The following is a 57,671-nucleotide window of genomic DNA, read 5'->3' as shown; positions in this document are numbered from 1 at the left end:
GCGCAGCGGCACGTCGACGCCCAGGACGGTGCCGACCCGGCCGGTGAGCCGGGTGGCCAGCAGGGAGTGGCCGCCGCACTCGAAGAAGTTGTCGTCCAGGCCGACCCGGGCCAGGCCCAGCACCTCGGCGAACAGGGCGCACATCAGCTCTTCGCGCGGGGTGGTCGGCGGGCGTCCTGTGGTGCCGGCGGAGAAGTCGGGTGCGGGCAGTACCTTGCGGTCGACCTTGCCGTTGGGGGTGAGCGGGAGCGTGTCGAGGGTGACGACGGCCGCGGGCACCATGTGGGCGGGCAGCGCCTCGGCGAGCCGCTCGCGCAGTACGGTGCCCAGTCCCGCGTCCTGCCGCCAGCGGGCGGGGTCGTTGTGGCGGGCGCGGCCGGTGTCGGGGCCGGGCCGGTGCACGCCGGTCAGGGCGAGGCCGTCGGGGCCCGGGTGCGGGCCGTCGCCGGGCCGTGCGGCGACCAGTACGGCGTCCAGTTCGCCCGCCTCCTCGTCGCCGGTGCCCGCCCAGGTGAGGGCGACGCGGTGGCCGGTGCGTTCGGTGAGGGCGTGCAGTTCCTCGGGGTCGACTGCGCCGGTGACGGGCCGCTGCTCCTGGCCGAGGAGGTCGCGGACCGCGGCGGTCTCGGCGAGCAGCCGGCGGTTGGGGATGTTGGTGACGCGCAGGACGCGGGGGGCGTTCGGGCGGGTGAGTTCGACGACCAGGTCCTCGACCGAGCCGATCCGTCCGCCCCAGGCGACCGCCGGGGCGGCGGCCACGTTCAGGCCGGGGTCGGTGCCGGTGCGCAGGACGACGTCGTAGCGGTGGCGGGTGAGTTCGTTGTGGTCGGTGCCGCGGCGGATGCGCAGGTCGACCCCGCGGACGGCGGGCACGCTCTCGCGCAGTGCGGTGAACCAGTCGGGGGCGAGCAGCAGTTCCTTCTCGCGTGCGGTGCTGCGCTCGGTCTCGGCGCGCAGCTGGTCCTGCTCGGCGGTCGTGAGGGTGGCCGGGTCGCGGCCCTGGAGGGCGACGGCGCCGCGCAGCGGGCGCAGGGTGCGCAGGTTGCGGACGTCGCCGACGAACACGGTGCCGCCGGGGGCCAGCAGCCGTACCGCCTTGGCCAGGACGTCGGCGAGGTAGTCGGCGGAGGGGAAGTACTGGACGACGGAGTTGAGGATCACGGTGTCGAAGGTGCCGAGCGGCATGCCCTCGATGTCGTGGGCGGGCCGGGCGGAGAGGATGACCCGTTCGGCGAGGTCGGGGCGGGCGGCGACCTCGGTGCGCAGCCGCCGCACGACGGCGCCCGAGAGGTCGGTGGCCCAGTAGCTGTCGCAGTGCGGGGCGACGTGGGCGAGGATCAGGCCGGTGCCGGCGCCGATCTCCAGGACCCGGCGGGGGCGGTCGGCGAGGATCCGCTCGACGGTGTCCGCGCGCCAGGCGCGCATCTGCGCGAGCGGGATCGGGTCGCCGGTGTAGGTGCTGCGCCAGATGCCGAAGTCCTCGCCGAAGGGTTCGGCGGCGGGGGTGCCGGCGGCGCTGTCGTCGTAGAGGGCGTCGTAGGCCGCCTCCCACTCCTGGACCTGGCGGTCCTCCTGTGCGGTGTCGCGGGCGCCGTCGCCCCGTTCGGGGACGGCGTAGGCGACCAGGCGCTTGTCGCCGGGGGTGTCCTCGCGGGCCACGACGACGGCCTGCGCCACGTCCTGATGTGCCGTCAGTTCGGCCTCGATCTCGCCGAGTTCGATGCGGAAGCCGCGGATCTTGACCTGGTGGTCGGTGCGGCCGATGTATTCCAGGACGCCGTCGGGGCTCCAGCGGACCAGGTCGCCGGTGCGGTACATGCGGGTGCCGGCCGGGCCGAAGGGGTCGGCGGTGAACCGCTCGGCGCTCAGGGCGGGGCGGCGCAGGTAGCCGCGGGCCACGCCGAGGCCGGCGATGTACAGTTCGCCGGCCTCGCCCGGGGCGACCGGGCGCAGTCCGCCGTCCAGGACGTAGACCCGGGTGTTGTCCAGGGGGCGGCCGATCGGGGGCCGGGCGCAGGTGGCGGCGTCCAGGACGGCGGCGGTGGACCAGATGGTGGTCTCGGTGGGCCCGTACACGTTGGTGAGGGTGCCGCCCAGTTCCTGCAGGGCGGTGCCCAGCGGGCCGGGCAGGGCTTCGCCGCCGACCAGTTTGGCCAGGCCCCGCAGGACCTGCGGGCGGGCGGTGACCAGGCCCTGCCAGGCGGTCGGGGTGGCCTGGAGGACGGTGGCGCCGGACGTCTCGACGAGCCGGGCCAGGGCGTGCGGGTCGCGGACCGTGTCGCGGGCGGCCAGCACGAGCCGGGCGCCGTGCGCGAGGGGGGTCCACAGCTCCAGGTTGGAGATGTCGAAGCCGACGGTGGTGACGGCCAGCAGCCGGTCCGCCTCGGTCAGGCCGAGGTGGTCGCGCATGGCGTTGAGCAGGTTGAGCAGGTTGCCGTGGCCGACGACGACGCCCTTGGGGCGGCCGGTGGAGCCGGAGGTGTAGATGACGTACGCCGGGTGGTCGGGGAGCGGCGGGGCGAGCGCGCGGACCATGTCCAGCTGGTCGCCGGTGGTGGCGTCGAGCGCGCGGACGGTCGCCGGGTCGTCGAGGAGCAGGCGCGGCACCTCGGGTGCGGTGTCCGCGGGCAGCGCGGCGGCGGTGGCGTGGTCGGTGAGCAGGAGCACGGGGGCGGCGTCGGTGAGCATGTAGCCGACGCGGTCGGCCGGGTACTCGGGGTCGATGGGCACGTACGCGGCGCCGGACTTGAGGACCGCGAGGAGCGCGACGACCAGTTCGGCGTCCCGGGGCAGGGCGACGGCCACCAGGTCCTCGGGGCCCACGCCGCGGGCGGCCAGCGCGTGGGCGAGCCGGTCGGAGCGGATGTCGAGCTCGCGGTAGTCCAGCACGTGTCCCTCGAAGTCGAGGGCGGGCGCGTGGGGGGTGCGGGCGGCCCGGGTACGGAAGAGGGCGGGCAGGTGGTCGGCGGGCAGGTCCCTGGCGGTGTCGTTCCACTCCACGAGCAGCCGGTCGCGGTCCGCCTCGGGCAGGCTGTCCAGGGAGCCGACGGGGGCGTGCGGGCGGGCCGCCGCCGCGGTCAGCAGCGCGACGAGCCGGTCGGCGAGGCCGCGTGCGCTCTCCCGGTCGAAGAGGTCGCCGGCGTACTCCAGCACGCCCGCGATCCCGGCCGGGCGGCCGTCGGCGGCGGGCCGTTCGCCGAGCCGGAACATCATGTCGAAGCGGGCGACGCCGGTGCCCACGCCCTGGCCGGAAGCGGCCAGTTGGGGCATGCCGCCGTCCCGGGCGACCTCCGAGGTGCCGCGGGCGGCGACGTTGTCGAAGGTGAGCATGGTCTGGAAGAGGGGGTGGCGGGCCATCGAGCGGGCCGGGTTGAGGACGTCCACCAGGCGTTCGAAGGGCACGTCCTGGTGGGCGTAGGCGGTCAGGTCGGTCTCCCGCACCCGGGCGAGCAGGTCGGCGAAGCTCTCCTCGGGGCGTACCTCGGTGCGCAGGACGAGGGTGTTGGCGAAGAAGCCGACCAGGTCCTCCAGCGCGTCGTCGGTGCGGCCGGCGATGGGGGTGCCGATGGGGATGTCGGTGGTGCCGCTGAGCTTGGCGAGGAGGGCGGCGAGGGCGGCCTGGACGACCATGAAGAGGCTGGCGTGGTGCTGCTTGCCGAGGTCGGCGAGGAGGGCGTGGGTGGCGGCCGGTATCTCCACGTCCAGCACGTCGCCCCGGTAGGAGGCGACGGCCGGGCGGGGCCGGTCGGTGGGCAGGTCCAGTTCCTCGGGCAGTCCGGCGAGCGCCTGCTGCCAGTGGGCGAGCTGGCGCGAGGCGAGGCTGTCGGGGTCGTCCTCGGAGCCGAGCAGGTCGCGCTGCCACAGGGTGTAGTCGGCGTACTGCACGGGCAGCGGCGTCCAGGCGGGCGCCTCGCCCGCGCAGCGGGCGGTGTAGGCGGCGGTGAGGTCGCGCACCAGCAGCGGCATCGACCAGCCGTCGGTGGCGATGTGGTGGACCAGCAGGAGCAGTACGTGCTCCTGGGGCCCGACCTCGAACAGGCGGGCGCGCAGCGGGGGTTCGGCGCTGACGTCGAAGCCGTAGGTGGCCTCCTTCTCCAGCGCGTCGGCCAGCTCTGCCTCGGTGGTGCGGATCAGCGGGAGTTCGGGGCGGGCCCGCTCGGGGGCGAGCACGGTCTGGTAGGGGCCCTCGGCGTCCTCGGCGAAGACGGTGCGCAGGGTCTCGTGGCGGGCGGTGAGGTCGGCGAGCGCCGCCGTCAGCGCGTCGTGGTCGACGGTGCCCGACAGCCGCAGGCCGGTGGGCACGTTGTAGGTGTGGCTGCGGCCCTCGAAGCGGCCGAGGAACCACAGGCGCTGCTGGGCGAAGGAGAGCGGGATCCGGTCGGGGCGGGCGGTGGCCAGCAGCCGGGTGCGGGCGGGGCCGCCGTCGCCGAGGACGGCGGCGAGGCCGGCCACGGTCGGCGTCTCGAAGAACTGCCGGATGGTCAGTTCCTCGCCGAGGGCGGAGCGGATGCGTCCGGCGAGGCGGGTGGCGAGCAGGGAGTGGCCGCCGAGGGTGAAGAAGTCGTCGTCGAGGAAGACCTGCGGGACGCCCAGGACCTCGGCGAACAGCCCGCACAGCAGTTCCTCGTGCGGGGTGCGCGGGGCGCGGCCGGCGCGGGCGGCGGTGTGGTCGGGGGCGGGCAGGGCGGCCCGGTCGAGCTTGCCGTTGGGGTTGAGCGGCAGCGCGTCCAGGGTGACGAACGCGGAGGGCACCATGTGGGCGGGCAGGGCGGCGGCGGTGTGGGCGCGCAGGGCAGCGGCGTCGGGTTCCCGGCCGCCGCGCTCGGCGACGACGTACGCCACCAGGCGCTTGTCGCCGGGCCGGTCCTCGCGGACGACGACGGCGACGCGGGCCACCTCGGGGTGGCCGCCGAGCACGGCCTCGATCTCGCCGGGTTCGATGCGGAAGCCGCGCACCTTGACCTGGAAGTCGGTGCGGCCGAGGTAGTCGAGCTGTCCGTCGGCGCTCCAGCGCACCAGGTCGCCGGTGCGGTACATGCGGGTGCCCGGGGTGCCGTGCGGGTCGGCGACGAACCGCTCGGCGGAGAGTCCCGGGCGGTGGTGGTAGCCGCGGGCCAGGCCCGGCCCCGCGATGTACAGCTCGCCGGTGACGCCGACGGGGACGGGGCGCAGGGCCGTGTCCAGGACGTAGAGGCGGGTGTTGCGCAGGGGGGCGCCGATCGGGGGGACGCGGGTGATCTCGTCCTCGGTGTACCAGGCCGAGGCGTAGACGGTGGCCTCGGTGGGGCCGTAGATGTTGGCGAAGCGGCGGGCGCCGACGGCGCGGACGACGGCGTTGGCGTCGTGGGCGGAGACGCCCTCGCCGGCCAGCACCACCTCGCGGGCGCCGACCAGCGGGCCGCCGTCCCCGACGATCTGGGCCATCGCCGAGGGCACCCCGCTGACCAGGCCGAACGAGCGGCCGGCGTGGGCCGGGTCGGCGAGTTCCAGTACGTCGCGCATCACTTCGACGGTGCCGCCGGACAGCAGCGGGCCGAACATCTCGAAGACGGAGACGTCGAAGTTGAGCGAGGTGGAGGCCACCACGTGGGCCATGGCCTCGGGGCCGAACTGCTCGACGGCCCAGGCGGCCAGGTCGCCGACGTTCTCGTGCGGGACCACGACGCCCTTGGGCAGGCCGGTGGATCCCGAGGTGTAGATCGCGTACGCGGCGTGCGAGGGCAGCAGGGGGGCGCGGCGGTCGCGGTCGGTGGGGTTGTGCGCGCTCTGCGCGGTCAGCGCGGCGGCGGTGTCCGCGTCGTCCAGGACGATCCGCAGCGGCCCGCCGCGCGGCAGCCGCTCGGCGGCGGCGGCGGTGGTGATCAGCAGGCCGGGGGCGGCGTCGCCGAGCAGGTGGGCGATGCGGTCGGCCGGGTACTCGGGGTCCACCGGCAGGTAGGCGGCGCCGGACTTCAGGACGCCGAGGACCGCGACGAGGGTCAGTTCGGTGCGCGGCAGCGCGATGGCCACGAAGTCCTCGGGGCCCGCGCCGTGCGCGGTGAGCAGGTGGGCCAGGGCGTTGGCGCGGGTGTTGAGTTCGGCGTAGGTCAGGGTGCGGTCCTTGAAGCGGACCGCGGGCGCGTCGGGGGTGCGCACCGCCTGTGCCTCGAAGAGGGCGGGCAGGGTCGCGCGGGGCGTCTGGCGGGCGGTGTCCAGCCAGTCGCCGAGGATCTTCGCCCGCTCGTCCTGCTCCAGCAGGTCGACCTGGTGGAGCGGCAGTTCGGGCCGGCGGCTGACGCTCTCCAGGAGCAGCAGGAGGCGTCGTACGAGGGTTTGGGCGCTCTCCTTGTCGAAGAGGTCGAGGTTGTACTCCAGGTGGCCGGTCAGTCCGGCGGGGGCGCCGTTCTCGGTGCGGCCGTCGGCGACGGCGAGCAGCAGGTCGAACTGGGCGATGCCGGTGGTGACCTGGCTGCCGGAGACGGCCAGTCCGGGCAGTCGGCCCTCGCCGAGCGCGGCCCGCTGGTCGACGTTGTTGAAGGCCAGCATGGTCTGGAAGAGGGGGTGGCGGGCCATCGAGCGGGCCGGGTTGAGGACCTCCACCAGGCGCTCGAAGGGCACGTCCTGGTGGGCGTAGGCGGCCAGGTCGGTCTGCCGGGTGCGGGCCAGCAGGTCGAGGAAGGTGGGGTCGCCGGAGACGTCGGTGCGCAGCACCAGGGTGTTGACGAAGAAGCCGACCAGGTCGTCCAGGGCCTCGTCGCCGCGGCCGGCGATGGGGGTGCCGATGGGGATGTCGGTGGTGCCGCTGAGCTTGGCGAGCAGGGCGGCGAGGCCCGCCTGCACGACCATGAACAGGCTGGCCTGGTGGTCGCGGGCCAGGGTCTCCAGGCGCTGGTGGAGGTCGGCGGGGACGGTGAGGGGCACCGTGTCGCCCCGGTAGGTGGCTTCGGCCGGGCGGGGGCGGTCGGTGGGCAGGCCCAGTTCGTCGGGGAGGCCGGCGAGGGTTTCGCGCCAGTGGTCGAGCTGCTGGGAGACGGGGCTGTCGGGGTCGTCCTCGGAGCCGAGGACCTCGCGCTGCCACAGGGTGTAGTCGGCGTACTGGACGGGCAGTTCGCTCCAGCCGGGTGCCTCGCCCGAGCAGCGGGCGGTGTAGGCGGCGGTGAGGTCGCGCACCAGGACCGGGGTGGACCAGCCGCCGTCGCTCGCGATGTGGTGCACGAGCAGCATCAGGACGTGCTCGTCGGGGCCGAGCTCGAAGAGGTGGACGCGCAGCGGCGGTTCGGCGGCCAGGTCGAAGCCGCGCCGGGCGGCCCGCCGCAGCTCCTCGGGCAGTCCTTCCTCGTCGGTGGCCGTGACCAGCGGTTCGGGCCTGGCCCGTGCGGGGTCCAGGACGATCTGGTGGGGGCCCTCGGCGTCCTCGGCGAAGATCGTGCGGAGCGTCTCGTGGCGGGTGGTGACGTCGGCGAGTGCGGCGCGCAGGGCCTCCCGGTCCAGGGAGCCGGTCAGCCGCAGCGTGGTGGGGATGTTGTGGGCGGCGCTCGGGCCCTCCAGCCGGCCCAGGAACCACAGGCGGCGCTGGGCGAACGAGACGGGGATGCGTGCGGGGCGCGGCAGGCGGGCGGTGAGCGGGGTGCGGGCCGCGTCCCCGGTGGCGACGAGTGCGGCCAGGCCGGAGACGGTCGGGGTCTCGAAGAGCTGGCGGACGGGGAGTTCCACGCCGAAGGTGGCGCGGATGCGGGTCATCAGGCGCAGCGCGAGCAGCGAGTGGCCGCCGCGGGCGAAGAAGTCCTCGTCGACGGTGATCCGGGCGACGCCGAGCACCTCGGCGAACAGCCCGCACAGGATTTCCTCCTGCGGGGTGCGCGGGGCGCGGCCCGCGCTCTCCACGCCGTAGGCGGGGGCGGGCAGGGCGGCCCGGTCGAGCTTGCCGTTGGGGGTCAGCGGCAGCGCGTCCAGGGTGACGAAGGCGGTGGGCACCATGTACTCGGGCAGGGCCGCGCCCATGTGCCTGCGGAGCACGGCGTGGTCGACCCTGCGGTCGGGGGCGGCGACGGCGTAGGCCACCAGGCGCTTGTCGCCGGGGGTGTCCTCGCGGACGACGACGGCGCTGCGGGCCACGTTGGGGTGCTCGGCGAGGACGGTCTCGATCTCGCCGAGCTCGATGCGAAAGCCCCGCACCTTGACCTGGAAGTCGGTGCGGCCGAGGTACTCCAGGGTGCCGTCGGTGCGGCGGCGGACCAGGTCACCGGTGCGGTACATGCGGGTGCCGGCCGGGCCGAAGGGGTCGGCGACGAAGCGCTCCGAGGTGAGGGCCCGGCGGTGGTGGTAGCCGCGGGCCAGGCCCGCTCCGGCGATGTACAGCTCGCCGGCGACGCCCGCGGGGGCCGGGCGCAGGCCCTGGTCGAGGACGTAGACGCGGGTGTTGGCGATGGGTCCGCCGATCGACACGTCGCCGTCGGCGTCCACCGCGCAGGCGGTGGACCACACGGTGGTCTCGGTCGGCCCGTACAGGTTGGTGACGGAGCGTCCGCCGGCGGCCAGGGTGCGGGCCAGCGGGGCGGGCAGTGCCTCGCCGCCGACCAGGACCCGCAGACCCGCCGGGATGCCGTCGGCCTCGGCCAGCGCGTGCCACAGGCTCGGGGTGGCCTGCATGGCGGTGGCCCCGGACTCGCGCAGCAGGCGGGCGAGCGCGGGGGCGTCGCGGACGGTGTCGCGGGAGGCGAGGACGACGGCGGCGCCGTTGAGCAGCGGCAGGAACAGTTCGAGTCCGGCGATGTCGAAGCCGACGGTGGTCACCGCGAGGAGCCGGTCGTCCGCGGTGAGGGCGAAGCGGTCCTGCATGGAGGTCAGGAAGTTGACCAGGGCGGCGCCGGGGACGGCGACGCCCTTGGGGCGGCCGGTGGAGCCGGAGGTGTAGATGACGTACGCGGTCTGCTCGACGCGGCGGCCGGGGACGTGCACGTCGTCGGACGGGTAGGAGCTCAGCTCCGCCTCGGCGAGGTCGGCGCCGGTCAGGGTGAGGACCGGGTCGGCGTCGTTGAGGATGTGGTCGATGCGCTCGCGCGGGAACTCCGGGTCCACCGGCACGTATCCGGCGCCCGACTTCAGCACGGCGAGCAGCGCCACCACCAGGTCCACCGAACGCGGCAGCACCACCGCCACCAGCTTCTCCGGACCCGCCCCGCGGGCGGCCAGCCAGCGGGCCAGCCGGTTGGCCCGCGCGTTCAGCTCCCCGTAGGGGACCGTCGTGCCGTTGAGGATCAGGGCCGGCGCGTCGGGGGTGAGCGCCGCCTGTGCGGCGAAGAGTTCGGGGAGCGAACCGGCGGGCACCCGGCGGCCGGTGGCGTTCGCCGCCTCCAGTTCCCGGTGCCGCTCGTCGGCGGACAGCAGGTCCACGGCGGTCACCGGTGCGTCCGGTGCGCCCACCAGCGCGGTGAGCACCCGGGTGAAGCGGGCGGCGATCTGCTCGGCGGTGCTCCGCTCGAAGAGGTCGGTGCTGTAGTTCAGGGCGCCGGTCAGCCCGCCCGGGGCGCCGCCCGCGGCACGGGGGCACTCCTCCAGGGTGAAGGAGAGGTCGAAGCGGGCGGTGCGGGTTTCGGCCGGGTGGCCGGACACGGTCAGCCCCGGCAGTTCGGCGGCGGCGCCGCGGGCCTGCTGCTGGTCGTTGTCGTTCCAGGTCAGCAGGGTCTGGAAGAGGGGGTGGCGGGCCATCGCGCGGGGCGGGTTGAGGACCTCCACCAGGCGCTCGAAGGGGATGTCCTGGTGCTCGTAGGCGGCCAGGTCGCCGGCCCGGACGCGGGCGAGGAGTTCTCGGAAGGTGGGGGTGCCGGAGAGGTCGGTGCGCAGCACCAGGGTGTTGACGAAGTACCCGACCAGGTCCTCCAGTGCCTCGTCGGTGCGGCCCGCGATCGGGGTGCCGAGCGGGACGTCGGTGGAGCCGGAGAGCTTGGAGAGCAGCACCGCCAGGGCGGCCTGGACGACCATGAACGGGCTGGCCCGGTGCTCGCGGGCCAGTTCCAGCAGGGCGGCGTGGACGTCGGCGGGCACGGTCAGCGGCAGGGTGTCGCCGTGGTGGGTGGCCGTCGCGGGGCGGGGCCGGTCGGTGGGCAGGTCCAGCTCGTCGGGCAGGTCGGCGAGGGTTTCGCGCCAGTGGCCGAGCTGCCGGGAGACGACGCTCGCGGGGTCGTCCTCGGAGCCCAGCAGCTCCTGCTGCCAGACGGTGAAGTCGGAGTACTGGACCGGGAGTTCCTCCCAGCCGGGGGCGTGGCCGGCGTGCCGGGCCGCGTAGGCGCGGAGCAGGTCGCGGACCAGGACGGGGACGGACCAGCCGTCGCCGGAGACGTGGTGCAGCAGGAGCAGCAGGACGTACGTGTCGTCGCCGAGGTCGAACAGGGTGCAGCGCAGCGGGGTCTCGGTGAGCAGGTCGAACTCGTGGCGGGCGGCCTTCGCCAGCGCCCCGTCCAGCTCGGCCTCGCCGAGCAGCACCTCGGGCAGGCCGGGGACCGCGGCGGCGGACTCGGCGTCCAGGACGATCTGCTGGGGCCCCTCGGGGCCCTCGCCGAAGACGGTGCGCAGGGTCTCGTGGCGGGTGGTGACGTCGGCGAGGGCGGCGCGCAGGGCCTCCCGGTCCAGGGTGCCGGTCAGCCGCAGGGCGGTGGGGATGTTGTAGATCGCGCTCGGGCCGTCCAGCTGGTTGAGGAACCACAGGCGGCGCTGCGAGAAGGACAGCGTGGTCACGAGTTCTCCTTGTTCCCGGCGGTCCGGCGGCGAAGCGCGGGGCGGGTGGTGGTGGCCTGCGCGCCTTCGAGGCTCGCGGCCAGTGCGGCGACGGTGGGCTTCTCGAAGAAGCCGCGGATGCTCATCTCCTTGCCGAGCGCGGCGCGGACCCGGGCGACCAGGCGGCTCGCGAGCAGGGAGTGCCCTCCGAGGGCGAAGAAGTCGTCGTCGACGGTGACCCGGGCGACGCCGAGGATCTCGGCGAACAGGCCGCACAGGGTCTCCTCCTGCGGGGTGCGCGGTGCGCGTCCCTCGCCGAGGCTTCCGTAGTCGGGGGCGGGCAGGGCGGCCCGGTCGAGCTTGCCGTTGGGGGTCAGCGGCAGGGCGTCCAGGGTGACGAACGCGGACGGCACCATGTAGTCGGGCAGGGTCTCGGCGACGTGCTTGCGCAGTACGTCCCCGTCGGGGGCGCCGCCCACCACCGGGACGAAGTAGGCGACCAGGCGCTTGTCGCCGGGCCGGTCCTCGCGGACGACGACCGCGGTGCGGGCGATGTCCGGGTGGTCGGCGAGGACCGCCTCGATCTCGCCCGGCTCGATGCGGAAGCCGCGCACCTTGACCTGGAAGTCGGTGCGGCCCAGGTAGTCGAGCCGGCCGTCGGCCCGCCTGCGGACCAGGTCGCCGGTGCGGTACATCCGGGTGCCCGGGGTGCCGTGCGGGTCGGCGACGAAGCGCTCGGCGGAGAGTCCCGGGCGGTGCTGGTAGCCGCGGGCCAGACCGGCGCCCGCGATGTACAGCTCGCCGGCCACTCCGAGGGGCACCGGGCGCAGGCCCGCGTCCAGCACGTACAGCCGGGTGTTGGCGATGGGCCCGCCGATCGACACGTCGCCGTCGGCGTCCACCGCGCACGCAGTGGACCACACGGTGGTCTCGGTCGGCCCGTACAGGTTGGTGACGGAGCGTCCGCCGGCCGTCAGGGTGCGGGCCAGCGGGGCGGGCAGCGCCTCGCCGCCGACCAGGACCCGCAGCCCTGCCGGGATGCCGTCGGCCTCGGCCAGCGCGTGCCACAGGCTCGGGGTGGCCTGGGCGATCGTCGCGCCCGAGGCGGTGAGCAGGGCGGCGAGCGCGGCGGTGTCGCGGACGGTGTCCTTGTCGGCGAGGACGACGCGGGCGCCGTTGAGCAGCGGCAGGAACAGTTCGAGTCCGGCGATGTCGAAGCCGACGGTGGTCACCGCGGCGAGCCGGTCGGCGGGGGTGAGGGCGAAGCGGTCCTGCATCGAGGTCAGGAAGTTGACCAGGGCGGCGCCGGGGACGGCGACGCCCTTGGGGCGGCCGGTGGAGCCGGAGGTGTAGATGACGTACGCGGTCCGCTCGCCGGAGCGGTCCGCGAGGACCATGTCGTCGTCGGCGTACCCGTCGAGGCCGGCCCCGGCGAGGACGTCCTCGGTGAGGGTCAGTACGGGGCCGGCGTCGGCCAGGACGTACTCGATGCGCTCGCGCGGGAACTCCGGGTCCACCGGCACGTATCCGGCGCCCGACTTCAGCACGGCGAGCAGCGCCACCACCAGGTCCACCGAACGCGGCAGCACCACCGCCACCAGCTTCTCCGGACCCGCCCCGCGGGCGGCCAGCCAGCGGGCCAGCCGGTTGGCCCGCGCGTTCAGCTCCCCGTAGGCGACCTCCACACCACCGAGGACCACAGCAGTCGCCTCAGGTGCGAGCGCCACGCGCGCCTCGAAGAGCTCCGGGAGCGAGCGGCCCGGTACCGCGCCGTCGCTGTCGTTCCACTCATGCAGGACCCTTTCGGTTTCGCCCGGTGCCATCACGTCCACGTCCCGCACCGGGGTGTCCGGTGCGGCCACCACCGCCCGCAGCACCCGCTCGAAGCGCGCCACCAGGTCCTCGGCGGTGGTCCGCTCGAAGAGGTCGGTGGCGAATTCGAGGTGGCCGTGCAGGCCGGCGGGGGCGCCGTCGGAGGTGTGGGCCTCCTTGAGGGCGAGGGTGAGGTCGAACTTCGCGACCCCGGTGCCCAGCGGCACCGGTCGCGCGGCCAGGCCGGGGAACCGGTCGGCGACGTCGTCCGGCAGCCGGTCGTCGTTGTTGTTCCACATCAGCGCGACCTGGAACAGCGGGTGGCGGGCCGTCGAGCGGGCCGGGTTGAGGACCTCGACCAGCTGCTCGAAGGGCACGTCCTGGTGGGCGTAGGCGGCCAGGGACCTCTCGCGGACCCGGCCGAGGAGTTCGCCGAAGGAGGGCGCGCCGGACAGGTCGGTGCGCAGCACCAGGGTGTTGACGAAGAAGCCGACCAGCTCGTCCAGGGCGTCGTCGGTGCGGCCCGCGATCGGGGTGCCGAGCGGGATGTCCTCGCCCGCGCCCAGCCGGGAGAGCAGGGTGGCCCAGGCCGCCTGGACGACCATGAACAGGCTGGCCCGGTGCGCGCCCGCGAGGGCGGCCAGCGAGGCGTGCAGGTCTGCGGGGACCTGGAAGGCGACGGTGTCGCCCCGGTGGGAGGCGGCCGGCGGCCGGGGGCGGTCGGTGGGCAGGGTGAGTTCCTCGGGGAGCCCGGCGAGGGCCTCCCGCCAGTACGCCAGCTGCTCCCCGCCACCGCCGTCCGTGCCGTCGCCGGAGCCCAGCACCTCCTGCTGCCAGAGGGTGAAGTCGGCGTACTGCACGGGCAGTTCGGACCACTGGGGGGCGCCGCCCGCGTGCCGGGCGGCGTAGGCGGAGGTGAGGTCCCTGGCCAGTACGGGGGCCGACCAGCCGTCGGTGGCGATATGGTGCAGGAGCAGCAGCAGGACGTGCTCGCCGGGGCCGGTGCGCAGCACGGTGACCCGCAGCGGCGGCTCCTCGGCCAGGTCGAAGGGGCGGACCGAGGCGCGGGCCAGCTCGTCCTGGAGGGCGTCGGGGGCCACCGTGACGGCGGCCTGGGCGCCCAGCCGGGAGAGCGCGTCGGCGGGGTCGAGGATCACCTGGTGGCCGCCGTCGGCGTCGTCGGCGAAGACGGTGCGCAGCGACTCGTGCCGGGTGAGGACGTCGCCGACGGCCGCCCACAGCGCGTCGTGGTCGAGATCGCCGGTCAGGCGCAGCGCGGTGGGCATGTTGTAGGTGGCGGTGGGGCCCTCCATGCGGTGCAGGAACCACAGCCGCCGCTGGGCGAAGGAGAGCGGGATGCGCTCGGGCCGTTCGCGGCGGGTGACGGCCTGGCGGGCGCCCTCCGCGGTGTCCAGGAGGGTGGCGAGGCCGGCCGGGGTGGGCTCCTCGAACAGGCCCCGCACGGCGAGTTCGACGCCGAGGACGGAGCGGACGCGGGCGACGAGGCGGGTGGCGAGCAGGGAGTGGCCGCCCAGGTCGAAGAAGTCCTGGTCGATGCCGACCGCGGGGACTCCCAGCACCTCGGCGAACAGTGCGCACAGGGCTTCCTCGCGCGGGGTGCGCGGGGCGCGGGCCAGGGCGCTCTCGTGGACGGGGGCGGGCAGCGCGGCCCGGTCGAGCTTGCCGGTGCGGGTCAGCGGCAGTTCGTCGAGGACGACGAAGGCGGCCGGGACCATGTGGGCGGGCAGCCGGCCCGCGAGGTGGCCGCGCAGGTCGGCGGCGGCGGGGGCCGGGTGGCCCTGGCCGGCGACGACGTAGGCGACCAGCCGCTTGTCGCCGGGGTGGTCCTCGCGGACCACGACGGCGGCCCGCAGCACGTCCTCGCGCAGGGTGAGGGCGGCCTCGATCTCGCCGGGCTCGATGCGGAAGCCGCGGATCTTGACCTGGTGGTCGGCGCGGCCGGCGTAGTGCAGCTGTCCGTCGGCGGTGACCTTCGCCAGATCGCCGGTGCGGTACATGCGGGCGCCGGGGTGGCCGTACGGGTCGGCGACGAAGCGCTCGGCGGTGAGGTCGGGGCGGTCGAGGTAGCCGCGGGCCAGCGGGTCGCCCGCGAGGTGGAGTTCGCCGGTGACGCCCGGCGGTACGGGCAGCAGGGCGGCGTCCAGGACGTAGGCGCGGGCGCCGTCGACGGTGCTGCCGATCGCCGGGACGTCCGGCCACTGCCGCACGTCGGCGGGCAGCGTCCACCCGGTGGCGACGTGGGTCTCGGCGGGCCCGTAGTGGTTGTGCAGCAGGGCGGTGGGGTGGTCGGTGTGGTGGGCGCGGACGGGTTCGCGCAGGGTGAGGGCCTCGCCGGCCTGGACGAGGTGGCGCAGGGCGGACAGGTCGGCGCCGCACTCGCGGGCCGCCTCCAGCACGCCGTCGACGACCAGGTTCGGCGCGTACAGCTCGGCCACCCGGTTCGCTTCGAGCCAGCGGGCCAGTTCGCGGGGGTCGCGCCGGGTGTCCTCGGGGCACACGGCGAGGGTCTTGCCGCTGAGCAGCGCGCCGAGGATCTCCTGTACGGAGACGTCGAAGCCGACGGCGGTGAACTGGGCGACCACGGTGCCCACCGGGCCCGGCACCGCCCGCTCGTGCCAGTCGAGCAGTCCGGCCAGCGCCCGGTGCGGCATCACGATGCCCTTGGGGGTGCCGGTGGAGCCGGAGGTGTAGATGACGTAGGCGGGGTGGTCGTCCAGGGCCGCACCCGTCGCCTCGGCGGCGCCCGCCGGCGGCAGCGGGTCCTCGACGAGGAGGGGTGCGCAGGCGGTCGCGGGCAGGCCGGGCGCGAGGGCCGCGCTGGTGATCAGGGCGCCGGGAGCGGTCGCGCGGAGCATCAGATCGACGCGCTCGGCGGGGAGTTCGGGGTCGACGGGGACGTAGGCGCAGCCCGCGGTGAGGGCGGCGACGAGGGCGACGGTGAGGTCGGTGCCGCGGGGCAGGGCGACCGCGACGCGGTCCTCGGGGCCCAGGCCCCGGCGGCGCAGTTCGGCGGCCAGGGCGTGCGCGCGCTCGCGCAGTTCCCGGTAGGTGAGGGTGGTGTGTCCGTCGGTGACGGCGGGCACGTCGGGGGTGCGGCCGGCCTGCTCGGCGAAGGCGGCGGCGAGCGGGGGGTGGGTGCGCGGGGCGGCCGGTGCGGGCAGCCGGTCGCGGGCGGCGCCCGCGGTGAGGTCGATGCGGTGCACCGGGCGCCGCTCGTCGGCGGCGACGGCGGTGAGCGCCTGGAGCAGGCAGCCGGCGAAGAGTTCGGCGGTGGCCGGGTCGTAGAGGTCGGTGGCGTACTCCAGGCGGACCGCGAGCCCGTCGGGGGCGCCGCGTTCGGTGCGCAGGTCGCTGAAGCCGAACAGCAGGTCGAAGGTGGCGACCTGGGAGTCGACCTCGCCGATGCGCATGCGCAGGTCGGGGAGGTCGGCGGTGAGGCCGCCGGTGGTGTCGTGGCCGGTGTTGTTCCAGGTGACCATCGTCTGGAAGAGCGGGTGGCGGCCCAGCGAGCGGCCCGGGTTGAGGGTCTCCACCAGCCGTTCGAAGGGCACGTCCTGGTGCTCGTAGGCGGCCAGCGACGCGGTGCGGACCCGGTCGAGGACCTCGGTGAAGGCGGGGTCGCCGGAGAGGTCGGTGCGCAGCACCAGGGTGTTGACGAAGAAGCCGATGAGGCCGTCGAGCGCTTCGTTGACGCGGCCCGCGCTGGGCGTGCCGAGGGGGATGTCGTCGCCCGCGCCGAGCCGGGAGAGGGTCACCGCGACGGCGGCCTGGACGACCATGAAGAGGCTGGCCCGGTGGCGCTGGGCGAGGGCCTCCAGTTCGGTGTGGAGTTCGGCGGGGACGTGGAAGCGGAGTTCGGCGCCCTGGCCGGAGGCCCGGCGGGGGCGGGGGCGGTCGGTGGGCAGGGTGAGTTCCTCGGGGAGCTCGGCGAGGGCCTCGCGCCAGTGGGCGAGCTGCCGGCCCAGTTCGCTCGCCGGGTCGTCGGCGGAGCCGAGCACCTCGCGCTGCCACAGGGTGTAGTCGGCGTACTGCACCGACAGCGGGCGCCAGGTGGGCGCGGCATGGGTGCGGCGGGCGGCGTAGGCGGTGGTGAGGTCCTTGACCAGCAGCGGCACCGACCAGCCGCCGTCGCCCGCGATGTGGTGCATGACCAGCAGCAGGGCGTGCTCGCCGGCCGCGAGCGCGAACAGGTGGGCGCGCAGCGGCCGGTCGCGGGAGAGGTCGAAGCCGGTGCGGGCGGCCTCGGTGAGCAGGCCGGGCAGTTCCTCCTCGGTGGCCGGGCGGACGCCCAGCGGGACCGGGGCGGGCTCCAGGACGATCTGGTGCGGTCCCTCGGCGTCCTCGGCGAACACCGTGCGCAGGGTCTCGTGGCGGGTGGTGACGTCGAGGAGCGCGCCGCGCAGGGCGTCCTCGTCGAGGGTGCCGGTGAGCCGCAGGACGACGGGCACGTTGTACGTGGCGCTGCCCGGCTCCTCGAACCGGCCCAGGAACCACAGCCGTTGCTGGGCCGGGGAGGCCGGTACCCGGTCGGGGCGGGGGCCGGCGACCAGCGGGGCGCGGGTCTGCGCGGCCCCGGTGAGGCGGGCGGCGAGGGCGGCCACGGTGGGCGCCTCGAACAGGACGCTGATGGGCAGGTCCACGTCGAGGACCGAGCGGATCCGGCCGACCAGGCGCATCGCGGCCAGCGAGTGGCCGCCGGAGGCGAAGAAGTCGTCGTCGATGGAGATCCGGGCGCGGTTGAGGATCTCGGCGAACAGCCCGCAGAGGATCTCCTCCTGCGGGGAGCGCGGCGGGCGCCCGGTGGTGTCGTGGGTCTCGGCGGGGTCGGGCAGGGCCTTGCGGTCCAGCTTGCCGTTGGCGGTCAGCGGGAGTGCGGGCAGCGAGACGAAGGCGCCGGGGACCATGTACTCGGGGACGGCGGCGGCCAGGTGGGCGCGGAGCACCTGCGCGTCGACGTCGCCGACGGTCCAGGCCACCAGGCGGTCCTCGCCGCCCGCGGCCGGGCGCACGCCGACGGCGGCGGCGGCGACGTCGGGGTGGGCGGCGAGCAGTGCCTCGATCTCGCCGGTCTCGATGCGGAAGCCGCGCAGCTTGACCTGCTGGTCGCCGCGGCCGACGTACTCCAGGAGGCCCGCGGCGGTGCGCCGGACCACGTCGCCGGTGCGGTACATCGCGGTGCCCGGGGCGCCGTGGGGGTCGGCGACGAACCGTTCCGCGGTGCGGCCGGCCTGCGAGAGGTAGCCGCGGGCCAGGCCCGCGCCGGAGAGGTACAGCTCGCCGGGGACGCCCGGTGCCACCGGCCGCAGCCGGTCGTCCAGGACGTAGGCGCCGGTGTTGTCGAGCGGGGTGCCCAGGTGGACGGCGGCCGGGTCGGTGACCGGGGCGGCGGTGGACCAGACGGTGGTCTCGGTGGGGCCGTAGACGTTGAGGACGGAGCGGGCGGACGCGGTCAGTACGGCGGCCAGGTCGGCGGGCAGTGCCTCGCCGCCGGCCAGGACGCGGACGCCGCCGAGGAAGGGGGCCGCCCCGCCGCCGGTGGCGGCCCGCCACAGGGTCGGGGTGGCCTGCATGACGGTGATGCCGTGCGCGGTGACGGCCGCGCGCAGCGCCTCGGGGTCGCGGACGGTGTCGGGGCCGGCCAGCACGACGGTGCCGCCGGTGGCCAGCGGCAGGTACAGCTCCAGTCCGGCGATGTCGAAGCCGATGGTGGTGACGGCGAGCAGCCGGTCGTCGGGGGTCATGGCGCACCGGTCGGCCATCGCCCGCAGGAAGTTGTCGAGGGCGGCGCGCGGCACCACCACGCCCTTGGGGACGCCGGTGGAGCCGGAGGTGTGCAGGACGTAGGCGGCGCCGGTGCCCTCGGCCCGCACCCGGGGGTCGCTGTCGTCGTACGCGGAGGTGTCGGCCTCCTCGGCGAGCACGGTCGGCACGGCCGCGTCGGGCAGGCCGGGCAGCAGTTCGCCGGTGGTGACCAGGACGGCCGGGTCGGCGTCGGCGAGCATGCGGCGGACGCGGTCGGCGGGGAAGCGGGTGTCGAGGGGCAGGTAGGCGGCGCCGGACTTCTGGACGGCGAGCAGGGTGATCAGCAGGTCGGCGGTGCGGGGCAGGGCGACGGCGACGAACCGCTCGGGGGCGGCGCCGCGCTCGGCCAGCAGCCGGGCCAGGGCGTTGGCCCGGGAGTTGAGTTCGGCGTAGCTGAGGGTGGTGCCGTCCGCGTGCACGGCGGGCGCGTCGGGCCGTACCGCGGCGTGTGCCTCGAACCGGTCGAGGAACCAGCGGTCCTGGAGCGGGCGCGCGGTGCCGGCGGGGGTGGCCAGGGCGGCGGGGCGCTCCCCTTCGAGGAGGACGTCGATGTCGCCGACGCGGGTGGAGGGGGCCGCGACGAGGCGGGCCAGGACGGTGACGAAGCGGTCCACCAGGCGCTCGGCGGTGGTGTGGTCGAAGAGGTCGGCGGCGTACTCCAGGATGCCGGTCATGCCGTCGGCGGCGCCGTCCTCGGTGAGGCGTTCGCGCAGGTTGAAGGCGAGGTCGAACTTGGCGACGCCGCTGCCGACGCCGCCGCGCCCGGCCACCGACAGCTCGCCGAGCAGGGCCTGGCCGTCGAGCTGGGCGCTCTCGCCGCGGGCGGCGGTGTTGTTGAAGGCCAGCAGGGTCTGGAAGAGCGGGGAGCGGGCCAGCGAGCGGGCCGGGTTGAGGACCTCCACGAGCCGCTCGAAGGGCAGGTCCTGGTGGGACCAGGCGGCCAGGTCGGCCTCCCGCACCCGGGCGAGGAGCTCGGTGAAGGTGGGGTCGCCGCTGACGTCGGTGCGCAGCACCAGGGTGTTGATGAAGTCGCCGACGAGGTCGTCGAGCGCCTCGTCGAGACGGCCGGCGACCGGGGAGCCGAGCGGGATGTCGTCGCCCGCGCCGAGCCGCGAGAGGGTCACCGCGAGGGCGGCCTGGACGAGCATGAACACGGTGACGTCGGCGGTGCGGGCGCACTCGGCGACCGCGCGGTGCAGGTCGGCGGGGACGGCCAGGGGCACGTTGTCGCCGCGGTAGGAGGCGACGGCCGGGCGCGGCCGGTCGGTGGGCAGCGCCAGTTCCTCGGGCAGGTCGGCGAGGGTCTCGCGCCAGAACGCGAGCTGGCGCGCCGCCCTGCTCTGCGGGTCGTCCTCGTCGCCCATGAGTGCGTGCTGCCACAGGGCGAAGTCGGCGTACTGGACGGGCAGTTCGCTCCACTTGGGGGCGTCGCCCGCGGCCCGCGCGGCGTAGGCGCGGGTCAGGTCGCGGGTGAGCAGCGGGGTGGACCAGCCGTCGCCCGCCACGTGGTGGAGCAGGACGAGCAGTTCGTGCCGGTCCTCGGCGAGGCGGAACAGGGAGAGCTTCAGGGGGGTCTCGGCGGACAGGTCGAAGGGGTGGGCGGCGTGCTCGGCGAGCAGGCCCTCCAGTTCCTGTTCGGTGCAGTCGACCGTCTCCAGTTGGGGCCTGACATCGGTCAGGACGCGCTGGTGGGCGCCCTGGCCGTCCTCGGCGATGACGGTGCGCAGGCTCTCGTGGCGCTCCACGACGTCGGCGTACGCGGCGCGCAGCGCCGCCAGGTCGAGCGGTCCCTCCAGGGTGAGCGCGGAGGCCAGGTTGTAGACCGGGTTGGGGCCCTCCATGCGGTGCAGGAACCACAGCCGCTGCTGGCCGTAGGAGAGCGGGATCCGCTCGGGGCGCTCGCCGCGCACCAGCGGCGGGCGGGCCTCCTCGGCGTCCGCCAGCGAGCGCACCAGGCCGGCCGGGGTGGGGTTCTTGAACAGGTGCTTGACCGACAGTTCGACGCCCAGCGTCGCGCGCAGCCTGCTGACCAGGCGGATCGCGAGCAGGGAGTGGCCGCCGAGGTCGAAGAAGTCGTCGTGGGCGCCGACCTGGGAGAGGCCGAGCACACCGGCGAACTGGTCGCGGACGAGTTCCTCGCGGGGGTCGCGCGGGGCCCGCTGCACGGTCAGTCCGGTGGCGCTCTCCTCGGGGGCGGGCAGGGCGCGGCGGTCGACCTTGCCGTTGGGGGTGAGCGGCAGGGCGTCCAGGGCGACGATCGCGGCCGGGACCATGTAGGCGGGCAGGGCGGCGGCGAGGTGGCCGCGCAGGGCGTCGGCGTCGACGTCGCCGGGGGTGACGTAGGCGACCAGGCGCATGTCGCCGGGGCGGTCCTCGCGGGCGAGGACGACGGCCCGGGTGACGTCGGGGTGGGAGGCGGCGGCGGTCTCGATCTCGCCGGGCTCGATGCGGAAGCCGCGCAGCTTGATCTGGTCGTCGGCGCGGCCCGCGTAGACGAAGGTGCCGTCCGTGCGGCGGCGCACCAGGTCGCCGGTGCGGTACATGACGGAGCCGGCCGGGCCGAACGGGTCGGCGACGAAGCGTCCGGCGGTCAGCCCGGGGCGGTCCAGGTAGCCGCGCGCGAGGACGACCCCGGCGACGTACAGCTCGCCGGGGACGCCGGGGGCGACCGGGCGCAGGGCCGCGTCCAGGGCGTAGGCGCGGGTGCCGGCGAAGGGGCGGCCGATCGGCACGGGGCCGTCGGCGAGTTCGGCGCCGGGCTCGATGCGCAGTTCCAGGCAGTTGACGGTGGCCTCGGTGGGACCGTACGCGTTGATGACGGTGGCGTCGGGGTGGGCGGTGCGCCAGCCGCGCAGCGCCTCCCCGCGCAGTGCCTCGCCGCCCAGGACGAGGGTTCCCGAGGGGGAGACCTCCGCCGGCAGGGTGTCGAGGAGTTCGAGGTGGCTGGGGGTGCCCTTGAGGAAGGTGGGGCGGGGGCCGCCGACGGCGTCCGGGAGGTCGGACAGGTGGGCGCAGCCGCCGGAGACGAGCGGGGAGTAGAGGCCGGTGACGGTGAGGTCGAAGGCGACCGAGGAGTGCACGAGGGTGAGGCCGGCGGCGTCCGGGTAGGCGGTGCGGGCGCGCGCGAGGTAGGCGCCGACGGAGCGGTGCTCGACGACGACGCCCTTGGGGCGGCCGGTGGATCCCGAGGTGAAGATCAGGTAGGCGGGGTCGTGGGGGTGCGGGGCGGCCGTGTACGAGTCGGCCTCGGCGCCGGTGACGGCGAGGGTGGCGACGTCCGCGAGGAGGTCGGCGGGGGTGTCGTCCCCGGTGAGGACCAGCAGCGGGTCGGAGTCGGCGAGCACGGCGGCTATCCGGTCGGCCGGGTGCTCGGGGTCCAGCGGCACGTAGGCGGCGCCCGACTTGGCGACGCCCAGCAGGGCCACCACCAGGTCGGTGCCGCGCGGCAGCAGCACGGCCACGTTGCGGCCGGCGACGGCGCCGCGGGCGACGAGTTCGCGGGCCACGAAGCTGGCCCGCCGGTCGAGTTCGCGGTACGTCAGCACCTGGTCGCCCGCGCGCACGGCGGGCGCGTCGGGGGTGGCCTGGGCCTGCGCGGTGAACAGTCCCGGCAGGGTGGCGCCGGCCGCGTCCTCGCCGACGGCGGGCCCGGCCGCGGCGGCCAGCGCGCGGGTGCTCTCCTCGGCGCCGATCACGTCGATGCGGCCCAGCGGCAGTTCCGGCTCGCGCACCAGGGTGTCGAGGATGCCGAGGAAGCGCTCGGCTATGCCGGCCGCCGCCGCGTCGTCGAACAGGTGGGGCTGGTGGAAGAGCTTGAAGCGCAGGCACTCCTGCGGCATTCCGACGAGGCTGAGCGGGAAGTGGTTGGCGGAGTGGCTCTCGGCGCGCACCACACGCAGCGGATCCGCGTCGGCGGAGACGGCCGGCGCGGAGTCGAAGGGGAAGTTCTCGAAGACGACCGAGGTGTCGAAGAGCGGGCCGAGTCCGGTGCGGTGCTGGATCTCGGAGAGCCCCACGTACTGGTGGTTGATCATTTCTGCCTGGGCGTGGTGCACCCGGCCGAGGAGTTCGCCGGCGCTCTCCCCGGGGCGCAGTGCGATGCGCAGCGGCAGCGTGTTGATGAACAGGCCGACCATGGACTCGATGCCGGGCAGTTCGGCGGGGCGGCCGTTGACGGTGACGCCGAAGACCACGTCGTCGGTGCCGGTGAGACCGGCCAGGACCAGCGACCAGGCGGCCTGCACCACGGTGTTGACGGTGACCCCGGCGGCGCGGGCGCGCGCGGTGAGGGCCGTCGTGCGCTCCTCGGTGAGGCCGAACTCGTAGCGTCCGGGGTCCTGCGGGGTGTGCTCGCCGCCGCCCGCGACCAGGGTGGGGGCGGCGAGCCCGTCGAGCGCGGTGTCCCAGGCGGTGCGGGCGGCATCCGCGTCCTGGCGGGAGAGCCAGGTGAGGTAGTCGCGGTAGGGGGCGACCGACGGCAGGTGCCGGGCGTCGCCGCCCGAGACGTACAGGCTGTGGAACTCCTTGAGGAGGGTCGGCAGCGACCAGCCGTCGAGCACCGTGTGGTGGATGGTGAAGACCAGCCGGTGGCTCTCGGCGCCCGTTCTGATCAGGGTGAAGCGGATCAGCGGCGGGCGCCCGATGTCGAAGCGGGTCTCCCGGTCGGCGAGGGTGGCGCGGCGGGCCTCGGCGTCGGCCTCCCGCTCACCGAGGTGGCTGAGGTCGATCTCGGTCCACGGCAGCTTGTAGCGGGCGGCGACGAGCTGCGCCCACTCCCCGTCCTTGCGCTGCCGGAAGGCCACCCGCAGGCTCGCGTGGCGGCGCAGCAGCGCCTCCGCCGCTCCCCTGGCCCGGTCCGCGTCGAGCGGACCGGCCAGGTGGAAGGTCGACTGCACGGTGTAGATGTCGGGCGTCGCCTCGTCGAAGACGCTGTGGAACAACAGGCCGCTCTGGAGCGGGGAGAGCGGCAGGATGTCTTCAACGGTGCGGGTGGTTCGCGCCACTTCAATTCTCCCAGTCCGAGGCCAGTTCGTCCTCGAACTCTTCGATCTCGCTCTGTGTGATGTCTATAAGCCCCACGTCGTGGGGGGTCAGACCGCCCGCGTCGGGCCGCTGGGCGTAGCCGGCCAGAGCGGTCAGGGCCTCGAACCAGCCGTCGGCCAGAGCGCTCACTTCCTCCTCTCCCAGCACTCCGGGGGCCCAGGTCCAGGTGGCGCCGAGCCGCGGCCCCTCCTCGCTCTCCTCGATGTAGGCGTTGATCTCCACGGCGTGCGCCAGCGGGGTCGCCGGGTCCTCGCCGTCGGGGCGGGGCAGGCCGTTCGCGACCGTCCAGTCGCCGCTCTCGCCGGGAATGAAGCGGCCGAGGTAGTTGAAGCCGATCCCGGCGCCCGCAAGGCCCTCGAAGGCGGCGGAGGCCGCCGGGTTGAGGTGGCGCAGCTGCCCGTAGCCCAGGCCCTCGTGCGGGACGGCCCGCAGCTGCTCCTTGACGTGCTTGAGCACGGTTCCGGCGGCGGCGCCCGCGGCGAAGGCGTCGGCGAGGTCGGCGCCGCCGGTGTCCAGCAGCACCGGGTACAGGGCGGTGAACCAGCCGGTGGTGCGCGACAGGTCCAGGGTGCCGGTGGTGTCGCGGCCGTGGCTCTCCACGTCGATGAGCACGGGCGCGTCCGCGTCGCCGCGCACCTTGGCCGCGGCCATCGCGAGTCCGGCCATCAGCACGTCGTCCACGCCCGCCCCGACCACCGCGGGCGCGGTGGTGAGCAGGTGCCCGGTGGGCCGCGCGGGCAGGGTGCGGCGCAGCCGGTGGGCGCCGGCCAGCAGGTCCACGGCCGGGTCCAGGGGGCGGGAGCCGAGCGGGCGGTGGCCGCGGCGCAGGGTGCCGGTCCAGTGGTCGAGCTCGGCCAGCGTCCGCGGGTCGGCGGCGCGCTGCACGGCCCGCTCCGACCAGCGGCGCAGCGAGGTGCCGCCGGCGTCGAGGCGGGGCCGCTCGCCCGCCAGGACCTGCTGCCAGGCCAGGACGAGGTCGGGCAGCAGGATCCGCCAGGACACCCCGTCGATCGCGAGGTGGTTGGCGGCGACCAGGAGCAGGCCCGGCTGCTCGCCCCGGTCGAACCAGACGATCTCGACCATGGCCGCGTCGGCGGGGGCGAGCCTGCCGACGGCGGCGCGGCCGTGGACGCGTACCGCCTCGGTGAGTTCGTCCTCGGTGAGGGCGGCGGCGTCCATCCGGCGCACCAGGTCCTCGGCCCGTACCGCGCCGACGGGGTGGACCTCCACGCCCCAGGTGGTGGCGTCGTCCGGGTCGGCGACGGACACCTGGAGGCGCAGGCTGTCGTGGCGCTCCAGCAGGGCGGCGACCACGGCGTGCAGCTTCGGCAGGTCGAGGGCGGCGGGCGCGTGCAGGACGGTGGTCTGGTTGAACCGGTCCATGGGGACGCGGCGTTCGGCCAGCCAGTGCAGCATCGGCCAGGCGGGCAGGGTGCCGACCGGCTCGTCCGGTTCGGCGTCCTCGGCCTCCACGGCCGCGGCGGCGGCGCGGGCGAGTTCGGCGACCGTACGGTGCGTGAAGACGTCGGCGCCGGTGATCCGCAGTCCTTCCCGGCGGGCGGCGCTGACCAGCTGGATGGCCATGATGCTGTCGCCGCCCAGGTCGAAGAAGGCGCCGTCGGGGTCGACGGACCCCTCGGGCAGGCCGAGGGTCTCGGCGAAGAGGCGGACGAGGATCTCCTCCTCCGCGCCCTCGGCGGCCCGGCCGTCGGCGGAGCCGAACTCGGGGGCGGGCAGCGCCTTGCGGTCGAGCTTGCCGATCGGGGTGAGCGGCAGCTCGGTCAGCTCCACGACCGCGGCCGGGACCATGTAGTCGGGCAGGGTGGCGCCCAGGTGCGCGCCGAGTGCGGCCCGGTCGTAGCCGGGGCCGGTGACGGTGTAGGCGACCAGCCGCTTGTTGCCCGGCCGGTCCTCGCGGACGATCACCGCGCAGGCGGTGACGCCGGGGGCGGCGGCCACGGCCGACTCGATCTCGCCGAGCTCGATGCGGAAGCCGCGCAGCTTGACCTGTTCGTCGGCGCGGCCGGCGAACTCGACGAGCCCGTGGGAGTTCCAGCGGGCCAGGTCGCCGGTGCGGTACATGCGGGCGCCGGGGGCGCCGTAGGGGTCGGCGGTGAAGCGGTCGCAGGTCAGGTCGGGGCGGCCCCAGTAGCAGCGGGCGAGCCCGGCGCCGGCCGCGTACAGCTCGCCGGTGACGCCCGGCGGTACGGGCCGCAGCGCGTCGTCGAGGATGTAGTGCCGCATGCCGTCCAGGGAGCGGCCGATCGGCACGCTGTGGGCGCCGGGGTCCAGGGCGGTGGGGTCGACGCGGTGGGACAGCGCCATCACGGTGACCTCGGTGGGGCCGTAGGCGTTGACCATCCGCAGCCGCGGGTTGTGCTCCAGCAGGCGCCGCACGCCGGCCCCGGAGACCACGTCGCCGCCGGTGGCGACCTGGCGGACTCGGGCGAGCACCTGCGGTATCTCCTGGGACAGCACCCGGAAGAGACCGGCCGTCAGGAACAGCGAGGTCAGCGCGTGGTCCTCGATGAGGGCCCGCAGGTCGGCCACGTCCAGTTCGCCGGGCGGTGCCACGACGACCTGTCCGCCGCGCAGCAGCGGCACCCAGAACTCCAGGATGGAGCCGTCCCAGGCGTGCGGGGAGTGCAGCGGCACCCGGTCGGTGACGTCGTCCCAGCAGCTGTCCTCGGCGAGCTGCACGAGGTCGCCGTGGGTGATGGCGACGCCCTTGGGCAGGCCGCTGGAGCCGGAGGTGAACATGACGTACACCAGCCGCTCCGGGGTGATCTCCACGCCCGGGTCGGTGTCGGGCAGGTCCTCGGTGCTGGCGTCGGCGGACATCAGCTCGGCCGTGGTGGCCAGCTGTCCGGCGCGCTCCCGGCAGGCCTCGTCGACGACCAGCAGCGGTGCCTGGACCTGGTCGAGGAGCCAGGCGAGCCGCTCGTCGGGGTTGGCGGTGCTGAGCGGCACGTAGGCGGCGCCCGCCTTGACGATGCCCAGCAGGGTCACCGCCAGCGCGTCGGAGCGTTCCATCAGGACGCCGATGCGGGCCTCGGGCCCGATGCCGCGCCGCAGCAGGGCGTGCGCGAACCGGTTGGCGCGGGCGTCGAGTTCGGCGCGGGAGAGGGTGCTGCCCGCCCAGCCGAGGGCGGGGGCGCCCGGGTCCGCGGCGGCGTGCGCGGCCAGGGCGCGGGTGACGGTCGTGGGGGCGACGGGGGCGGGGGTCTCCAGCCAGCTGCCGAGGATCCGCTCGCGCTCGCCGTCCACCAGGACGTCGTGGTCGGTGACCCGGGCCGCCGGGCGGGCGGTCAGCGCGTCGAGGAGGGCGACCAGGCGCCGGGCGAGCAGGTCGACGGTGTCCGCGTCGAACATGTCGGCGCTGTACTCGACGGCGCCGCTCCAGTCGACGGGGGTGCCGCTCTCCCCGAGCCGGTCGGTGAGCGTGAAGGTCAGGTCGAACTTGGCGGTCGTCGGGTCGACCTGGCGGGCCGAGGCGGTCAGTGAGGGCATCCCCTCGACCTCGGCGAGGGCGGTGCCCAGGGAGCTGTCGAGGCTGAGCACCACCTGGAAGAGCGGGTGGCGGGCGGCGGAGCGCTCCGGGCGCAGGACCTCCACCAGCCGCTCGAAGGGCACGTCCTGGTGGGCGAAGGCGGCCAGGTCCCTCTCGCGCACCCGCCCGACCAGTTCGGCGAAGGTCGGCTCGCCGGAGAGGTCGGTGCGCAGGACGAGGGTGTTGACGAAGAAGCCGACCACACCGGCCAGGGCCTCGTCGCCGCGGGAGGCCACCGGGGAGCCGATCGGGACGTCGGTGCCCGCGCCCATCCGCGACAGCAGGGCGGCCAGCGCCGCCTGGACCACCATGAACGGGGTGGCGCGCAGCTCCCGGGCGACCTCGCCGACCCGCTCGTACAGCGGCTGCGGGACGGTGAAGACGTGCCGGCCCGCGCGGTGCGGTCCCACGGCCGGGCGGGGCCGGTCCACGGGCAGCGTCAGCTCGTCCGGGAGGCCGCTGAGCTCCTGCTGCCAGAAGGCGAGCTGGCGTTCGCTCTCGCTGCCCTGGGAGCCGTCGCCGAGCCGGGCGTGCTGCCACAGGGCGTAGTCGGCGTACTGCACGGGCAGTGGCGCCCACCCGGGGGCGGTGTTGTCGAGCCGGGCCGCGTAGGCGGCGGCCAGGTCGCGGGCGAGGACCGGCATGGAGGTGCCGTCGCCCGCGATGTGGTGGACCACGAGCAGCAGCACGTGTTCCTGGGGCCCGGTGGCGAACAGCCGTGCCCGCAGCGGCACTTCGGTGGTCAGGTCGAACCCGGCGGCGGCGCCCTCGTCGATCCGGGCGGCGAGGTCGCCGGGGTGCACCGGCAGGACGGGCAGGTCGACGGCGGCGTCGGGCAGGATCCGCAGCCGGGCGCCGGTGCCGGTGTTGTCCGGGTCCTCGATCAGGGTGCGCAGGCTCTCGTGCCGGCGCACCACGTCGCCGAGCGCCTCGCGCAGCACGTCCGCGTCCAGGGCGCCGGTCAGCTGGAGGGCGACGGGGATGTTGTAGGTGCCGCTGGGCCCGGTCAGCCGGTCCAGCAGCCACAGCCGCTGCTGGGCCGGGGAGAGCGGGATCCGCGCGGGGCGCGGGTGCACGGCCACCACCGCGGGCGCCGGGCCGGCGCCGGTGGGCCGCGCGGCGGTGCGGCGGGCCAGGGCGGCCGGGGTGGGCGACTCGAAGAGTTCGCGCACCCCCACCTCCACGCCGAGCGCGGCCCGGATCCGGGCGGTGAGGCGCATGGCGAGCAGGGAGTGGCCGCCGAGGTCGAAGAAGGAGTCGTCGACCCCGACCCGCGGCACGCCGAGCACCTCGGCGAAGGCGTCCACCAGGAGCTGTTCGGCCTCGGTGGCCGGGGCGCGGCCCTCGGCGCGGGCGGCTGCCCGCGGGGCGGGCAGCGCCCCCCGGTCCAGTTTGCCGTTGACGGTCAGCGGCAGCCGGTCCAGGACGACCACGTGCGAGGGGACCATGTGGGACGGCAGCCCGTCGGCGACCGCCTCGCGCAGCGCGCCGCCCTCGTCCGGGGAGTCGTCGCCCCGTGCGCCGTCGGTGACGACGTAGGCCACCAGCCGGCGGTCGCCGGGGTTGTCCTCCCGTACGACGACGGCCGCCTGGGCCACCGGCTCCAGCGCGAGCAGCGCCGACTCGATCTCGCCGAGTTCGATGCGGAAGCCGCGCAGCTTGACCTGGGCGTCGGCCCGGCCGAGGTACTCCAGGGAGCCGTCGGCGCGGCGCCTGGCCAGGTCGCCCGCGCGGTACAGGCGGGTGCCGGGCGCGCCGAACGGGTCGGCGACGAAGCGGGTGGCGGTGAGGCCGGGGCGGTGGGCGTAGCCGCGGGCCACTCCCCCGCCGGAGACGTACAGCTCGCCGACGACGCCGACCGGCGTGGGGCGCAGCCGCTCGTCCAGGACGTGCACCCCGAGGTCGGGGATGCCGGTGCCGATGGCGCCGACGACCCCGGCGCGCACCTCGTCGGCGGCCAGCCTGCGGTAGGTGACGTGCACGGTGGTCTCGGTGATGCCGTACATGTTGACCAGGGCGGGGGCGTCGTCGGCGTGCCGCTCGTACCAGGGCAGCAGCCGGGACGCGTCCAGTGCCTCGCCGCCGAAGACGACGTAGCGCAGGCTCAGCGGGGCGCCGCCCGCATCCCCGTCCGCGGCGACGAGTTCGTTGAAGGCGGAGGGGGTCTGGTTGAGGACGGTGACCTTCTCGCGCACCAGCAGGTCGAGGAAGGCGGCGGGTTCGCGGGTGACCGCGTGCGGGACGACCACCAGGCGTCCGCCGTGCAGCAGCGGGCCCCACAGCTCCCACACGGAGAAGTCGAAGGCGTAGGAGTGGAAGAGGGTCCAGGTGTCGTCGGCGCCGAAGCCGAACCAGTGGTCGGTGGAGTCGAAGAGGCGCAGCACGTTGCGGTGGGTGACCACGACGCCCTTGGGGGTGCCGGTGGAGCCGGAGGTGTAGATGACGTACGCGGCGTGGTCGGCGGCGGCGGCCGGCGCCGGGTTGTCCGCCGGGCGCCCGGCGAGGTCGGCGAGGGTCGCCGCGTCGTCCAGGGCCAGCCAGCCGTCGCCGCCGAGGGCGGCGGTGGTGGCGCGGGTGGCGACGGTGACCACCGGGCGGGTGTCGCCGAGCAGCAGGGCCACCCGCTCGGCCGGGTAGGCGGGGTCCACGGGCAGGTAGCCGGCGCCGGACTTGAGGACGGCGAGGACGGCGACGGCCAGGTCGGTGACCCGGGGCAGGGCGAGCGCGACGAACTCCTCGGGGCCGGCGCCCCGTTCGCGCAGCAGTGCGGCGAGGCGGTTGGCCGCGGCGTTCAGCTCGCGGTAGGTGAGCGCGGCGGGCGCGCCCCGCTCGTCCTCGCCGGTGACGGCGACGGCGTCCGGGTGGGCGGCGGCCACCGCCTCGAAGCGGCGGACGATCGAGTCGCCGCCGGCGACCGGCGCGGCCGGGATGGCCGGGGTGTACGTCCAGTCGGAGGCCAGCAGGCGGCGCTCGTGGGGTGCGAGCACGTCGAGGTCGGCGACCGGCCCGGCGGGGTCGGCGAGGGCCGCGCCCAGCAGCCGTACCAGCCGCTCGCCCAGTTCCTCGGCGGTCCGGGCGTCGAACATGTCGGCGCTGTACTCCAGGCCCACCGCGATCCCGGCGGCCGAGCCGTCCGGGGCCAGCCGCGGGCGCAGGTGCAGCACGAGGTCGAACTTGGCGACCTCGGAGGCCAGTTGGAGGGGTGCGACGGCCAGCCCGGGAAGGTCCTCGAGCAGTTCCATCGCGCGGCTCTCGTCGTCGCCCCACTCGACGACCACCTGGAACAGCGGGTGGCGTCCGGCGGAGCGCTCCGGGCGCAGCGCCTCCACCAGCCGCTCGAAGGGCACGTCCTGGTGGGCGAAGGCGGCCAGGTCGCTCTCGCGCACCCGCCCGACCAGTTCGGCGAAGGTCGGCTCGCCGGAGAGGTCGGTGCGCAGGACGAGGGTGTTGGCGAAGAGGCCGACCATGTCGCCCAGGGCCTCGTGGGAGCGGCCGGCGATCGGCGAGCCGATCGGGATGTCGGTGCCGGCGCCCATCCGCGACAGCAGGGCGGCCAGCGCCGCCTGCATCACCATGAAGGGGGTGGCGCGCAGTTCGCGGGCGAGCCGGTTCAGCTCGCCGTGCAGGGCGGCGGGCAGCTCGAAGCGGTGGCGGCCCGCACGGTGCGCGCCGGCCGCCGGGCGGGGCCGGTCGACGGGCAGCGCCAGTTCCTCGGGCAGCCCGGCCAGGGTGGTCCGCCAGTGGTCGAGCTGGCGCCCGAGGACGGATCCGGGGTCGCTCTCGTCGCCGAGTTCGGCCCGCTGCCAGAGGGCGAAGTCGGGGTACTGCGGGGCGTTCGCGGGGGCCTGCGGGGCGGTGCCCGCGAGGCGGGCGCGGTAGGCGGCGACCAGGTCGCGGGCCAGCACCGGCACGGAGGCGCCGTCGCCGGAGATGTGGTGGACCACGACGAGCAGGACGTGCTCGCGCACCTCGTCCGGCTCCCCGGGCGCCTGCGCGTCGCCGTCCGCCGCCCGGTGCGACGGTGCGTCGGCGAGGGCGAACAGCCGTGCCCGTACCGGGATGTCGGCCGTCAGGTCGAAGGGGCGGGCGATGTCCTCGGCGAGGGCGTCGTGCAGGGTGGCCCCGGTGACCTCGGAGTGCCCGAGCACGATTCGTGCGGGCACGACGCGCTGGTACGCGCCCTCCTCGTCCTCCGCGATCAGGGTGCGCAGCGCCTCGTGACGGTCGATCAGGTCCTGGAGCGCGGCGGCGAGCGCCGCCCTGTCGAGGGTTCCGGTCAGCCGCAGGGCCAGCGGGATGTGGTAGGCGGTGTTGGGTCCGTCGAAGCGGTCGAGGAACCACTGCCGCTGCTGGGCGTACGACAGCGGCAGCCGCTGCGGCCTGGGCAGGGTGCCCGGGGCGCCGGTGCGGGTGGCCCCTCCGCCACAGGCGGCCCTGGCGAGCTCGCGGACGGTGGGTGTCTCGAACACCTCCCGCACTCCCAGCTCCACCCCGAGCACGGCGCGCGCCCTGGCGACCAGGCGCATCGCGAGCAGGGAGTGGCCGCCGAGGTCGAAGAAGGAGTCGTCGACGCCGACCCGTGCCACGCCGAGCACCTCGGCGAACACTCCGGCGAGGAGTTCCTCGACGGGGGTGGCGGCCTCGCGGCCCTGCGGGGCGGCGAGCAGCGGGGCGGGCAGGGCGGCCTCGTCGAGCTTGCCGTTGACGGTGACGGGCAGCCGGTCGAGGACGACGACGGCGGCGGGCACCATGTGGTCGGGCAGCGTCTCGCGCAGCCGGGTACGCACCGCCTCGGGCAGCACGGTGGCGCCGGGGGCGGGCACCGCGTAGGCGACCACCCGGCGGTCGCCGGGGCGGTCCTCGCGGACGACGACGGCGCTCGCGGCGACCTCGGGTCCGGCGACGACGGCGGCCTCGATCTCGCCGGGTTCGATGCGGAAGCCGCGCAGCTTGATCTGCCGGTCGGCGCGGCCCGCGTAGACGAGCTGGCCGTCCTCGCGCCAGGCGGCCAGGTCGCCGGTGCGGTACAGGCGGGTGCCGGGGGCGCCGAACGGGTCGGCGACGAAGCGCTCCGCGGACAGTGCGGGCCGGTCCAGGTAGCCGCGGGCCAGGCTGTCGCCGGCGACGTACAGCTCGCCGGTGACGCCGAGGGGGACGGGCTGCAGGTGCGGGTCCAGGACCCGGACGGCCTGTCCGGGCAGGGCGCCGCCGATCGGCGGGACGCCGGGCCCCGACAGCGGGGCGCTCATGGTGGCGCAGACGGTCGTCTCGGTCGGCCCGTACGCGTTGATCATGCGCCGTCCGGCCGACCAGAGTTCGGCGACCTGCGGGGGGCACTGCTCGCCCGCGACGGTCAGGGCGCGCAGCGTCGGCAGGTCCTCGGGGGCCATCTCGCGCAGCGCCGCGGGCGGCAGGGTGGCGTGGGTGACGCCGTGCGCGGCGACGGTGCGGGCCAGCGGGGCGCCGGGCAGCAGTTCGTCGCGGGAGGCCAGGACGAGGGGGACGCCGGCCAGGAGGGTGACGACGACCTCGGAGACGTACGCGTCGAAGCTGGGCGAGGCGAACTGCAGGACCCGGCTGTCGGGTTCGATGCCGAACGCGGCGCGCTGGGCGCGGGCCAGGCCCGGGATGCCGCCGTGGGTGACGACGACGCCCTTGGGGCGGCCGGTGGAGCCCGAGGTGTAGATGACGTACGCGGCCTGGTCGGGGCGGTGGGTGCGGGCGGGCAGCCGTCCGCGGCCGGTCAGGTCGAGGGTGTCGATGTCCAGGCGGCGCACCCCGGTGGCGGGCAGTTCGGTACCGCTCGTGGTCAGCAGCAGGACGGGGCCCGCGTCGGTGAGCGTGCGGGCGATCCGCTCGGCGGGGTGGGCCGGGTCCACGGGGACGAACGCGCCGCCCGCCAGGGCCACCGCGTGCAGGGCCACCACCAGTTCGGGCGAGCGCGGCAGCACGATCGCCACCCGCCGCTCGGTGTCCACCCCGGCGTCCGCCAGGATCCGGGCCAGTTCCCCGGCCCGGTGGGCGAGTTCGCCGAAGGTGAGGGTGCCGGTGGCGTGGACCAGCGCCGGGGCGTTCGGGGAGCGGCGGGCCTGCGCCAGGAACAGCTCCGGCCAGGAGCGCGGGTCCACGGGCGCCCGGTCGCCGCGGCCGAGGGCGAGCAGGGCGGTGCGGGCGGTGCCGCCGTGGGCGCGGATGCGTCCGACCGGGGTGCCGGGCGCGGTGACCACCGTGTGCAGCACGCGGCGCAGCAGCCGGCCGACGTCGCCGATCCGCTCGGCGGGGATCGCGTCGGGGCGGTGGTGCAGGCGCAGGTGCAGCCCGTCGGCGGTGGGGCTCGCCTCCATGGCGAGGGCGTAGTGGGTGACGGAGTGGTGGGCCGCTGGGCCCGCCTCCAGTCCGGCGCGGCGGGCGACGGCCCGCAGGGCCTCGGTGTCCACGGGGTAGTTCTCGAACACCATGGAGGTGTCGAAGAGTTCGCCGTGCCCGGCGGACCGCTGGATGTCGGCGAGGCCCAGGTGCTGGTGCTCGCCGAGGCGGGCCTGTTCGAGCTGGAGGCGGCGGGCGAGGTCGCCGGCCGTCTCGTCCGCGCGCAGGGCGGCGCGCAGGGGCAGGGTGTTGATGAACAGGCCGACCATGCCGTCCACGCCGGGCAGGTCCGCGGGGCGCCCGCTGACCGTGGTGCCGGTGACCACGTCGTCGCGGCCGGTGAGGCGGGCCAGCAGCAGCATCCAGGCGGTCTGCAGCAGGGTGTTGACGGTGACGCCCAGGCGCCGGGCGGCGCCCTCGACGTCGAGGCCCGCGACGAGGAGGTCGTGGCGTCCGGGCGTCTGTCCGGCCGGGGCGGGGCCGCGGGCCAGCAGGGTGCCTCCGTCGAGCCCGGCCAGCGCCTGCTGCCAGGCGGCGGTCGCCGCGTCGCGGTCCTGCCGGGCCAGCCAGGCCAGGTACTCGCGGTGCGGGCGGGCCTCGGGCAGCGTCTCGCCCAGGTGGAGCGCCATCAGTTCGCCGAGCACGACGGGCAGCGACCAGCCGTCGCGGATGCTGTGGTGCGAGGTGACGGCGAGGGTGTGCCGGTCGCCGTCACAGGCGAGCGTCCAGCGGATCAGCGGCGCCCGGGTGATGTCGAAGGGGCGTGTGCGGTCGGCCTCGCACAGCGCGTCGACGGCGTCCTGGCCGGACACCTCGCGCTCGGTGAGGTCCAGCGGCGGGTCGGCGAGGACGACCTGGACGGGGGTGCCCTGCGAGGTGCGGCGGAACGCGGCGCGCAGGGCCGGGTGGCGGCGCTGCACCTGGGCGGCGGCGGCCCGCAGCCGGGCCCGGTCCAGGGGGCCGGTCAGCTCGAAGCGGAACTGCGAGACGTACGGGTCGTCGGCGCCGTCGCCGTACTGGTGGTGGAAGAGCAGGCCCTCCTGGAGCGGGGCCAGCGGCAGCAGGTCGGCGACGTCCCCGGCGGCCTCCAGTTCGCGGATCTCCGGCTGCGTCAGCTCCAGCAGCAGGTCGCTCGGGGTGAGGCCGCCGGCGTCGGGGCGCTGGGCGTAGGCGGCGAGGCCGCGCAGCGCGGTGAACCACAGGTCGGCGAGCTCGGCCGCCCGCGCGTCGTCGACCAGGGCGCGGGCCCAGGTCCAGGTGGCGACCAGTTCGGGGCCGTCCGGGCCCTCGTGGGCGGTGGCGTTGACCTCGACGACGTGCGAGAGCGGCACCTCGGGGGCGTCGTCGGCGCCGACCGCGGCCAGTTCCCAGCCGGGGGCCAGCGCGCCCGCCAGGCTCGTGCGGCCCAGGTAGTTGAAGCCGATCTGGGCCTCGGGCAGTTTGGCGAACAGCGGTGCGGAGGCCGGGTCGGTGAAGCGGGCCAGGCCGTAGCCGACGCCCTCGCGCGGGACGGCGCGCAGCCGCTCCTTGACGGCGCGCACCGCGTCGCCGGCGGCTTCGGTGCCCTCGGTGACGGCCCGCGGGCCGGCCTGCGCGGTGTCCAGGCGGACCGGGTGGGCGACGGTGAACCAGCCGACGGTCTGGGAGAGTTCGGCGCCCGGCACCAGGTCCTCGTGGCGGCCGTGGCTCTCCACGTCCACCAGCAGGGACTCCTCGTCGCCGCGCCACAGCGGCACGGCGGCGGCCAGCGCGGTCAGCAGGACGTCGTCGGGGGTGGCGCGGAACGCGGCGGGCAGTGCGGAGAGCACCGCCGCGCTGACGTCGGCGGGCAGCCGCAGGGTGAGCCGTCCGGCGTCGCCGCGCAGGTCGAGAGCGGGGTCCAGGGGGCGGCTGCCGAGCAGCGGGTCGCCGTCGGCGAGCAGGTCGCGCCAGTGGCCGGCGTCCTCGGTGGGCAGCGCCGTAAGGTCCTGGGCCCAGCGGGCCAGGGAGGTGCCCACCGGCGGCAGTCCGCTGCCGCGGCCCGCGACGGCCGCCTCCCACGCCTGTACGAGGTCGGGCACCACGATCCGCCAGGACACGCCGTCGACGGCGAGGTGGTGGACGACGAGCAGCAGCCGGCCGGGCACCTGGGGGCCACGGTCGAACCAGACGGCGCGCAGCATCCGTCCGGCGGCCGGGTCGAGGAGGTCGCGGACGGCGGAGGTGCGGTCGGCGACCAGGGCGTCGAGGTCCTGCTCGGTGGCGCCGGCGGGGACCTCGATGCGCGTCAGGTGGGTGCGGGCGAGGGCGGTGGTGCCCTCGGGGCCGACGGGGCGGATCTCGAACTCGTCGTCGCCCAGGGTCCGCATCCGCAGCGCCTCGTGCTGCTCCAGCACGGCACCGAGGGCCGTCGCGAGGTGGTCCTCGGTGGTCGGGGGCAGCGTCAGGGTGAGCGACTGGTGGTACTGGGCGACGCGGCCGCCGCGCGCCAGCAGCCTGCGCATCAGCGGCAGGAACGGGGCCCGTGCGGGGCCCTGGCCGACGGTGGGCGCGGGCACCGCGTCCTCGGCGAGGACGGTGGCGAGGCGGGCGACGGTGCGGTGCTCGAAGACATGGCGCGGCGTGAACCGCAGACCCGCCGCACGCGCCCGGCCCACCAGCTGGATCGACATGATGCTGTCGCCGCCGAGCGTGAAGAAGTCGTCCCCGACGCCCACGTCGGCGCGGCCCAGCACCTGCCGGAACAGCCCCAGCAGCCGCTCCTCCAGCGGGCTGGCGGACGCCTCCGCGCCGAGGGCCGAGGCGAGGCGGGCGACGGTGCGGTGCTCGAAGACGTGCCGCGGCGTGAACCGCAGACCCGCCGCACGCGCCCGCCCCACCAGCTGGATCGACATGATGCTGTCGCCGCCGAGGGTGAAGAAGTCGTCGTCGACGCCGATGTCCTGGCGGCCCAGCACCTGCTGGAAGAGGCCGAGCAGCCGCTCCTCCAGGGCGCCCGCGGCGGTGCGGGCCGCGGTGCCGGCGACGGCCGCCGGCTCGGGCAGGGCGGCCCGGTCGACCTTGCCGTTGGGGGTCAGCGGCAGGGCGTCGAGCACCACGAGGGCGGCGGGCACCATGTACGGCGGCAGCGTCTCGCGCAGGTGGGCCTCGACGGCGGCGGTGTCCACGCCGTCGGGCGCCACCAGGTAGCCGACCAGGCGGGGTTCGGCGGCGGTGCCGCGCACGGCGGCGGCGGCCCGCAGCACGCCGGGCACGGCACCGGCCGCGGTCTCGATCTCGCCCAGCTCGATGCGGAAGCCGCGCACCTTGACCTGGTCGTCGACCCGGCCCAGGTACTCCACGGCGCCGTCCGGGCGCATCCGCGCCAGGTCGCCGGTGCGGTACATGCGGGTGCCGGGGCGGCCGTAGGGGTCGGCCACGAAGCGGTGGGAGCTCTGGCCCGGCATGCCCAGGTAGCCGCGGGCCAGGCCCTCGCCCGCGAGGTAGAGCTCGCCGCGGGCGCCGGGGCGCACCGGCCGCAGCCCGCTGTCCAGGACGTAGACCCGGGCGTACGGGAAGGGGCGGCCGATGGGGACCGGTCCCGGCGCCACCTCGGCGCCGGGCTCGATGCGGAACTCCATGGCGTTGACGGTGGCCTCGGTCGGCCCGTAGGCGTTGATCACGGTCACGTCGGGGTGCGCGGAGCGCCAGCGGGTGAGCATCTCGCCGCGCAGCGCCTCGCCGCCGAGGATCAGCGTCCCGGTCGGGGACACCTCGTCGGGCAGGGTGTCGAGCAGCCGCAGGTGGCTGGGGGTGCCCTTGAGGAAGGCGGGGCGCTCGGCGCCGACGGCGTCCGGGATCTCGGCCAGGTGGACGCAGCCGCCCGCGGTCAGCGGGGTGAGCAGGCAGGTGACGGTGAGGTCGAAGGAGACCGAGGTGTGGGCGAGGGAGAGCCCGGCGGCGTCCGGGTAGTCGGCGCGGGCCCGTACCAGGTAGGCGCCGAGCGCCCGGTGTTCGACGACGACGCCCTTGGGGCGGCCGGTGGAGCCGGAGGTGAAGATGACGTACGCGGCGTCCTCGGGCCGGACGGGTGCGTTCACCGGGTCGGCCTCGGCGGCGGTGGGGCGCACGGTCGCCAGGCCGTCGGGGACCAGGTCCGCGTCGGCGGCGACGACCAGGGCGGGGGCGGCGTCGGCGAGCACGACGGCGATCCGCTCGGCCGGGTAGGCGGGGTCGACGGGCACGTACGCGGCACCGGCCCGGTGCACGCCGAGCAGGGCGACCATCAGGTCGACGGAGCGCGGCAGCATGACCGCGACGAGGCTGCCGGGGCCGGCGCCGCGGGCGGTCAGTTCGGCGGCGAACGCGCTGGAGCGGCGGTCGAGCTGACGGTAGGTGAGCTCCTCGCCGCCCGCGAGCACGGCGCGTGCGTCGGGGGTGCGGGCCGCCTGGGCGGCGAACAGGGCGGGCAGGGTGTCGCCGGCCGGGTCGGCCTGCGGCGGGTTCCAGGCCTGGAGCGCGGTGCGCCGGGCGTCGGCCGGGGCGCCCGCGAGGCGGCCCAGCGGGGTGCCGGGCGCGGTGGCGAACGCCCGCAGCGCGGCGAGGAGTTCGGCGCCGGCGGCGTGCGCGGTCTCCTCGTCCACCAGGTGCCGCTGGTGGCGCACCCGCAGCTGGAGCGCGTCGCCGGGCTCGACGACGACGTTGAGGGCGAAGTGGCTGCCGTCGCGGACCGCGGCGTCGGTCAGGGCCAGCCCGGCGGCGTGCGCCGAGGCGGTGATGGCGGCCATGTCCAGGGGGTAGTTCTCGAAGCTGAGCGAGGTGTCGAAGAGTTCGCCCAGGCCCACGGCGCGCTGGATGTCGCGCAGCGCGACGTGCTGGTGGTCCATGACCGCGGACTGTTCGCGGCCGAGCCGCGCCGCGAGGTCGCCGAGGCTCTCGCGGGCGTCCAGGCGCAGCGCCAGCGGCACGGTGTTGATGAAGAGGCCGACCAGGCCGCCGGAGCCCGGCAGGTCGGCGGGGCGGCCCGCCACGGTGATGCCGAAGAGGGTCTCGTCGCGTCCGGTCAGGCCGCGCAGCACGAGCGCCCAGGCGGCCTGCACCAGGGTGTTGACGGTGACTCCGCAGCTGCGGGCGGTGGCGGTCAGGGCCGCGGTCTCGTCCTCGCTCAGCGCGTACTCGCGGCGTACCGGCTCGCCGGTGCCGCTCTCCTCGGTGGCCCGCTCCGTACCGATCAGCAGGGGCTCGGTGACCTCGGCGAGCGCGCCGCGCCACGCCTCCAGCGACTCCTCGCCGCCGGCGGCGGCGAGCCAGCCGAGGTGGTCGCGGTAGCGGGCGGCGGGCGCGTCGGGGCCCGGTGCGGCGCCGGTGGCGGCGGCCTCGGTGCCGTCGGTGCCCGCCGCGTACTGGGCGAACAGGTCGCGGGCGATGATCGGCAGCGACCAGCCGTCGGCCACGATGTGGTGCACCGTCAGGACCAGCGAGCCGGTGCCGTCCGCGCGGCGCACGGCCGCCGCCCGCAGCAGCGGGGCCTCGCTCAGGTCGAAGCGGGTGGCCTTGTCCTCGTCGAGCAGGGCGGCGAAGGCCGCGTCGTCGGCCGCCTCCGCCTCCCGGACGGGCACGGCGGGGGCGGTGTGCACCAGCTGTACGGTCTTCTGCTCCTCGGTGGTGCAGAAGCCCACCCGCAGTGCCTCGTGCCCCCGCAGCATGCGGCCGAGGGCGCCGCGCAGCCGTGCGGCGTCGACGGGCGCGGCGAAGTCCATGACGATCTGCAGGGTGTACGGGTCGGCCTCGTCGAAGGCGTGGTGGAAGAGCAGGCCCTCCTGGTTGGGGGCCACCGGCAGCACCGCCTCGACGCCGGGCCGCGCGGCCAGCCGCTCGGCCTCCTCGGCGGTGACGGGCAGGGTGGTGGCGTGCTCCTGGGGCCGCTCGTAGGGCACGCACGCCTCGGCGAGCGCGGCGACCGTGCGCAGCGCGAACATGTCGCGGAAGCCGAAGGAGATGCCCCGGGCGCGGGCGCGGGCCAGCAGCCGGAAGCCCAGGACGCTGTCGCCGCCGAGGGCGAAGAAGTCCTCGTCGACGCCGACCGAGGTGAGGCCGAGCGCCTCCGCGTACAGCTCGCACAGGAGTTCCTGCACGGGGGTCACGGGGCCCCGCACGGCCGCGCCGGCGATGACCGGGACGGGCAGCGCCCCGCGGTCGACGCCGCCGCCGGGGGCGGTGGGCAGGGTGTCCAGGGTGACCAGGACGGACGGCACCTGGTAGTCGGGCAGGATGTCGGCGAGCGCGTCGCGCAGTGCGGCCGGGTCGGGGGCGGTGCCCCGGTGGGGCACCAGGTAGCCGACCAGGCGGCGCTCGCCGGGGGTGTCCTCGCGGACGGTCACCGCGGCGCGGAGCACGTCGCTCTGCCCGGTCAGGGCCTCCTCGACGGCGGCCGGGTCGAAGCGGAAGCCGCGCAGCTCCACCAGGTGCGCGTCGGCGTCCTGGTGGGCGGCGGGGCCGCTGTCGGGCACCAGGTCGCCGACCCGGGTGGCGGGGGCGCCGGCCAGGGCGGCGAGCGTCGCGGTGAACCGGTCGAGCAGTCCGGCCGCGGCGTCCGCGCCGAAGAGGTGGGGGCGGCAGGCGAGGCGGGCGGTCAGCCGCTCGCCGGGCACGGCGGTGAGGGTGAGCGGGTAGTGGGTGGCGTCCCGCACGTCGGCGCCGCCGATCTCCAGTCCGCCGTCGCGGGCGGCGCCGTCGAGGGCGGCCCGGTCCACGGGGTAGTTCTGGAAGGCGACGAGGGTGTCGAAGAGGTGGGTGACGCCCGCCGCGCGCTGGATGTCGACGAGCGGCAGGTACTGGTGGGCGAGCAGCTCGGCCCCGTCGTCCTGGACGGCGCGGGCCAGCTCGGCCAGGGTGCGGGCGGCGGCCGGACGGGCCCGCAGCGGCACGGTGTTGACGAAGAGTCCGGCCATGTCGGCGGAGCCGGCCAGTTCGGCGGGGCGGCCCGCGACGGTGATGCCGAAGACGACGTCGTCGCGTCCGGTCAGATCGCGCAGCGCGACCGCCCAGGCGGCCTGCACCAGGCTGCTGGTGGTGACGCCCAGTTCGCGGGCGGCGCGCTCCAGGTCCGCGGTGGTGGCGGCGTCCAGCGAGCGCTCGATGCGGACGGTGTCGGGGGCGCCGTCCGTGCCGGGTGCGGGGCTGCCCACGAGGGTCGGCCGGACGCCGGACAGGGCCTCGCCCCAGGCGGCGGCGGACGCCTCGTGGTCGCGGCCGGCCAGCCAGCGCAGGTGGTCGCGGTAGGGGCGCGGCGCGGGGCCGGGGTCGTCGCCCCGGTAGGCGCGCAGCGTCTCGCCGAGCAGGATCGGCACCGACCAGCCGTCGAGCACCAGGTGGTGGCAGCTCACCACGAGCCGGTGGCCGTCGTCGAGCCGCAGCAGGGCGGCCCGCAGCAGGGGCGCGGACGCGAGGTCGAAGGGCTCCTCGGTGTGCGCGCGCAGGACGGCTTCCAGCTCGTGCGCCCGGCCGCGCAGGTCGGCGCAGGTCCACGGCACCGGGACCTGCTCGCGCACGACGAGGACGGGGCGGCTGACCCCTTCGTGGGCGACGGCGGAGCGCAGCACGGGGTGGCGGGCGACGACGGAGCCGAGGGCGGTGCGCAGCCGCTCGGCGTCCACCTCGCCGCCGAGGTCGAGGCTGATGTGGACGGTGTAGAGGTCGCCGTCGGCGCCCGCGGTGGCGCCGAGCACCACCAGGCCCTCCTGGAGCGGGGTGAGCGGCAGCACCTCCTGAACGCCCGGGTCCGCGAGCAGGGCGGCGAGTTCGGCGGCGGGCAGCGGCTCGGGCAGCGGCGGCAGGGTGCCGGCGGCGGCGGTGGTGACCAGCGGCGCGAGCCGGGCCACGGTGCGCGCCTTGAAGAGGTCGCGGACGGGCACGGTGAGCCCGGCGCGGGCGGCGTTGGAGACGACCCGGGTGGCGGAGAGCGAGTTGCCGCCGAGGGTGAAGAAGTCGTCGTCGACGGTGACCGACGGGAGGCCGAGGACCTGTGCGTACAGGGCGCACAGCTGCTTCTCCAGCGGGGTGCGCGGGGCGCGCCCGCCGGGCAGGGCGACGCGCACGGGGGCGGGCAGGGCGCGCCGGTCGAGCTTCTTGTTGGGGGTCAGCGGCAGCGCGTCGAGGACGACGACGGCGCCCGGCACCATGTACGCGGGGAGGCGTTCGGCCAGGTGCGCGCGCAGGGCCGGGGTGTCGCCCTCGGGGGAGACCACGTACGCGACCAGCCGCTTGTCGCCGGGGCGGTCCTCGCGCATCAGCACGGCGGCGCGCTCGACGGGCGGGTGGGAGAGCAGGGCCGCCTCGATGTCGCCGAGTTCGATGCGGAAGCCGCGGATCTTGACCTGGTGGTCGAGGCGGGAGACGAAGGTGAGGGAGCCGTTGTCCTCGACGCGCACCAGGTCGCCGGTGCGGTAGATGCGGCCCGGACCGCAGGGGTTGGCGACGAAGCGCTCGGCGGTGAGGGCGGGCCGGCCGCGGTAGCCGCGGGCGACGCCGTCGCCGGCGATGTACAGCTCGCCGCTGTGTCCGGCGGGCACCGGGCGCAGGGCCGCGTCGAGCACGTACACCTGGGTGTTGAGTACGGGGGTGCCGAGCGTGACGGGGCCGCCGTCGACGGGGGCGGTCATCGACCAGACGGTGGTCTCGGTCGGGCCGTACATGTTGGTGACGCCCGCGGCGTGCGTGGCGAGGACGGCGGCCAGGGACTGCGGCAGGGCCTCGCCGCCGGTCAGCACCCGTACGCCGGCGAACACCTCGGGGCGGTCCTCCACCAGCGCCTGCCACAGGCTGGGGGTGGCCTGGAGGACGGTGATGCGCTCGCGTGCCACGACGGTGCGCAGCGCCTCCGGGTCGAGGACCTCCTCGCGGCCCGCCAGCACCACCCGGGCGCCGGCCAGCAGGGGCTGGAAGATCTCCAGTACGGCGATGTCGAAGCTGACGGTGGTGACGGCCAGCAGCCGGTCCTGCGGGCCGACGGGCACCGAACGCGCCATCGCGGCGAGGAAGTTGTCCACCGCGGCGCGTTCCAGGGCGACGCCCTTGGGGCGGCCGGTGGAGCCGGAGGTGTAGATGACGTACGCGGTGCTGCGGCCGTCCTGCGGGCGGCCGAGCGGGGCCGCGTCGCCCGCGGTGAGGTCGGTGGTGTCGAGGTGGAGGGCGCAGACCCCCGGCGGCACCGGGTGACCGGTGGTGGTGACCAGGAGGCCGGGGCGGGCGTCCTGAAGGATCATCGCGATGCGGTCGGCGGGGTGTTCGGGGTCGATCGGCAGGTAGGCGCCGCCGGTCTTCAGGACGGCGAGCAGGGTGACGACGAGTCCGGCGGTGCGGGGCAGGGCCACGCCGACCAGCTGCTCGGGGCCGATGCCGCGGGCGGCCAGCAGGCGGGCGAGGCGGTTGGCGCGGGCGTCCAGTTCGGCGTACGTGAGGGTTTCCTCGGCGCACAGCGCGACGGCGTCGGGGGTGGCCGCCGCCTGCCGCTCGAACAGCTCGACGAGGCCGCCGGGGACCTCGCCCGCGGTGTCGTTGGGGGCGTTCAGCAGCAGCGCCGCGGTGTGCTCGTCGAACATCTCGGCCCGGCCCACGGGGGCGTCGGGGGCGGCGGTGAGCGAGCCGAGCAGGGTCAGGAAACGCTCCTGGTGGGCGCGCAGGGCGTCGGCGGAGTACAGGGCGGGGTTGGCGGCGAGCTCCAGGCGCACCTCGCCCTCGGCGGGGTCGCCGTGGGTGGCGAGCGCGAGGTCGGCGACGGGGCCGTTGGAGAGCTGGCGGGCGGTGGCCACCACGTCGCCGAAGCGGGCCCGGGTGTCGAAGGACATGGCGTTGACGGCGGTGCCGAACATGCCGCCGTCGGTGCCGGTGAGTTCGCGGGCCTGGTGCAGGTCCTCGCGGCGGAAGCGCTGGACGCGCAGCATGGCGCCCAGTCCGGCGCGGGCCTGGGCGATCAGCTCGGTGAAGGTGGTGGCGGGGGTGACGGTCAGCCGCAGCGGCAGGTCGTTGGCGAGCATCGAGGGGGTGGTGAGCGCGGCCGGGGTGCGGCGGGCGGCCAGCGGGACGCCGAGCACGATGTCCTCGGCGGACAGCAGCCGGTGGTGGTAGACGGCGGTGGCGGCGGCGATCACGGCCGGCCAGTGCCCGGCGGCGGTGAGGGCCGCGGTCAGTTCGGGCGCGAGGTCGGCGTGCAGGCGCAGTGCGCGGGGGGCCGCGCCCGCGGCGCGCTCGGCCAGCGACTGGCGCTCCTCGGCCCCGGCGAGATTGGCGAGGAGGAAGTCGCGGTCGCTGTCGTGGTGGGCGGACGCCCGGTAGGCGCTCTCCTCGTCGATGAGCCTGCCCAGGGAGTGGTGGCGGGCGGCGGGCGGCTCCTCGCCGGCCAGGAACGCGGTGTAGAGGCGGGCGAGCCGGTCCAGGTAGCGGGTCTGGCCGAAGCCGTCGAGGACGATGTGGTGGTAGCGCAGGTACAGGAAGTGCCGGTCGTCGGCGAGGATCAGCAGGGCGTGCCGGAAGAGGGTGTCGCCGCCGAGGTCGGGCACGGTCGCCAGGTCGCGGTCCATCCAGGCACGGGCGTCGGCCTCCGGGTTCTCGCCGGCCCGCAGGTCGACCACGTCGAGGCTGTCGTCCACCTCGGCGCGGACCACCTGGCGGACCTCGCCGTCGTCCTCGAACCGGGAGCGCAGGGTGTCGGTCTCGGCCACCGCGGTGACGATCGCGCGGCGCAGCACCGCGACGTCGAGCGCGGCGGAGTCGAAGTGGACGGCGCACTGGTAGAGCGGGCTCTCCGGCTCCAGTCGCTGCGCTACCCACACACCGAGCTGAGCGGCGGTGACGGGCAGGCGAACGTCATTCTGAACCTCGGAAAGTGCCAACCGACTCACGCTCCCAAAACGGTGTGCCAATGCGGACCACGGCGGACGTCGCGGCCGGGAACGGCGCGATGCTCCGAGCGGAGGATTCCGACGCCGCCTATCTCGCCCCTATAGGCGTCCGGGGGCCGGACCGGGCGGGGCGCGGACGCGGGGCGCGGGTGCGCGGCGGGCGGTGGCGGCGGGCCCCGAGCGGCCGGCGGCGGCTTCGGGCCCGGACCGGGGAAGGCATGGAAGGCGCAGGTCAGCATGGGTCTGACGAAATATCACGGGGCTGACGGGGCTGAACTTTTCAGTTGTCGACAAGCGGCGCGGGGCCGCTGGATCCTTCTTCCCGGGCTGGGCAAAAGCGCCCGAGCAAATAGATCGTTTGAGCTAGGCTCGACCGGCAAACTCAGCCCCGTCAGCCCCTTCGGGAGAGTTCTCCCTGCCTGTGGCCGGTACCCGTACGCTCTCCACTTCGAGGACGCTCATGAACAGCTTCGATGCTGACGGCGCGGCGCGGCGGACGCACCGGCTCGGCATTGACCTCGTCGCCCCGTCCCCGGACGTGCCCCGGCCGGCCGAGCCGCTGCCCGCGCCGTTCGGCGCCGCGGGGGTGCCGCTGCCGGACGCGCTGACCGACCGGGGCAACGCGAAGCTGTTCGCGCGGGCCTACCGGGACCGTTTCCGGTACGTCCCCGGGATGGGCTGGCACACCTGGGACCGCTACCGGTGGAGAGCGGCGGGCGGCGCGGAGGCCGCGGTGTGGGCGGCGGGCGACCTGGCCGAGGCGATGCCCGAGAGCGACCCGCGGGGACGGTTCTCCGTCCAGGAACTCGCCGCCCACCGAAGACGGTCGGCCTCCACCCCCGGTCTGAAGGCGATGCTCTACCAGGCGCAGGCGGCGCCCGCCCTGAACCTGGACCCCGGTGTCCTGGACGGCGACGACTACGCCCTGTGCACCCCCTCGGGCGTGGTCGACCTGAGAACCGGCGCGCTGCGCGCCCCCGACCCGCTGACCGACCTGCACTCGCGGGCCACCACGGTCGCCCCGCAGCACGTGCCGATACCCCGCTGGCACACCTTCCTCCACGACACCTTCGGCGACGACGCCAAGGGGCTGGAGACCATCCGCTTCCTGCACCTGTTACTGGGCTACTCGATCACCGGGGACGTCGGCGCGCAGGTCATGCCGTTCCTGTTCGGGTCCGGGGCCAACGGGAAGTCCGTGCTGCTGGAGGTGCTCAGCAGTCTGCTGGGCGACTACGCCAACGCGGCGCCGCCCGGCTTCCTGATGGAGAAGGGCAGATTCACCGAGCACTCGACGGAGCTGACCGAACTGCACGGCAGACGCATCGTGGTGTGCTCGGAGCTGAGACCCGACGACACGTTCAACGAGGCCCGGGTCAAGCTCCTGACCGGCGGCGACACCATCACCGCCCGCCGGATGCGGCAGGACTTCTTCAGCTTCACCCCGACGCACAAACTGTGGCTGCTGGGCAACCACCGCCCCGAGGTCGGCACCGGGGGCTACGCGTTCTGGCGGCGCATCCGGATCATTCCCTTCGAGCGCAGCGTCCCGGACGAGTGCAAGATCGACAATCTGGCCGACGACCTGGTCCGCGACGAGGGCCCCGGCATCCTGCACTGGCTCATCGAGGGTGCGGGCAAGTACCTCACCACCCGCGACCCGCTGACCGGCCCGGCCACCGTGCGGGTCGCCACCGCCGCGTACGAGAGCACCGTGGACCACGTCGGCCGCTTCCTCCAGGAGTGTTGCACCAGAACCGGCCACGACGGCCGCGTCAACCCCGAACTGCGCGTCGAGCAGAAGCTCTTGTACGAAACATATGGACGCTGGTGCTCGGGTGAGGGCATCAGGACCTCCACCGCACGGGCGTTCGCCAGCCGGATCCGGCAGGAACTCGGCCTCGTCTCACCGGCCGATATGATCAAGTCCAACGCCGCCAAGCTCTATCCGGGCCTGGCCCTGCTGCCCGGCGCGGACAGCGGCCGGCAGTCGTGAGAATCAGCCGCATCCTGGGAAAGACCCCCTGATCGGCCCCCGGGCCGCCCGTAGAATGCGGCCGAGCGACCGCTCTGCCGAACGAGGCCCTCGCACCGCCCCGGACAGCCAGGAGGACCGATGAGCGCGACGCCGCAGAGAGGCGAGCTCGCCCATGAGGTCGAGATCGTGTGGCTGGAGGAGCCGACCCTGGACTACGTCCGCCAGGCGCTCGACAAGGTCCCCACCCGCCGGGGCAAACCGCGCTACGCCCGGCACGGCCGGCTCGTCGGCTACGCCAATCTGGCCCCCGAGGCCCGGCGCAGCCACGACAGCGGCCTGTTCGCCCGGCGCACCTTCTACCTGCTGCCGCACGACCGCCCCAACGACCCCGAGGGCCCCTACAAGGTGGGCTCCCCGCTGGAGGCGGTGGACCCGGACACGGTCCGTCCCGGCAGGCCGGGGCGGAAGACCGACCGCTCCCAGGGCACCGTCGGCACGGTGCGCGCCGTCACCTGAGGCAGCGCCGGGCGCGGCCGGGCCGGGTCAGGCGAGGCAGGCCGGCGGGCCGCCGCGGTAGTCGGTCATCTCCGCGAAGAGGGCGCCGACGTCGAGCGGGCAGCCCTCGGGCAGTCCCCGCGCCTCGGCGTAGGCGCGGTGCAGGTTGGGCAGCAGGCGCTCGGCGTCCAGCAGCGCCGCGTACGGGCCGAGGTCGGTGGCGCGGGCCAGCGCGAGGGGGTCGGTGCCGCTCGCGGCGCCCTCCCGGGCCAGGCCCTCGACCCAGCGCAGATAGGCCGCGTTGGCGTCGAGCAGCTCCGGGCCGCCGACCGGGCCGTGGCCGGGCACCAGGGTGGTGGCGCCCAGGTCGCGCAGCCGCTCCAGGGCGCGCAGCGAGCCGCTGACGGAGCCCATGGCGCAGAACGGGGTGACGCCGTTCATCACGAGGTCGCCGGTGAACAGCACCCCCTGGTCGGGCAGCCAGACGACGGTGTCGTCGGTGGTGTGGGCGGCCGGGCCGATGTGGATCAGTTCGGCCCGCAGCGCGCCGACGTGCAGCGTGGTGCGGTCCTCGAAGGTGAGCTGGGGCGGGGTGATCTCGATGTCGCCCCAGCGCACGTCGGGCCACAGGCCGGCCATGTGCAGCCCGGCCGCCCGGCTCATCGTGCGGGTGCGGGCGTGGCCGATGGTCAGGGCCTCGGGGAAGACGAAGTTGCCGAAGGTGTGGTCGCCGTGGAAGTGGGTGTTGACCACGGCGCGCGGCGGCGCGGGGCAGCGGGCCAGGGCCGCCGTGCGCAGCGCGCGGGCGCGCCGTTCGGTGGCGGCGGTGTCGACGAGGGCGCTGTGCCCGCCGTCGGTGAGGATGCCCGCGTTGTTCAGGCACCAGCCGCCCCGGTGCTGGACGTAGGCGTGGACGCCGTCGGCCACCTCGGTGACGCGGGTGTCCGCCGGACGCTCGGGGGGTGCGCTGCGCACTGCTCTGTTCCTCCTCGGCGGCCGGCGGACACGCCGCGCGGACCGGTCAGCGGGAGCGCCAGCTCCCGGTGCGGATGCGCGGGGTGTGGTGGGGGCGGTCCCAGACGGTGTCGGTGGGCGTCGGCCGGGCGGGGCTCTCGCGGGTGGCGGCGTGGTGCGCCAGCAGCGCGGTGAGCACCGCGGCGAGCGCGGCGGTCTCCTCGTCGGTGGGCTCGCCGCCGGTGATCTGCCAGCCGGTCCCCGGGGCGGGGGTGCCGGCCGCCCGGTGGCCGGGCGCCGCGGCGCCGTCCGCCGGGGCGGTGGTCACCGGTTCGGTGGGGGTGGTGGTCATGACGGTCCTCCTCTCGCCGCCGGTGTCACACCGGCGGGTTGCCGTGCTTGCGGGACGGGAGGTCGGTGTACTTGGTGCGCAGCATGTCCAGGGCGCCGATCAGTACGGAGCGGGTCTCGGCGGGGTCGATGACGTCGTCCACCAGGCCGCGTTCGGCGGCGTAGTAGGGGTGCATCAGCTCCGTCTCGTACTCCTTGATCTTCTGGGCGCGTTCGGCGTCCGGGTCGGTGGCCGCGGCGATCTCCCGGCGGAAGATGACGTTGGCGGCGCCCTCGGCGCCCATGACGGCGATCTCGTTGGTGGGCCAGGCGAGCGAGAGGTCGGCGCCGATGGAGCGCGAGTCCATCACGATGTACGCGCCGCCGTAGGCCTTGCGCAGGATGAGCTGGATGCGCGGGACGGAGGCGTTGCAGTACGCGTAGAGCAGTTTGGCGCCGTGCCGGATGATGCCGTTGTGCTCCTGGTCGACGCCGGGCAGGAAGCCGGGCACGTCGACGAGGGTGATCAGCGGGATGCTGAACGCGTCGCAGAACTGCACGAAGCGCGCCGCCTTCTCGCTCGCCCTGATGTCCAGCACCCCGGCCAGCGCGGCGGGCTGGTTGGCGACGATGCCGGTGACGTGGCCGTCGAGGCGGGCCAGCGCGCAGACCACGTTGGGCGCCCAGCCGGGCTGCACCTCGAAGTAGTCGCCGTCGTCGACGACCTCCTCGATGACCCCGCGGATGTCGTACGCCTGGTTGGGGTTGGCCGGCACCAGGTGCAGCAGGGACTCGGTGCGGCGGTCGGCCGGGTCGTCGCAGGGCTGGCGGGGGGCGGTCTCGCGGTTGTTGGACGGCAGCAGGGACAGCAGGTGGCGGACGTCCGCGAGGCAGCTCTCCTCGTCGTCGTAGGAGAAGGCGGCGACGCCGGAGACCGAGGCGTGCACGTCGGCGCCGCCCAGGCCGTTCATCGAGACCTTCTCGCCGGTCACCGCCTGCACCACGTCGGGTCCGGTGATGAACATCTGCGAGGTCTCGCGGACCATGAACACGAAGTCGGTCAGCGCCGGGCTGTAGGCCGCGCCGCCCGCGCACGGGCCGAGCATCACGCTGATCTGCGGGATGACGCCCGAGGCGCGGGTGTTGCGCTGGAAGATGCCGCCGTACCCGGCGAGCGCGGTGACGCCCTCCTGGATGCGGGCGCCCGCGCCGTCGTTGAGCGAGACCAGCGGGGCGCCGGCCGCCTCCGCGAGGTCCATCACCTTGTGGATCTTGGTGGCGTGGGCCTCGCCGAGCGCGCCGCCGAAGATGCGGAAGTCGTGGGCGTAGACGAAGACGGTGCGGCCCTCGACGGTGCCCCAGCCGGTGACGACACCGTCGGTGTAGGGGCGGTTGCCGGCCAGTCCGAATCCGGTGGCGCGGTGCCTGCGCAGGGCCTCGATCTCGTGGAAGGAGTCCTCGTCGAGAAGCAGCCCGATGCGCTCACGAGCCGTCAGCTTGCCCTTGGCGTGCTGGCGTTCGGTGGCCAGGGGGTTGGGTCCGGCGACGGCCTGGGCCTTGATCTCGGCCAGTTCCGCGGCACGTTCCTGGGTACGTGGGGGGATGGGGGCGGCATCGGTGATGCTCACGGGATTCCTCCGGAGGGTGGGGAGGTCTGCTGGGGCCGGTGGGCACTCTCTTCGGCGGTCCTCCTGCGTCTCTCTGCGTCGGCGAAGAATGCGCGTCCGTACCGGGCAACCCTGCGCCGCGGCCCTCGACAAGCTGTCGAGGACCGCTTGAGGAACACTGTGGGCGGCCCGCGGGCGCGCCGCTCTCCGGCCGCGACTCGCCTAGCGGACGCGGAAGTTGGCCATCATGCCCATCGCGGAGTGGTCCAGCAGGTGGCAGTGGTAGACGTAGGTGCCCCGGTAGGAGTCGAAGGTGGCGTGCAGCTTCACCGTCTCGCCGGGAAAGAGCCGCACGGTGTCCTTCAGGCCCGCCTCGGCCGGGCCCACCGGGGCGCCGTTGCGCTCCAGCACCCGGAACTGGACCAGGTGCATGTGGAAGTTGTGCGGAATGATCTTGTTGGCGTTGGTGACCGTCCACACCTCCGAGCTGCCGTAGGCGATGGACTGGTCGATCCGCTCGGCGTCCCAGACCTTGCCGTCCATGTACGCGCGCGGCTCCTGGCGGCCGTCCTCGTCCATGCTCAGCACGATGCTGCGCTGCACGGTGGCCCGGGGCATCGGCGGCAGGCTGCGCAGCACGTCGGGCACCCGGCTGGTGTCGGCGGCCTTGCGCACGACGTCGAAGCGCAGCACCCGGCCCACCTTGTCGGGGGTCTCGGGGCCCAGGGTGTTCTCCAGGACGATCTTCGTGCCGACCGGGTAGCGGGAGAAGTCGATGACCACGTCGGCGCGTTCGGCCGGGGAGAGGCCGACGGTGTCGGTGGTCACCGGGCGCTCCAGCAGGCCGCCGTCGGTGCCGATCTGCACGATCTGCCCGCCGTCGGACAGCCGCAGCTGGAAGAAGCGCATGTTGGAGGAGTTCAGCAGCCGGAAGCGGTACTTGCGGGCCGCCACCTCGAAGTACGGCACCGGGCGCCCGTTGGCGAGGATCGTGCTGCGGCCCATGTCGTCCATCTCGTACACGAGCTGGCCGGCCGCGTCGAAGTGCGCGTCGCGCAGCGCGATGGGCACCTCGTAGGCCCCGCCGGGCAGCGGCAGCGCGCGCTCGGTGTCGTCGGTGAGCAGATAGCTGCCGGACAGCCCCCGGTAGACGTGCTCGGACTCCATGTGGTGGGCGTGGTCGTGGAACCACAGGGTGGCGCCCGGCTGCTGGTTGGGGTAGGTGTACGTGCGGTCCCGGCCGGGGGCGAAGGTGTCCATCGGGCCGCCGTCGTTCTCCGGGGTGACCGAACCGCCGTGCAGGTGGCAGGAGATCGGCATGGTGAGGTTGTTGCGGTGGCGGATCACCACCTTGCGCCCGCTGCGGGCGCGCAGCACGGGGCCGGGGAAGTGGCCGTCGTAGGTGAGGACCTTCGTCTGCACCCCGGGGATGATCTCCCGGGCGACCTCCTTGACGGTGACCAGGTAGGTGTCCTGGCCGCCGAGCGTCGAGACGGGACTGAGCTGCGGCAGCAGCGGCATCCGCACGCTGAACGCGGGCGGCACCGCCACCGCTCTGCTCCCGGCCACCGGGGCCAGGTCGCTCCCGCCCGCCCGCGCGCGGAGCAGGGGGACGAGCCCGCCCGCGGTGAGCAGTCCCGCGCCGCTCGCGCCGAGGACGCCGCCGAGCACACTGCGTCTGGTGACCATGGGTTTCCTCCTGGGGCAGAACGGGCGTCCCAACGCCACCGGGCGTCGCGCCGCGAGTGCACCAGAGGCGGCTTGCGTGCCGCTCGACCCCGGGTCGTACCGCACCCGGCGCACGGGGCGCGGCCCGGGTGGCCGAAACCGTGCGCCCGGGTGCGGTGCCCGTGCCCGCGCTCAGCTGGCCAGGCTGACCTCGTCCTGGGCGAGGAACCGGGTGATCTGGTCGATGAAGATCCGCATCTCCCGGGTGGGCTGCCTGCCCTGCCGCCAGGCGATCTGCGTGTACACCTCGAAGGGGGGCGCCCAGCCGAGCACCCGCAGGCTCCCGGCGGCCACCTCGTCCACGACGGCGACGGCGGGCAGCACGCTCACCCCGAGCCCGGCGGCGATCCCCCGCTTGACCGATTCGAGGTTGCCGAACTCCAGCAGCTCGACCGGCGCGGGCGCGTGCGCGTTCAGCTCCTCCTCGAAGAGCCCCCGGTAGGCGCACCCCGCGCCCGGCGCCAGCACCGGCACCTCGCACAGGTCCCGCGTCGAGACCTGCGCGGCGTCGGCCAGCGGGTGGCCGGCGGCGGCCACCGCGACCAGCTGCTCGGTGCCCAGCACCTCGCTGCGCACCCCCGGGTGCTCGGTCGCGGCGGCGGTGAGGAAGCCCATGTCCAGCACTCCCCTGCGCAGCGCCTCGCAGGCCTCCTCGCAGGTGCTCGGCTGCAGCGCCAGCTGGAGCCGGGGGTAGCGGTGGTGGAAGAACTCCAGGACCGGCGGCATCCGGTAGGAGGTCAGGCTCTCCACCGTGCCGATGGTCAGGGTGCCGGCCGGCTCGCCGCGGCCCGCGGTGCAGTAGCGGGCCTCGTCGACGAGGGTCAGCACGCGCTCCGCGTACGGCACCAGCCGCTCCCCCGCCGGGGTGAGCTGGATCCTGCCGCGCAGCCGCTCGAAGAGGTCCACCCCCAGGGAGAGTTCGAGCCCCTTGACCTGTGCGGTCACACTGGACTGCGCGTACTGGAGCTCGGCGGCGGCCCGGGTGAAGCTCATCACCGTGGCGACCCGGTGAAAGGTGTTCAGCTGCTTCAGGTCCATGTCGTACGTCCTTCCGTCCCGGCAGCGGTCCCCAGCCGGGCGGGAGCCGTCCGGCGTCCCGTCCGCCGCGGGGGCGGCGGGGCGGCGACAGTGGCCACGATCCGTGCCGCCGGGGGCGGTGCACAAGGCGGGGCGGCTGGCCTGTTCGGCCCATGGACCAAAGATGCCAGCAGGCGCAACAGCACCTCATGGAAGTCGGCGAACGCCCTGATCGGCTGCGCCGATCGGTTCCTTGACCGGCCGATTCCCTCCGGCCGATGCTCCTGGGACGCCGATCCGAAAGAGGCCCTCCCATGACCGCAGACCGCAGGCTGGCGAGAGTACTGGAACTGCTCGACGCGGCCCACGGGCCGACGGTCCACGCCTTCCCCGCCACCCCCACCCCCTGGGCCTCGACCTACGCCCTGGCGGCCGGCGACACCCGTCTGGTGGCCCGGCTCATCGCCCCCGAACTGGCCGAGGAGCCGGTGGTGCGCACCGAGTTCGAGGCGGCCCGGCTGCTGGGCGAGAACGGCATCGGCCCGCGGGTGCGATTGGCCGACGTGGCCGCGGGCGTGCTGGTGATGGACCGGGTCGACGGCTCGCCCGTCCGGCCGGCCGCCCCCTGGCAGGCGCTGTCGCTGGCCCAGGTGCTGCGCCGGCTGCACTCGGTGGAGCCCCCGGGCGGCCCGCGGCTGCACGTGCGCAAGCGCGTCGAGGCGTCGGCCGCGGTGGCGGAACTGGTCGCACACGTCCCGCGGCTCGCGGTGTACGGCGAGGCGGCCGACCGCTTCGACGCGCTGCGCGGGGCGCTGCGCACGCTGGGCACCGAGGACCGGCTGTGCCACAACGACCTGAACCCGGGCAACATCCTCTTCGACTCCTCCCGGGCCTGGCTGATCGACTTCGACCACCTGGGCACCGGCGACCCGCTGTTCGACGTCGCGACCGCGACGCTGTCGCTCGGCATGGACGAGGAACTGGGCGCAAGGTTCGTGGCCGCGTACCTGGGCCGCCCGGCGACCGCCGCCGAGAGCGCCCGGCTGGAACTGCTGTCCTGCCTGGTGCTGCTGCGCTACGGGCTCAGCGCGCTGTCGCTGGTGCCCGGCGGGCTCCGGGACCGGCTGGGCGGCTGGACGGCAGAGACGGTCGGCGAGCCGTTCGTCTTCGACCACCGGGCGGACGGCGAACTCGGCTGGTCGGTGTTCCGGCTGAGCCTGGCCTTCGTGCACGCGGGGCTGGCCCGCGCCGACGCGGCGCCCGCCACCCGGGCCGCCGCCGCGCTCGGTCTGCTCGGCGCGTCGGTCTGAGCGGCCGTCATGACCCGCATCGTCGTCACCACAGGTCCGGCCTGCGCGTCGGACGAGACCCTGCGCGCCCTGCTGAAGGCCGGGGCCGACGCCTTCCGCTTCCCCGCCTCCAAGACCTCGGTGGCCGCTCTGGCACAGCAGGCCGTCCGGGTCCGGGCCCTCGCCGAGGACCTGGGCAGGCCCGTTCAGCTGCTGCTCGACCTTCCCGGCGCCAAGCCCCGGCTGACCAACGACGCCTATCTGGACCTGTCCTCGGTGACCGAACTGAGGCTCCGCTTCGACGGCTCGGCGGCCTGCGTCGACGGGCCGGTGCCCGTCCTCGGGGTGGCCGGAACGGACCCCGGGGACCCGCTGCCCGGCGTGGGCGACGTGCTGCTGATCGGTGACGGCGAGGACGCCCTGCGGGTCACCGGGCACACGGCCGACACGTGCACCGCCGTCCCGCTGACCGGCGGGGTGATCGGCCGGCGCCGGGGCATCGCCCTGCCCCGTACGGGCCGCCCCGGCCGGGCGCACACCCTCACCCCCCACGACCTCAACGCGCTGCGCTCCGCGCCCCGGGGCGTCTTCGACGCCGTGGTGCTGTCCTTCACCGAGTCGCCCGGCCTGCTGGCACTGGCCCGTACGGTGCTGGCCGAAACGGCCCCGGGCGGCCCGCGGCCACAGCTGATCGCCAAGGTCGAGACGGCGGCCGGGGCCGCGGCGGCGGACGCGATCGCCGCCGCGGCCGACGGCATCCTCCTGGGCCGCGGCGACCTGCTGCTGGACACCGGCCCGGTGGAGTTCCACGCGGCCTGCCGCCGGGTGCTGGACGCGGGCCGCGCGGCCGGCTGCCCCGTCGACGTGGGCACCCAGCTGCTGACCGGCCTCGACGCCGGCTGGCTGCCGCACCGCTCGGAGCTGGCGCACCTCGCCGCCCTGCTCACGGAGGGGGTGGGCGGGCTGATGCTGGCCGAGGAGACGGCCGCCGCCGCCGACCCGGTCCGCGCGGTGGCCCTGCTCGACGCGCTCCGCGACCGCTACGCCCCCACGCCCCGTCCGGGCCCGGTGGTGGCCCCGGGGCCCGCGCCGTCCCCGGCGTCCGCGCCCGTACTCCCGTGAAGCCCCAACCGACCCAAGGAGCCATCGTGGAACGCCCCTTCGTCCCCGGGATCTCGATCGAGGGCCACGAGTACAGCGGCAAGTCCAGCCTCGCCCGGCTGGTCGCCGAAGGGCTGCGGGAGCGGGGCCGCACCGTCACCCAGTCGCACGGCACCCTCACCCGGGGCGGCCTGGTGGACGCCATGTTCGCGGAGGAGCTGGCGGTCTTCGAGGGGGCCGGCGGGCGGCCCTTCCACGACCCGCGGCTGTGGCGCCGGTTCAACAGCGTGCGCTCCGCGCAGCTGGTCATCGACGCCGAACTGGCCGCGCAGCGCACCGTGCACCCGGGCGAGCTGCGGGTGCAGGACAGGTACTGGCTGACCCAGCACTCGTTCAACTCCCACCTGACGCCCGGCGAGGGGCACCTGCCCCCGGAGTGGATCCGCACCCGGGCCCCCCGGTTCACCGTGCAGGTCTATCTGACCTGCACGGCCGACACCCGCCGGCAGCGGGCCGCGCAGCGGGCGGGCGGGCCCGCCAAGCACGCCATCAACGCGTTCCTGCACCGTCATCTCGACGAGGTGGCGGTGCTCGACGAGGCGACCGCAGCGCTCGCCGACGGCGACCCGCTGTGGACCGTGCTGCGCTCCGACCGCGTCCCGGCGCACCGGCTCGCCGCCCGGGTGCTCGCCCTCTTCGACGCCCGGGACCGCACGGCGCCGGCCGCCCCGGCGCACCGCACGGCGGCCGTCGCATGAGCGCGGCGGACACGGCGGGCGCACCGCAGGGCACGGACCGGGCCGGCCCCGCGGACGGGCCGGACGGGGCGGACGGCGGGCGCTGGTGCGTGATCGGGGCGGGCCCGGCCGGGCTGACCACCGCCAAGAACCTGCGGGAGCTGGGCATCGCCTTCGACGTGGTGGAGCGCCGCGAGGGCCTCGGCGGGATCTGGCGCTACGGGGAGCCCGGCAGCTCCGTGTACGCCTCCACCACCATGATCTCCTCCCGGCGCCTCATCGAGTTCCGCGGCTTCCCCATGGCCCGCACCGGACTCCCCTACCCCACCCACCACGAGGTGCTCGCCTACCTGCGCCGCTACGCCGACCACCACGACCTGGCCCGGCACATCGAGTACGGCCGCGGCGCCACCGCCGTGCGGCGCACCGCCGACGGGTGGACGGTGACCTTCGCGGACGGCTCCCGGCGCCGCTACCGGGGGGTGGTGGTGGCGACGGGGCACCACTGGGACCCGAAGTACCCGGCCTACCCGGGCGACTTCGCGGGCACGGTGCTGCACTCGGCGCACTACCGCACCCCCGAGGTGTTCCTCGGCCGCCGCGTCCTGGTCGTCGGCGGCGGCAACTCCGGCAGCGACATCGCCGTCGAGGCCGCCAGGACCGCCGCCCGCACCCTGCACTCCACCCGCCACGGCTGCCACTACCTGCCGAAGTTCTTCTGCGGCCTGCCCACCGACGAGATCACCGGCGCCCTGGAGCGCCGGCGCGCCCCGCGCTGGCTGCAGCGCGCGGTGCGCGGGGCGATGAGCCGGCTGGTGTTCGGCGACCCCGCCCGCCTCGCGCTGCCCCGGCCCGCCCACCGCACCGGCCAGGGCCGCACCGTCCTCAACTCCGAGATCGTCCACCAGGTGGCCAACGGCGCCGTGCTGCCCCGGCCCGGGGTGGCCGAACTCCTCGGCGACCGGGTGCGGTTCACCGACGGGACGGTGGAGCGGGTCGACGTCATCGTGTACGCGACGGGCTTTCGCACCGGTGTCCCCGTCGAGGGCGCGCTGTCCGGCGCCCGGGGGCCCGTCCCCCTGCATCTGCGCCACCCCGAGCACGAGGACCTGTTCTTCGTGGGCCACATCCAGCCCAGCGGCGGCGCCTGGCAGCTCTTCGACGACCAGGCCGCCGCCGTCGCCCGGATCATCGCCGCCGACCGGCTCGGGGAGGCCGCCCGCACCGCGGTGCGCCGGGCCCTGGAGCGGCACGCCCGCACCGGGTACGTGCCGCCGGGGCCCGGCGGCACCCGGGGCGACCCGCTCAAGGTCGACCTGCACCGCTACGGCCGGGTACTGGCCCGGCTGCGCCGCGACCTGGACTCCGTACTCACCCGCACCGCCACCGGAAAGGCAGCCTCCTCATGAAGGAATCCACCCTTCTCATGCCCGCCGACCTGCACGCCTACATGCTGGCGCACAGCGTCGCGCCGGACGCCGTGCAGCAGCGGATCACCGAGCGGACCACCGCCTTCAGCGAGGTGGCGCACTGGCAGACCGCACCCGAGCAGAGCGCGCTGCTGACCCTGCTCGTACGGAGCCTGGGCGTGCGGCGGGCGGTCGAGGTGGGCACCTTCACCGGGATGTCCGCCCTCGCCATCGCCCGGGGCCTCGCGCCGGGCGGCTCCCTGCTGTGCTGCGACGTCACCGACGACTGGACCGAGGTGGCCACCGAGGCGTGGCGGACGGCGGGCGTCGAGGACCGCATCGAACTGCGCATCGCGCCGGCCGCCGAGACGCTGCGCGCCCTGCCGGCCGAGCCGCACCTCGACTTCTCCTTCGTGGACGCGGACAAGACCGCCTACCAGGAGTACTTCGAGGAGCTCGTGGTCCGCACCCGCCCCGGCGGGATCATCGCCTTCGACAACGTCTTCCGCAGCGGCCGGGTGCTGGACCCGCAGAACGAGGTGGACCGGGCGGTGGTCGAGTTCAACGCGCGGCTCGCCCAGGACGAGCGGGTCGAGGTCGTCATGCTGCCGATCGCCGACGGCATGTCGCTCGCCCGCCGGACATGAGTACGCCGGACATGAGCGCGCCGGACATGAACCCGCCGGGGACGGGCGCGCCGGACACGGACGCGGGCGACGCGCCCGGGGAGGGAGCCGCGGCCGGTGCCGCGCGGCCGGGCGGGTTCGACACCGACGTGCTGGTCGTGGGCGCCGGACCGGCCGGCGCCTCGGCGGCCAACCTGCTCGCCGAACTGGGGGTGCGCACCCTCGTGGTCGGCAAGCACGGCTGGACGGCCGCCTCCC

16 protein-coding genes (2 of these 16 running past the window's edge) are annotated in these 57,671 nt (G+C 75.4%); 8 read left to right on the top strand and 8 right to left on the bottom strand.

Annotated elements, in window-relative coordinates:
- The 3 genes in view from ACFYVL_RS36335 to ACFYVL_RS36325 are tightly spaced (at most 1 nt apart) and all read right to left on the bottom strand, a layout consistent with a single transcriptional unit that may run on beyond the window.
- Positions 1–10,713 carry the 5' portion of an amino acid adenylation domain-containing protein gene (locus ACFYVL_RS36335; protein WP_389252730.1) on the bottom strand. 948 nt of this gene lie to the left of the window's left edge, so the window shows 10,713 of its 11,661 coding nt (coding positions 1–10,713); the start codon lies at positions 10,711–10,713; its stop codon lies off the left edge, out of view.
- Positions 10,710–23,330 carry an amino acid adenylation domain-containing protein gene (locus tag ACFYVL_RS36330; RefSeq protein WP_389252728.1) on the bottom strand — a complete coding sequence of 4,207 codons (12,621 nt, stop codon included), beginning with the start codon at positions 23,328–23,330 and terminating at the stop codon, positions 10,710–10,712. The genes ACFYVL_RS36335 and ACFYVL_RS36330 overlap by 4 nt, the downstream gene beginning before the upstream one ends.
- A 1-nt stretch (position 23,331) precedes the next feature.
- The gene (locus tag ACFYVL_RS36325) at positions 23,332–44,133 is read right to left on the bottom strand and encodes a non-ribosomal peptide synthase/polyketide synthase (protein ID WP_389252725.1); all 20,802 of its coding nucleotides are present in this window, start codon (positions 44,131–44,133) and stop codon (positions 23,332–23,334) included.
- A 469-nt stretch (positions 44,134–44,602) separates the two neighbouring features.
- On the opposite strand from ACFYVL_RS36325, the gene ACFYVL_RS36320 reads away from it, so the two are divergent.
- The gene (locus tag ACFYVL_RS36320) at positions 44,603–46,138 is read left to right on the top strand and encodes a phage/plasmid primase, P4 family (protein ID WP_389252723.1); all 1,536 of its coding nucleotides are present in this window, start codon (positions 44,603–44,605) and stop codon (positions 46,136–46,138) included.
- Between the two features lie 120 nt (positions 46,139–46,258).
- Positions 46,259–46,636 carry a DUF6009 family protein gene (locus tag ACFYVL_RS36315; RefSeq protein ID WP_389252721.1) on the top strand — a complete coding sequence of 126 codons (378 nt, stop codon included), beginning with the start codon at positions 46,259–46,261 and terminating at the stop codon, positions 46,634–46,636.
- Positions 46,637–46,663: 27 nt separating this feature from the next.
- Here the strand turns inward: ACFYVL_RS36315 and ACFYVL_RS36310 are convergent, their stop codons facing one another.
- The 5 genes from ACFYVL_RS36310 to ACFYVL_RS36290 form a co-directional block, all read right to left on the bottom strand.
- Positions 46,664–47,590 (bottom strand): MBL fold metallo-hydrolase, encoded by a 927-nt coding sequence (locus tag ACFYVL_RS36310; protein WP_389252719.1) that lies wholly within the window; start codon positions 47,588–47,590, stop codon positions 46,664–46,666.
- A 46-nt stretch (positions 47,591–47,636) separates the two neighbouring features.
- Positions 47,637–47,921, bottom strand: coding sequence for an acyl-CoA carboxylase epsilon subunit (locus ACFYVL_RS36305; RefSeq protein ID WP_389252717.1), 285 nt, complete (start codon positions 47,919–47,921; stop codon positions 47,637–47,639).
- 25 nt (positions 47,922–47,946) lie between these two features.
- Positions 47,947–49,527: an acyl-CoA carboxylase subunit beta gene (locus ACFYVL_RS36300; RefSeq protein ID WP_389252715.1), complete on the bottom strand. Its 1,581-nt coding sequence runs from the start codon at positions 49,525–49,527 to the stop codon at positions 47,947–47,949.
- Between the two features lie 201 nt (positions 49,528–49,728).
- Positions 49,729–51,195, bottom strand: coding sequence for a multicopper oxidase family protein (locus ACFYVL_RS36295; protein WP_389252713.1), 1,467 nt, complete (start codon positions 51,193–51,195; stop codon positions 49,729–49,731).
- A 171-nt stretch (positions 51,196–51,366) separates the two neighbouring features.
- Positions 51,367–52,272, bottom strand: coding sequence for a LysR family transcriptional regulator (locus ACFYVL_RS36290; RefSeq protein ID WP_389252711.1), 906 nt, complete (start codon positions 52,270–52,272; stop codon positions 51,367–51,369).
- A 293-nt stretch (positions 52,273–52,565) separates the two neighbouring features.
- Between ACFYVL_RS36290 and ACFYVL_RS36285 the strand changes: the two genes are divergently transcribed.
- The 6 genes in view from ACFYVL_RS36285 to ACFYVL_RS36260 are tightly spaced (at most 26 nt apart) and all read left to right on the top strand, a layout consistent with a single transcriptional unit that may run on beyond the window.
- On the top strand, positions 52,566–53,561 hold the full coding sequence (locus ACFYVL_RS36285) for a phosphotransferase (protein WP_389252709.1): 996 nt from the start codon (positions 52,566–52,568) through the stop codon (positions 53,559–53,561).
- A gap of 9 nt (positions 53,562–53,570) precedes the next feature.
- Positions 53,571–54,662, top strand: coding sequence for a pyruvate kinase (locus tag ACFYVL_RS36280; RefSeq protein ID WP_389252707.1), 1,092 nt, complete (start codon positions 53,571–53,573; stop codon positions 54,660–54,662).
- 26 nt (positions 54,663–54,688) lie between these two features.
- Positions 54,689–55,399 (top strand): hypothetical protein, encoded by a 711-nt coding sequence (locus ACFYVL_RS36275; RefSeq protein ID WP_389252705.1) that lies wholly within the window; start codon positions 54,689–54,691, stop codon positions 55,397–55,399.
- On the top strand, positions 55,396–56,787 hold the full coding sequence (locus ACFYVL_RS36270) for a flavin-containing monooxygenase (protein ID WP_389252703.1): 1,392 nt from the start codon (positions 55,396–55,398) through the stop codon (positions 56,785–56,787). The genes ACFYVL_RS36275 and ACFYVL_RS36270 overlap by 4 nt, the downstream gene beginning before the upstream one ends.
- Positions 56,784–57,434 carry an O-methyltransferase gene (locus ACFYVL_RS36265; protein WP_389252701.1) on the top strand — a complete coding sequence of 217 codons (651 nt, stop codon included), beginning with the start codon at positions 56,784–56,786 and terminating at the stop codon, positions 57,432–57,434. The genes ACFYVL_RS36270 and ACFYVL_RS36265 overlap by 4 nt, the downstream gene beginning before the upstream one ends.
- A gap of 11 nt (positions 57,435–57,445) precedes the next feature.
- Positions 57,446–57,671: the start of an FAD-dependent oxidoreductase gene (locus ACFYVL_RS36260; RefSeq protein WP_389252699.1), read on the top strand. The gene runs 1,688 nt beyond the window's last position; the window shows 226 of its 1,914 coding nt (coding positions 1–226); it begins with the start codon at positions 57,446–57,448; its stop codon lies beyond the right edge, outside the window.

Source organism: Streptomyces sp. NPDC004111 (assembly GCF_042874215.1).
Lineage (GTDB): Bacteria > Actinomycetota > Actinomycetes > Streptomycetales > Streptomycetaceae > Streptomyces.
Note: the sequence above shows the minus strand (reverse complement) of the source record. Positions and strands in the feature narration are given on the sequence as shown.

Bases quoted from the DNA above. Each gene is read 5' to 3' on its own strand.
- ACFYVL_RS36315 (WP_389252721.1), top strand. From the start codon at position 46,259: ATGAGCGCGACGCCGCAGAGAGGCGAGCTCGCCCATGAGGTCGAGATC.
- ACFYVL_RS36290 (WP_389252711.1), bottom strand. From the start codon at position 52,272: ATGGACCTGAAGCAGCTGAACACCTTTCACCGGGTCGCCACGGTGATG.
- ACFYVL_RS36270 (WP_389252703.1), top strand. From the start codon at position 55,396: ATGAGCGCGGCGGACACGGCGGGCGCACCGCAGGGCACGGACCGGGCC.
- ACFYVL_RS36280 (WP_389252707.1), top strand. From the start codon at position 53,571: ATGACCCGCATCGTCGTCACCACAGGTCCGGCCTGCGCGTCGGACGAG.
- ACFYVL_RS36305 (WP_389252717.1), bottom strand. From the start codon at position 47,921: ATGACCACCACCCCCACCGAACCGGTGACCACCGCCCCGGCGGACGGC.
- ACFYVL_RS36320 (WP_389252723.1), top strand. From the start codon at position 44,603: ATGAACAGCTTCGATGCTGACGGCGCGGCGCGGCGGACGCACCGGCTC.
- ACFYVL_RS36295 (WP_389252713.1), bottom strand. From the start codon at position 51,195: ATGGTCACCAGACGCAGTGTGCTCGGCGGCGTCCTCGGCGCGAGCGGC.
- ACFYVL_RS36285 (WP_389252709.1), top strand. From the start codon at position 52,566: ATGACCGCAGACCGCAGGCTGGCGAGAGTACTGGAACTGCTCGACGCG.
- ACFYVL_RS36265 (WP_389252701.1), top strand. From the start codon at position 56,784: ATGAAGGAATCCACCCTTCTCATGCCCGCCGACCTGCACGCCTACATG.